The following is a 57671-nucleotide window of genomic DNA, read 5'->3' as shown; positions in this document are numbered from 1 at the left end:
CGATGGCAGCCCTGTACTGCGCTTGCAAGGGGAACAACTCTTCTCGGAACTGCTCCAGGCTGATGAAGAGCCAAGAATCGACGCCAATTTCAGTACGCTGAGCAGCCGCTATCATGTGCATGTTGACCTTCCTGATAGCAGCCTCACCGATAACGGCAGCACCGCGCATACCCATGGCCTAAAGGTCAATATCGACGGCAGCGCCAAGAGCAAGCACCTTGATACCGCCGTTGAATGGCAGCAACTGAGCCTTCAGGACTCCACCAACAGCATCGTATTCGGCCCAGGTTCACTGCACGTCAATGTACCGGACCGCACGACGCTGGTTGGCAGCAATACGCACTTCGAGCTGGAGAGCGCCACCCTTCGCAAAGCGCTGCTGGGAAGCCTTGAGGTCAAGGATATTCACTACGCAGATCATTACGACAAAGGGGACGAGGGCCTCGACTGGCACGGTGAGTACCACGTCGGCAGCGTACTGCGTGCAGACCAGGAGCTAGGCAACAGTAACGTCAAGCTCAGCATTTCCCGTCTGGATGAAGAAGCACTGCTGGCACTCATCAGGCATAAAGCCACCGCCAGCGATACCTCGGAAGACACCACTGATGAAGGTGACGACGAGCGCGCCGCAGCGGCCCAGCAGGTCAATGACATTAAACGTCTGCTGTCGCACTCGCCGCTATTGACCATTGAGCATTTCGAAGTGACATCGCCGCTGTTGGGTCACCCGATCAATGCCACAGGTCAGCTTGGCGTTGACGGGAATAACATCGCGCTTTCTCCGCAGGAAGCAGACGACGGGGTATTCGACGTGCTTGCCCAGCAGTTCTATCAACACGCGTCAGGCCACATCAACCTGACCGGTCTGGAAGGAATCCTGGGCAATAAGCCCGGCGAAGATCACACTCAGATCGAGTTCAATGATGGCAATATATCCATCAACGGAGAACCGCTGGGCGGCAATCCCCTGGATGTTAACCCGCTGCCCAGCCTGCCTTGATCGCTGACAGCAGCCCCGCCCGCTAAAGGTGTTCAGCACCGAGGCGAACGGGATCGCTACGAAAATGCCGGAGCGATTAGTTGCCCCGGCATTTTTATATCTGAAGGTAAGGCTAGCGCTGCTGCAATTGATCAAACACCCCGCCATCGGCAAAGAAGGTTTTCTGCGCTTTAGCCCATCCACCGAACACCTCATCGACATTGACCAGCTCGAGTTTCGGGAACAAGCGTAGCTCCTGCTGAGGAATGCCATCAGTATTGCGTGGACGGTAATAATTATCGGCAATAATGCGTTGGCCTTCAGGCGAATAGAGGTGTTTCAAATAGGCATCTGCCGCCTTCTCGGCAGCTTCGCCCTTACGCTTCACGTTGCCTTCCACCTTCGCGACCGGCGGTTCGGTAAGAATACTCAAGCTTGGCACCACGATCTCATAATTGCCTTTGTCGAGCTTTTCGCTCGCTAGCAGCGCATCGCTCTCCCACGCGATCAGCACATCGCCCTGACCATTTTTGACAAAGGTATTGGTCGAACCACGTGCCCCGCTATCGAGTACCGATGCATTCTTGAACAAATCACGTACATAGTCGCGCGCATAGGCCGTTGCCGCCTTCATCTCCTCCGCATAGCGTGGGTCATGCAGCTTGCCAAGATCGCCCAGTTTCTGTTTAAGCGCCCATGACCATGCCGCGAGGAAGTTCCAGCGTGCTCCTCCCGACGTTTTCGGGTTAGGGGTGATGACTTCTACCCCTTGTTTGGTCAAGTCTCCCCAGTCATGAATACCTTTGGGATTACCCTTGCGCACCAAAAATACAATGGTCGAGGTGTACGGGGAGGAGTTATCCGGCAACTGCTTCTGCCAATCCTTGGGGACACCAGCATTACGATCAGCGATCGCATCGATGTCATAGGCGAGCGCCAGGGTCACCACATCGGCTGGCGCGCCCTCTATTACGCTGCGCGACTGACTGCCCGAACCGCCATTGCTCTGTTGAATCGAAACGCTATCGCCGCTCTCTTTCTGATACCACTGTGAGAAAGCCTTGTTGTACTGCTGATAAAGTTCACGGGTGGGGTCATAAGAGACATTCAGAAGCGTTACATTTTCAGCGTGGGCAAACAGCGATGCTCCTAGTGCAGAAGCAGCAAACAATGAGGCGAGTACGTGGCGAGCTGGCATGGCAGGCTTCCTGAACAAGATCGAAGTGAGGGTGTTCAGCTATGCTACGCAGCAAACAAATAACCTTAAAATATTAATATTCGGTTTTTATATTCAAAAACAGAATAAACGATACTCCGGTAACGCGACATCATCAGCGCAGATTGCGCTCCGTGTATCCATTCCGAGTGAATCTGGTCGTATTCAGGACACTGGCGTCAGCGCGGTACTATGAGGATCGACCAGCATCAGGCGATGCGGGTGTAGGTAGAGCGTATCGCCCACCGCAAATGATGCTTGCTCGAAATCACGCGGTGATAGCGTCACATGCAGGTTGGGTGCCTCCCAGAATGGCTGCAACTCGACTTCCACCACAGCCCCGATCGGTGCAATGGCACTGACCTGTGCAGGCAGTGTCGCGCTATCGCTGGGCGAATGGCTCAACGATATCTCATGTGGGCGTGTTACCAGTTCAGCCGCACCATTTGCCACCTTCGGTAGCCGTAATGTGCCCTGCTCCCCCAAATAGAGCTGCTCATCACGCACTTCCCCCTTGAAGCTATTGGTAGTCCCCAGGAAGTCGAAGACGAAGCGGTTGGCAGGTTCACGATACAACTGCGCAGGCGCAGCGATCTGCTCGACTCGGCCCTGACTCATCACCGCCACGCGATCCGAAAGCTCCAATGCTTCATCCTGATCGTGGGTAACAAATACGCAGGTGAAACCAAGCTGCTCATGTAAATGGCGCAGCCAGCGGCGCAGCTCGACACGTACCTTGGCATCCAGCGCACCAAATGGCTCATCCATCAACAGCACCTCGGGCCTGACTGCCAGCGCGCGCGCCAGAGCAACACGCTGCTGCTGGCCTCCCGACAGCTGCGCCGGCAAGCGTTTGGCATAGGCTTCCAACTGGATTTGGCCCAGCAGCTCATTAACGCGCTCGGTAATCTCCTGGCGACCAAGGGACAAACGATGCGCATTGGCCTTGAGTCCAAACGCAATGTTGTCGAATACCGTCATATGGCGAAACAGCGCATAGTGCTGGAAGACGAACCCCACCCGACGGTTGCGCGGATGTAGATTGGTAACATCGCGCCCCGAAAACAGAATGCGCCCCGCTGATGGCGTTTCCAGCCCCGCGATGATGCGCAGCAGAGTGGTTTTTCCCGAGCCGGATGGCCCCAATAGCCCTACCAGTTCGCCTTCCTTGATATCCAGTGAACTGGGATGCAACGCCACTGTGTTGCCGAATTGGCGGGAAATCTGATCAACCGTAATACTCATGGCGTAATACTCATGACATCAGCAAGAAAAGCAGGTATCGCGTCCTGCTACAGTGGTGGCAAGGGCGATGTGTGACAGCAAAGCGGTGCTCTGGTCTCTGGAGCGACGGGCACGATGACGGTAGCGCCTCATATCGTGAGACACACAAGGCAGGGCGACATGGCTTTCTGCTACTTCCCGCATAATGAAAACCGCCCCAGACAGGACAGCAAAGAACCTACCCAAAAGGCAGATCAACCGGCTGCGCAACGGGTCATTAAACATCTTCGGCGACTTTCGAGTGGCGTTGCTGACGGCGCTCGGCCAGCCACTCAAGCAGCCCTTTAATTACCAGCGTTAGCACCGCCAGCATGGCCAGCAATAACGCCGAGACGAAGGAGCCAACGGTGTTGTAGTCCTGATAGAGCTGTTCGACCTGTAAGGGCAGGCTGATAGTAACGCCATTTATCATGCCCGATACCACCGATACCGCACCAAATTCGCCCATGGCGCGGGCATTGGTCAGAATCGCACCATAAATCAGCCCACTGCGAATATTGGGCAGGGTAATCCGATAAAAGAGTTGCGCGCCTCGCGCCCCAAGACTGACAGCCGCTTCTTCCTCTTGGCGGCCTTGTGCCTGCATCAGGGGAATCAGCTCACGCGCCACAAAAGGAGAAGTCACAAACAGCGTCACCAGCACCATACCAGGCCACGCGAACATCAACTGGATGTCGTAACCTGCCAGCCATTGCCCCAGCCATCCGTTGCGACCATACAGCAGCAGATAGACAAGCCCTGCGATGACCGGTGATACCGCGAAGGGAATATCAATCAAGGTTTGCAGCAACCGCCTTCCCAGAAAGCGAAAGCGCGTTACCAGCCACGCCAATACGGTCCCAAACAGTACATTCAACGGCACAGTAATCACCGCGATCAGCAACGTCAGCCAAATCGCGCTAAGGGTATAGGTGTTGGTGAGGTTATCGAGCAACTCACCGACGCCACCCGCCAACGCCTGACGCACGATCTCGATCAGCGGCACGACCAGCACCAGCGCGGTAAGCACCAGCGCCAGCACAATCAGCGTCCACTTCACCGGCAAGGAATCCCCGACCCGCTGCATTAGTCAGCTCCTTCACACATGTTGGTTACCGTGGATACGGCGGAAGAAGCGCGCCTGATAGATATTGATCACCAGCAGCAGCAACAGTGAGGCGATCAGCACTACCGAAGCAATGGCCGCTGCGGCGGGATAGTCGAATTCCTGCAAACGCGTTACCACCATCAGCGATGTTACTTCGGTCTTGTAGGGCATATTCCCCGCTACAAAAATAACCGCGCCGTACTCTCCGAGACTGCGCGCAAAAGCCAATCCTGTACCCGTCAGCAGCGCTGGCCAGATAAACGGCAGAATAACCCGACGGAACGCATAGGCATTGCTTGCCCCCAACGTAATCGCTGCTTCATCAACACTGGCGGGAAGCTCCTCAAGCACCGGCTGTACCGTTCGCACTACGAAAGGCACGCTGGTAAAGGCCATAGCCACCACAATGCCCAGCCACGAGTACGCTACCTTGAAGCCTAGCCACTGCCCTATCGCCCCTTGCGATGCGTAAAGTGTTGAAATCGTGATACCTGCCACTGCCGTGGGCAGTGCAAAAGGCAAGTCCATCAGCGCATCAAGAATACGTTTCCCTGGGAAGGTGTAGCGCACCAGTACCCAGGCGCACAGCAACCCGAACAGCATATTGAACAGCGAGGCCAGTGCAGCGCTAAGGACCGTAATACGATAGCTGGCGAGGTTGCGCGGATCGGTAATGATTGACCAGTAACGCGCCCAGCTAAGATCCGCCAACTGTCCCACCAGACTGCCCAGTGGCAGCAGCAAAATGATGCTCACATAGACAAGTGCAATACCCAGCGATAGATGGAAGCCGGGTAAAATGCGGCGTGGCTTACTCATTGGCGTTGCAACTGGTCGAGCTTGCCGCCCGAGGCAAAATGGGTGCTGAGAATACTGTCCCAACTACCAAACACATCGCTGATATTGAGCAGGTGGGTATCAGGGAAGCGCCCAGCAATCTGCTTGGCGACCTGTTCATTACGGACGCGATAAAAGTGATCCGCGATGATAGTTTGCGCCTGCGGAGTATAAAGATAGTTGAGGTAGTCCTTGGCCAGCGCCTCAGAGTTATTTTTACGGACACTGGCATCAACCCATGCCACAGGCATTTCCGCGATAACATCCACTTTTGGCACGACTACTTCATACTTGTCGCCATACTGCTTCGCCAGGCTGCGTGCTTCCGATTCAAAGGTAATCAGCGCATCGCCCTGCCCTCGCTCGATAAAGGAAGTCGTCGCACCTCGTCCACCGCTGTCGAGCACCACCGCATTAGCCAGGAAGCGACGCATGAACGCTTCCGTATTGGCTTCATCATTGTGGTTAAGCGCACTCTGCGATGCCCATGCGCCGAGATAGGTGTAGCGCCCGTTACCCGAGGTTTTGGGATTGGGGAAAACCAATTCGACACCCTGCTCGGCAAGATCCTGCCAGCTGGTGAGATGCTTCGGATTTCCCTTGCGGACCAAAAACGCCATGGTCGAATAAAACGGTGAGCTGTGTTCCGGAAGGCGCTGCTGCCAATTGCTATCAATCAAGCCTGCATGAGCAATGACGTCGATGTCACTGGTTTGATTGAAGGTCACTACATCAGCATTTAACCCTTGAATGATCGAACGAGCCTGAGTGGACGAGCCAGCATGAGTTTGCTTGATCACCAGATGATCCTGGTGCTGCTTATCCCACTCGGCGATAAAAGGCTTGTTAAGCGCTGCAAACAGCTCCCGCGCCACATCAAAAGAGGCATTGGTAAGCGTGGTATCCGCTTGTGCTGCGGGCACAACAGCGCCCCCCAGCGCCAATGCCAAAGCCAGCGGCGCAAGGCCATGCAGGCGGGAAACAGTAAACAGCGACGCTTTTTTCATGACTCGCACACCCGATCAATAGCGATAAATAATCATAGAACGGCAGACATTACCTGCCATACGCATGGGTATGCTGAAAGGACAAGGATTCCTGCTCGGCACCCACCGTTGCTACGACTAGGCTATTTAAAGCCATGAGTTATTACAACAAAATTTTATATTCAATAAATGAATATAAAAATATCATTTCGTTTTTAGCATTTCATTTTGAGATAACAAAAATTCTGAATATTCAATTTGGTAATTAAAAGACGCCTATTTCGAATTTCAATAACCGTACCGATATTGCGACACTCGTTTTTCAGAGGCGGCATATTTCCCGCTGGCGTATGTGTGCGAGCAAGCGCTGTGCATTGCCACAACAAAAGCACCAGGCCAGGCAGCACAGGCTTGTTAACCCGCACTGTAGACGGAGTACTACGTGTTGACCGTGCGCGTATTCAAGCCGCACGTAGCCTGGGCGCGAGCCACTATCAGGTGATCTGCTACGTGGTACTGCCGAGTGCCCTCCCCCATATGCTAACGGGGCTACGCATCGCACTGGGCGGGGGCTGGTCTACCCTGGTTGCTGCTGAACTGGTCGCCGCTGATACCTGGCCACCGGTGTGGTAATGGTGGGCATTGTCATTATCGCTATCATTGCACTGGCTAGCGGAATTCATCCTGAGTTTGATCTAACGATACTTCACTGATGGGCAAGCACCACCTCTCCTATTCACAGCGAGCGCAATGGCAGGGAAAGATTCTCTGCCTGCCCCCCCCACTCACCGGAAACGCTCGGGAAGTACATTTTCCCGATTTTCGCCGTTATACATTAGTCGCAACAGCTATCGCATTTTTGCTCCTGCTTCACGCGACAGAGGGCTTTTTTCTCACTCTCTTCCCTTCTACTGTTACCACCTTTTACCGTACTTTTTGCCGACATTCCCCTCCATTTTTCCGTTTATTCCTGGCCGCTGACACCTGATAACGTGTCTCTTAACCCAACCTTGCAAGGTTTTCTTAAGGCGTTGGTAGGGATTGCGCAACCTCTGGCGTTGCACGTACTTTGGTCGTAGGCGCAAGACTTTTTAATAAAATGATAATAATTCCCGACTAGAGCGATGAGGAAGACGTTAGATGGATGTATCGCAGCTCACCTCACTGGTACTGCTGGTGTTGCTTTTGGTGTTGGCAATTTGGCGCAAGATCAATATTGGATTATTAGGACTCGCGGCGGCGGCCGCACTGCTGGTTGTGTCGGGTACCGGTTCCAAGGCTGTTTTCGCCCACTTCCCCGGAGGAATTTTTACCCTGCTGGTAGGCGTGTCACTCCTTTTTGCTCATCTTGAGAAAAGCGGCGGCCTATCGTGGTTTGCGAGCAAGATCTATGACTCTATCGGGGAGCGTACCGCGCTGATCCCGTGGGCGGGCTACGTGCTCGGCGTTGCCATTACTACCGTGGGCGCATTTTCAACGGCGACCATTACCCTGCTGGTGCCCATTATCGCGGCGCTATGCCGCCGTCACCCGCGCATCTTCTTCATCAGTGAGATGGCCGCTATTATCGGTGCCAACACGGCGGGGCTATCCCCCCTTAACCCTACCGGCCAGATTCTGAGCAGCGTTGCCGCCAACAACGGCACCTCTTTCAACGGCTGGACGGTATGGGCGCTGGGAACCGTCATCTCCTTCGTGACCGTGCTGGTGCTTCAACTGATTTTCAGCCCCAAACGGCTGGTAGATGGCAATGCTCAGCAGGTCTCGCAACAGCGCGGCTTTATGCTGATGTATCCAGCCGCCTCGGAAGAGACCGGCATCAAGCTCCAGCCTTTCTACGCACTATGTTCAGCCATTGGCGTACTCGCCTTTGTTGCGCTGGTGATCTTCGCAGGTGCTGATGTCGGTTTCGCTTCGATCTCCATCGCCGTCGTTCTGATGCTGATCTTTCCGGGCAGCAATTCAGGCTTCCTGCACAAGATTCCGTGGAATGCGGTGATTGTGCTGTGCGGCCTGCTGACCTTCATCGGCGCGATGGAGGAAGTAGGCACCATGAAGGCGCTCGAGGAGGGCTTGCTGGCGATGACCCATAACCCCATCGTGCTTATCTTCCTGATGGCTTATCTGACGACTTTCCTCGCCAATGTGGAGGCTTCGACCATTGGCGTTATCAGTTTGATGGCACCGATGGTCTGTACGATTTTTGGCGATTCGCCCTATCTGGCGCTGATTATTGCGGCCATTGCTGCCCCCGCCACCTTGAGCGTTATCAACCCGATCCACGTTGCCGGCACGCTGGTGGTGGGCTATACCGAGGAGCGTCAGCAAAACGCGCTGTTCCGTCGCCTGCTGCTGATTACCGGCTGTATTGTGGTAACGGTGCCAGGAATAGTCGCCGTGCTGCCGTCGGTGGTGCTGTAGGCGTTGCGCCACTAGCGCTTACCGTACAAGAGGCTGGAGCCGTCGCGCTCCAGCGTTCTTCATCACCCATCCCACCTCATCTCACCCCAGCATCACATCTCCCCCCTGCATCACGCCGAAATTATTCCTCCTGCTTCCCTGCATACCGCGTGGCAATGCCCTTCTCTTTCAGTCACAGCGCCTTCCAGCAGCGCGAAAAAACCCAGCAAAGCGCCAGCAGGTTAATAAGGGCATACAGCCCTGCAATCGGGAAAAATAGCCGTTCCGCAAAAATGACAGCGCCCGCCACCGGATATTCGGGACGGGCGCTGTTGTTAAGGCAAGGGTGCGAGACTCTGCCTGGAATTACGCATCCGGCTTATGCGGCGGATGTAGCTGGAAGTAGCGGACGATGCCATCGGCAATCGCCTGTCCCATCCGAGCCTGAAACGCAGGGGATTTCAGATTGGCAAGGCCGGTGGGGCTTGATAGGAAGTCGGTTTCGATCAGCACCGCAGGAATATCAGGCGAACGCAGTACCGCGAAGTTGGCCTTCTCCACCTTGTGGTTGAACATCGAGTTGACCTTGGCAATGCTTCTGACCAAATCCAGCCCTGCCGCCGAGGAGCGCTCCTCCTTGGAGCCGAGACTCAGGTCGATCAGCGTGCGCCGCACGGAGGCCGATTTATCGCTAAGATCAACCGCATCGGCATCGTTAAGCATGGAGGAGTGGTTCTCCTTGCGCGCCATCCAGCTCGCCATGGTCGAGGACGCGCCATGCTCCGACAGCGCAAAGATCAGCGTGCCATGAGCCGAGCGCCCTTTGGCAGCGTTGGCGTGAATCGAGGCGAAAAAGTCAGCATGATGCTTACGCGCCGTATCGACTCGCTCTGGCAAGGTCAGGAAGTAGTCGCCGTCGCGCGTCATGAACGCCTTGAAGCCAGGGTGCTTGTTCAGGCTATTAATTACCTGCCTGGCGATACTGAGCACCACGGTTTTCTCATAGGTGCCGTCGTTCCCTATCGTGCCGGTATCCTTCCCGCCATGGCCCGGGTCAATGGCTACGACAATATCCCGATGGGCTTGGGTCGCACCTTTCGACGCTGTGCGAGCGGCGGTGGGCTGTGCTGCCGTTGAGGTATTGCCAAAAATCACCCTGACATGGCTGCCGGTAGTTTCTATCTTCGGCTGCCCCTGGGGAGCACGGGAGACATCCATCACCAACCGCAGCGTGCCCCCTTTCAGGGTGCCGTAGCGCACGTTGGTGACCCAGTTCTTTCTTAGACTGCCAAAATTGTTGCCTGGCGCCACCTTCGAGGCGGGCAAATCCACCACTACCCGCGACGGGTTAGAGAGGGTAAATACATGCGGTTTGCTGACCGCAGCGCCTGAGGTATCAATTCTGATGCGCTGCTCGGCGCTGCCGTTCACGGAGCTGACGGCACGTACCTGCGCGGCATGGGCGGCCTGAGCCGTGAGAACCAACATCAAAAGAGAGAAAAACAGCAGGCACCAGATAGAGGGCGCGCGCTGCCGTACAGCAGAGAGCGAAGAGTGATAAGACATGCGAATCCGAGAGTTGCTGACCACGGTGTATTGTTGGAGGTGGTGTAGTGTAAGTGCTGAGCAAGAAGGAAGCGAGAGCAGCGCTGATGGCAACAAGCGCCTATTGGCGCGTACAGGGTTGCCGCCGTTAGGCTCGTTGAGCTGATATCAGCCCTTCCTTCCCTCAGCCATCTGCACGACATGTGTGAGACGTCCGCCACCGCTAGTAGTTCCCTTCCATAAAAAGCGAAGGGAGCGTACTTCTTGAGCGTACTTCCTGATGGATTATCGCCCACAAGCGGGCACGTTCTTCCAGAACAAAAAAGCCTACCGTTACCGGTAGGCAAGGTCATCGCAGCCTGGTACGCCTTGATAAATCGCAGAAGGAAGCTGTGCCACACAAGCGTTAGAAATTCATCTGCACGCCGAGCTGGAGGTTACGTCTAGCCGCTGGCGAATACTCACGCAGTACCGAAGAGGCGTAGCGGATTTTGGCATCCGTCAGGTTGCCGCCCTTCAGGAATGCAAACCATTGGGTTGCGCCCACATCGAAATGATAGCCAAGACGAGTATCCAGCCGTGTATAGCCACCGGTGCTCAAACTATCGTCACCGCTGTTGTGCGGTACACGGTGCTGACCGGCAGCGCGCTCCACCGAGACCTGGGCGTCCCACTCGTTGAGCTGCCAATCCAGCGCCGAGCGAAGCCGTAACGGTGCGATACGGGGCAGCGGCTGATGACGTTCGGTGTCTTCTGCATTGGTGTAATCGCCGCCCGCTTCGAAGTGATAAAGCCCTGAGGGGCCATCATATAGCTGCCACTTGCTTTGGGCTTCTACGCCAAAAAAGCGCGCCTTGGTATCAGCGTATTCATAGACCGGCAGCGGGCCATCTTCGCCGGGCTGCTCTTCACCGGTTCCACGCATGCCCAGATAATTGCTGAAATGAGTGTAGAACACTCCGATGCGGCCAGTGTGCTTGCCTGTATCAAACTCCAGCGCGGCATCGGCTGATATCGCCTTCTCGCGACTGGCGTCAGGATTGCCGACTTCATAAGTACCGGTAGCGCCATGCGGGCCATTGGCATAAAGCTCATAGAAGGTGGGCGCACGCTCGGTATAGCTGAGGTTTCCGGTCAGCGACCAGATATCATCCAGCTTGAAGACACTGCCCACCGATAGGCTTGGCGTGACGAAATTGCGGTCGCGGCTCTTGGCGAACTGTTCAGCGCCCTGCACCTCGGGGCTTAGGCGAGTGTAGTCAAGGCGCGCGCCAAAGTTGAGATCCAGCCGCGGAGTGACCTGCCACTTTTCCAGCGCAAAGAGCGCGTACTTGTCGGTATCGGTTTGAGGAATAAAGCCCTCCTCGCCCAGCGCAGAGAAGCGGCTATGCGAGAACTCGGTGCCCACCACCCCATCCAGAGGCCCCAGCGCGGCGTGGTGCGCTTCGATACGTGCATCAACGCCACGGTTTTTGAAGGTGGTGCCAACTTCACCATCCTCGATTTCACTGTGCTTGTAGCGGGTATAGCTGGCCTGCGCCTTCACGGAGGTAAAAGGCCCTTCCAGATCGCGGACTTCACTGTCGAAATGGTAATTGTCCTGCTGCATATCCAGCCGCGCATCCGGCTCGGCCACGGAGCCATAGTTGGAGCGGTAGCGATTATAGGAGAAGCCAGCGTAACCGTGATCCCACGCATAGGAGCTGCCGATGGTCGCCGAATCCGCACGGCCGTCACTGTTTGTCAGACGACCACTCTCATCGCTGTGATCGTCATCAGGATTTTCCTGCCGAAAGCGCTTGGTCGCCGCGTGGCCGGGAATGCGCAAGCGCTGAAAGGAGCGTGACGAGCCATCGACATGCAGGTTGAAGCCGTCGTGCCCCGCATTGAGCGCGGCCCCCGCGTGACGATCATTATTGGCCGTGGAGAAGCCGCTTTCGACCTTGCCACTGATACCTTCCAGCGCCTCTCTGGGAATACGGCCATCAATGGTATTCACCACACCGCCAATGGCATTACCGCCATAAAGCAGCGCTGAAGGCCCGCGCAGCACCTCTACGCGATCCAGCCCCATCGGGTCTTCTGGCACCGCATGGTCCTGCGACAATGACGACGCATCGAACGACTCGGTGCCGTTACGCAGAATACGAATACGATCACCATCCATACCACGAATGATTGGGCGGCTGGCAAAAGGCCCGAAGTAGCTCGATGACACGCCGGGCAAACCGTTCAGCGTTTCGCCCAAACTGGCCTGTTGGCGGTAGTTGAGCTCATCCCCTGTCACCACAGAGCTTGGCGACGAAAGACGCGAGCTGGCAAACGGATTCGCAGTGACCTGGATTTCCGGCAGCCGCGTTGCCTGTTGCTGACGTGGCGTAGTATCCCCTTCTTGCGAAGCGCTGGCGTTGTCAGGCGCGGGGCTTTGCGCCACTGCCGCCAGCGGATAGGCCACCATCAGCGCCGCCGCCAGACGTGGGCGCGACAAGGCGCGGAAGGAAAGAAACAGCATGGGAAGTTCCTCTTGCAATACGGATGGAGTGAGTATTTTTTATTTTTGTTATGTTATACCATTTCTTTTTAGGAATGAAGACGGAAAACGAGACTTCCGATACTTACGCTATTCCTGGCGCCATCCTTGCCGCGCCCAAGATTCCATCCGCCCCCCCTGCGCCATAAAAAAAGCACCCCAAGGGCGATGCCTTGAGGTGCCTTTTCATCACAGCAGCGCTGCGTTGCTGCAAGCCTGGGTTAGAACGCGTAGGTAGCAAACACCTGAGCGATCTGGCTGTTCTTCTTGCGTCCGTACTCCGCTTTCGCTGCATCGTCAGGGAAGGCGATGCCATATACCGTGGAGAGCGTGAAGTGGTCGGAGAGAGTCCAGTCAGCGTAGAGGTTAACTTCTTTAGAGAAGTTTTTGCTGCCGCTGCCGGTCGATTTATTACGGCGGAAGCTGTAGCCGATCAAACCGGTTTCAACGAAATCAGCGGGCTGCACCGCCACTTTCAGCATATCAATATTCATGTTGTTGTTAGAGATATGGTATTCGCCGGCGATCTCACCGTAGTACCAGCTACCCCAGCCGCCAGCAAAGGAGTTGTACATCGAGTCATAGTTTTCACCATACTCGGCGCGGCGATATGAAATAACCGGATGCCAGGGAGTGTCCTGGAACGCATAGCTTGCCTGCCCATACCAGGCGTGGCCGTTGCCGCCATGATCGCGGTCTTCCCACGCGTACTGGCCGCCCAGAGAAAAGCCTGGCAGTGCTTCAAAGGGTATCCCTTTGGCGCGCACGTTGTAGACGTCCATACCATTACGCGAGCGGTCCCAGGAGTTGTAGGCGTGCACATAGGCAGCACCAAACTGGGCGCGATCATTCAGGGTATAGTCAACATTCAGACCATTGAGAGAAGTGTTCTGATATTCACCGTAATTGCCTTGCAGCAGGTTATATTCGCTGGCCTTCAGGTGAAACAGGTCAGCGTGCCAGCCGTGGCTATCAAACGATAGCACCGCGCTCGAATGGAAACCGTGGCTTGGCCCGATGTAATAACCGCCATACTTACCTTGCTCGGTGAAACCATCGCCGATCAGGAAACCATCGCCAAACTGGAATGACTGACGGCCAAACGAGAAGGTAAAGGCATTCTCACCGAGGCTATCGGCAAACAGGTCACCACTGCGCCATCCAAGGTAGGCGTTATCCAGCCTGAAGTGCTCAGGATGATCTGGCGTCGAGCCAGCAGGATCGCCGTCACCATTACCACGGGTCATGGTATAGAACGCGGTAACACCACCGAATAGCGTGCCTGCATTATCGGGCAGGTCATATTCAGCCGTCATCGAAGGGGCGGCCGTCGCTTCCCACCAGGCGGGACTTTTATGGCTGTTGCCGGTACGGCTGCCGTAGTTGATGTTATGAGTGCCGGCAGCGAAGCCCATTAATGAGAAGCCACCATTCAGACGAACCCCCTGCGAAGGGTTGTCGTAAATCACATGATTGGCAGGAGACTCAATAATGCCGTCCTTGGTAAGCCCTACGTCAGTAATTTCAGCCGCTTGAGCCGAGATGGAAAACAGTACCCCTGCGGTACTCCCACCCAAAATAAGCGACGCCGTGCGGACGCCGCTTTTATATAAAAGAGTTGTCATTGTGTCCCTTAACAATTTATGTAGAAAAAAACACGCCACTATCTTAATGATGTAGCAACAATAGTAAATCCTCAGCATATTGATAGAGCGGTTAAAACTTCCTACATATATAAGGAGTAAGCACCGCAATCAGCGCAATTGTCCCATTTTCAACACCAGAACGCGCACACTGTCGTTTTTTCAACAACATCAGCGTTACGTCCTCCCCGCCCTTGCGCAGGCAAGCCGGATACAGGGTGATGGCATACCTTTTGCCTGACCTTTCATGTTTAACGCGCCGCTGCATACGTTTTGCCTGCACGCCACGTCAACGACTGGCACGCCCCAGACACGTCGCTCAGGCGTCATTTCTACGACAGGAGATACGTACTTACCATGGCTGTTGATACTCAAGCGCTCGATTTTTTATGGTTTATTCCCTCTTCAGGCGATGGTGCCTATCTAGGCTCAGACCGGCGTGTACGCGCTCCAGATCCTGATTATTTCAGCGAACTGGCCCAGGCCGTTGACCGGCTTGGCTACTCAGGGGTACTGATTCCTACCGGAGCAGCCTGCGAGGAGTCTTTCGTGCTTGCCTCGCATCTCGCTGCACGCACCAAACGGCTCAAGTTTCTGGTCGCTATTCGCCCTGGCACCGCCTCACCTTCCTACTATGCGCGACTCGCTTCGACCCTCGACCGTTTTTCACGCGGCAGGCTGCTGCTTAATATCGTGGTGGGAGGAAATGCTGCGGAGCTGGCGGGCGATGGTGTCTTCCTTCCCCATGATGAACGCTACGCCCATGCAGAGGAGTTTTTTCAGGTATTCACGCCGCTGATTGAAACCGGGCATGCTCATCTTGATGGCAAATACATCAAGGCGCACAACGCCAGACTCAGCCTGCCGCCGGTACAGGAGCCGCGCCCGCCCATTTACTTTGGTGGCTCGTCGGATGCTGCTATCGACTTCTCGGCGGGCTTCGTCGATAAGTACCTGACGTGGGGCGAACCTCCCGAGCAGGTGAAAAAGAAAATCGAGCGGGTCAAGGCCGCCGCTGCCAAGAAAGGCCATACGGTAACCTTCGGCATCAGGCTGCATTTTATTGTGCGAGAAACCGACGAAGAGGCATGGGCGGCAGCAAATAAGCTGATTGAACATCTTGATGATGAGACTATCGAGAACGCTCAAAAGGCACTGCGTGCCGCCTCTGACTCCGTTGGTCAACAACGCATGTTTGCACTGCATAACGGGCGTCGCGATGCGTTGGAGGTCTCCCCCAATCTGTGGGCAGGAATCGGGCTGGTACGCTCAGGCGCAGGAACGGCGCTGGTTGGCTCCCCCGCTACGGTGGCCGAACGGCTGCGCGAATATCAGGCGCTTGGCATTGATACCGTGATCGGCTCCGGCTATCCCCACCTCGAAGAGGCCTACCGCGTTGCCGAGCTGCTCTTTCCGGAACTGGGCATCGACTCCCCGCGCGATCGCCTTCGCTCTTCCTTCGGTGAAAAGAGCGTATTCGGCGGTGGCGGTCATGGCGGTAACGTAAAACATCAATCAGCCTCGTAGCGGCCTGATGATGCACACCGAAAAGAACGTACCGACAAAACGAAAAAACCGGCGCCCAAGAGCGCCGGTTTCATTTGCTGACTTTCGACAGCTACCTATTTTGCTACAGGCAGCTTAGTTCTTTTCCTTGTCGACCAGCTTGTTGGCAGCGATCCACGGCATCATTGCGCGCAGTTTGCTGCCAGTCTCTTCGATCTGATGCTCAGCACCGAGACGACGCTTGGCTTTCAGAGTGGTGAAGCCAGCCTGGTTGTCGAGGATGAAGTCCTTGGCAAATTCGCCGGTCTGGATATCTTTCAAGATCTGACGCATGGCGTTTTTGGTGTCGTCAGTGATGATCTTCGGACCGGTGATGTAATCGCCGTATTCCGCTGTGTTGGAGATCGAGTAGCGCATGTTGGCCATGCCGCCTTCATAGATCAGATCAACAATCAGTTTCATCTCATGCAGACACTCGAAGTAGGCCATTTCAGGTGCATAGCCTGCTTCTACCAGAGTTTCGAAACCGGCCTGAATCAGCGCGGTAACGCCGCCGCAGAGTACTGCCTGCTCACCGAACAGGTCAGTTTCGGTCTCTTCACGGAAAGAAGTCTGGATAACACCGGAACGACCGCCGCCTACAGCGCTGGCGTAGGAGAGAGCGATTTCCTTGGCCTGACCGGAGTTGTCCTGGCCGATGGCGATCAGACAGGGAGTGCCGCCACCTTCAACGAAGGTCGAGCGAACAGTGTGGCCCGGCGCTTTCGGTGCAATCATGATGACGTCGATATCATCACGCGCTTCAATCTGCTTGAAGTGAATGTTGAAGCCGTGGGCAAATGCCAGTGCCGCGCCTTCTTTCAGGTTAGGCTCAACATCACGGTAGTAGATCTGCTTCTGAAGTTCGTCAGGAGCAAGAATCATGACTACGTCGGCGCCTTTTACAGCGTCAGCGACTTCAGCCACTTTCAGACCGGCTTTCTCGGCCTTGGCCCAGGAAGAAGAGCCTTTACGCAGAGCGACGGTCACTTCAACGCCAGACTCTTTAAGGTTGTTCGCGTGAGCGTGGCCCTGGGAACCGTAGCCGAGAATGGTGACTTTCTTGCCCTGGATCAAAGAAAGGTCGCAATCCTTGTCGTAATACACCTGCATGTCATTCACCTTTTTGCGTTAACCACTTAATCGAATCAAGTTCATTACTGGCGCCCATTGGGCACCGATGGTGCTGTTTATACGCTGAGGGTCTTCTCGCCGCGGGCAATGCCAGACACTCCCGTACGCGCCACCTCAAGTATCGACGATGGGCCAAGAGCCTGTAGAAAACCGTCGAGTTTTCCCGCATCACCGGCAATTTGCACGGTATAGATGCTCGGCGTTATATCGACGATCTGGGCACGGAAAATCTCTGCCGTGCGCTTGATCTCTTCACGGGCGTCGCCCACTGCCTTCAGTTTGACCAGCATCAGTTCGCGTTCGACATGATCGCCTTCGGTCAAATCCACCAGTTTCACCACATCAATCAATCTATTGAGGTGCTTGGTGATCTGCTCAATGATGCGTTCGTCACCGAACGTCGTTACCGTGAGCCGCGACAGCGACTCATCTTCGGTAGGCGCAACGTTCAATGTTTCAATGTTGAAGTTGCGCTGTGAAAATAGCCCTACGACACGCGAGAGTGCGCCGGGCTCGTTCTCCAGCAGAATCGAGATGATATGGCGCATCAGGTTCTCTCCGTCTTGGACAGCAGCATGTCGTTCATCGCCCCGTTGGGTACCTGCATCGGGTAGACGTGTTCGCGTGGATCGACCTGTACATCAAGAAATACCAGTTCGCTGCGATCGGCAAAGGTTTCTGCCAGCGCGCCTTCGAGCTGTTCGGCCTTGTCAACGCTCAGCGCCTTGAAGCCGTAAGCCTTGAACAAGGTAGTGAAATCAGGCAGTGACTCTACATAGGAGTGCGCGTGGCGCGCCTTGTAGTTGAGATCCTGCCACTGCCGCACCATGCCCAGCGAATGGTTGTTCAGGTTGATGATTTTCACCCCGATACCGAACTGCTTACAGGTAGACAGCTCCTGCATCATCATCTGGAAGCTGCCTTCACCGGTAAAGAGCACTACCTGCTCGTTGGGGTGGTTCAGTTTTACCCCCATCGCCGCAGGCAGGCCGAAGCCCATGGTGCCAAGGCCACCCGACGTAATCAGCCGGTGCGGCTTGTCGAACTTGTAGTACTGGGCCGCAAACATCTGATGCTGCCCAACGTCGGTTGCCACAAACGCATCGCCATTGGTCGCACGGTAAACGGCTTCGACCACCTCTTCGGGCTTCAGCAGCTCACCGGGAGCGGAAGGCTCGTAAAGCTTGCCATCACGACTGGCGCGCCACTCATCAATGCGCTTCCACCAGCCACTTAGCTGCTCATCACGCTGAGCCGTATCAACGCCTCGTTCGCTCAGCAAACCAAGCATTTCATTGAGTACGCTGGAGGCTGCACCCACGATAGGCACATCCGCAGTGATGGTTTTCGAAATGGAGCTGGGGTCGATATCGACGTGAATGATTTTGGCCGTGGGACAGAACTTCGCGACGTTATTGGTCACGCGGTCATCGAAACGCGCGCCCACGCAGAAGATCAGGTCGGAATTATGCATCGCCTGGTTGGCAACGAAACTGCCGTGCATGCCGGGCCAGCCAAGGCTCTGGCGATCCGTCTGTGGGAAGGCACCGATTCCCATCAGGGAAGTCACCACTGGCAGATCAAGACGCCGCGCCAGGTCAGTCAGTGCCTCGCTGGCGTGCCCGGTAATGATACCGCCGCCCGCGAATACCACCGGACGCTGGGCGCTGGTGATCAAATCAACCGCTTTCTTGATCTGACCGGCATGGCCGCGTGCAGGAGGCGCATAGGAACGCAGCTTGACCTTCTTCGGATAGCTGTATTCATGGCGCTCGTTGGGCGAGGTCATATCCTTCGGAATATCCACGACCACTGGGCCGGGGCGTCCTGAAGCGGCAATATAAAACGCCTTTTTCAACACCGTCGGAATGTCGGAAGGATGCTTGATGGTAAAGCTGTGCTTCACAATCGGACGTGTGACGCCAACGATGTCGGTTTCCTGAAAGGCATCTTCGCCGATCAAATGGCTGGCTACCTGGCCGCATAGCACGACCATCGGAATCGAATCCATGTAGGCCGTTGCAATGCCGGTCACTGCATTGGTTGCGCCGGGGCCGGAAGTAACCAGCACCACGCCGGGCTTGCCGGTAGAGCGCGCATAGCCATCAGCCATGTGAGTGGCGGCCTGCTCGTGACGAACCAGAATATGTTTGACGGCATCCTGACGGAACAGCGCGTCGTAAATATGCAGCGCCGCGCCACCGGGATAGCCATAGATGTGTTCGACGCCTTCATCTGCCAGAAAGCGTGCGATCATGTCTGCGCCGGAAAGGAGTTCCACGGTAAATCCTCTTAGGTCTCGATATCGGTCACAGTGCAATACGCACTGGAGCTCGAGGGCGGTTATTCGCCTGTTCGACCGCCCGCGGCGGCGAACACCTGACGGCCTGAGTGCTAAAGTGCCCCACTGGGGCGCTGAAAGCATGTTGGCGGGACCGGGAGCAGCAGCGAGAGTGCCTCCTCGCTTCACTGCTTCCCACGACCGGATAAGGTCAGCCCAAAGGGGGTATCACGACTGACAGCACAAGGGGTGGCCTGTTTGCCAGCGGGTCCAGAACGAGTATGCAATAGGTGAATTGCGATGCACTATGGGAGTTGGGTGCCTCCACAGAAAGTGCCCCGTCATCAGGGAAGTATAGATTGGGCGCTTTCACACCCCTTGTCAACATATAGCGCACAAAAGTTTTATTAGAGATATTTATGCCCGAAAACTCGCAAACCAAAGCAATAAAATCACAATAATTCAGGTGTTAATGAAAGCATAGCGCATCATGCCACCCTTCTCTCTCGCCGCGTAGCCCTCTGCCTGACGGGCAGTAGAACGTCTTCTCCATTATGAATTTAGGGCTGAATCACGAGCGGTATCCCCCGCCCGTCCCCATCAATAACGCTTCTGACAAGGCAAAAAAATCCCCCGCAGGCAGCACCTGCGAGGGATGTTGTTTTCCAACGGGGCAGATTAACTCAGCGCCAGCTCTCCTTCCGCTGCATCCACCTTAACGGTATCACCCGGGCCATAGCGGCCAGCCAGCAGCTCCTGCGCCAGCGGATTCTCAAGCCGCGTCTGAATGGCGCGTTTCAGGGGGCGGGCGCCAAACACCGGATCGAAGCCCACCACCGCAAGCTGCGCCAACGCTGCATCGCTGACTTCCAGACCAATCTCGCGCTCAGCCAGCCGTGCCCGCAGCCGGTCGAGCTGAATCGAGGCAATACGCTGAATCTGATCCTGCCCGAGCGGATGGAAGACCACCACTTCGTCGATACGGTTGATGACTTCAGGGCGGAAGTGCATGCCCACCACCTCCATCACAGCCCCTTTCATCTCATCGTATTTATCCGCTTCACCGCCATATTGCTGGATGACATCGGACCCCAGGTTGGAGGTCATCACCACAACCGTGTTGCGGAAATCAACGGTACGCCCCTGTCCATCGGTCAGGCGCCCATCTTCAAGTACCTGCAATAGAATATTGAAGACATCGGGATGCGCCTTCTCCACCTCGTCGAGCAGCACGACCGAGTAAGGCTTGCGACGCACCGCTTCGGTCAAGTAGCCCCCTTCTTCATAACCCACATAGCCGGGAGGCGCGCCGATCAAGCGGGCGACCGAATGTTTCTCCATGAATTCCGACATATCAATGCGCACCATCGCCTCTTCGGTATCAAAGAGGAAGGTTGCCAGCGCCTTGCACAGCTCGGTTTTACCCACCCCGGTCGGGCCGAGGAACAGGAACGAACCGTTGGGCCGATTGGGGTCACCAATACCAGCACGCGAACGGCGCACTGCGTTGGAGACGGCATCCACGGCTTCATGCTGACCGATCACCCGCTCATGCAGCGCGTCTTCCATGCGCAGTAGTTTATCGCGTTCGCCTTCCAGCATTTTCGATACCGGAATGCCGGTCCAGCGCGACACCACTTCGGCGATCTCTTCTTCGGTGACGTTGGCACGCAGCAGCTTGAGCGGTGCCTGGTCAGCTTCCGCAGTTTCGTTGGCCTGCGCGATCTTTTCTTCCAGTTGAGGAATCACGCCATATTGCAGCTCGGACATTTTGCCCAGATCGCCCGCGCGACGTGCGGCCTCCAGCTCGGTACGCGCCTGCTCAAGCTCGGTCTTGAACTGGGCAGCGCCTTCCAGGCTGGCTTTTTCCGACTTCCACAGCTCTTCAAGATCGGCGAACTCTTTTTCCAGCACCTGAATCTGCTCTTCCAGCGAATCGAGGCGTTTACGAGTCGCGTCATCAGTCTCTTTCTTGAGCGCTTCACGTTCGATTTTCAACTGAATCAGGCGACGTTCGAGCTTGTCCATCGACTCGGGCTTGGAATCCATCTCCATGCGAATGCGAGAGGCTGCTTCATCAATCAGATCAATCGCCTTATCGGGCAACTGACGATCGGGGATATAGCGTGTCGACAGCTTGGCAGCGGCGATAATGGCACCGTCGGTAATCTGTACCCCGTGATGCACTTCATAGCGCTCTTTCAGGCCACGCAGAATCGCGATGGTGTCCTCTTCGCTCGGCTCATCGACCAGCACCTTCTGAAAACGGCGCTCCAGTGCAGCATCCTTTTCAATGTACTGGCGATATTCATCGAGCGTGGTCGCGCCAACACAATGCAGCTCACCGCGCGCCAGCGCAGGTTTCAGCATATTGCCTGCGTCCATGGCGCCATCCGCCTTGCCCGCACCGACCATGGTATGAATTTCGTCAATGAACAGAATGACGCGCCCTTCTTCCTTGGCCAGCTCATTCAGCACCGATTTCAGACGCTCTTCGAAATCACCACGGAATTTGGCCCCTGCCAGCAAAGCGCCGAGATCAAGCGCGAGCACACGCTTGTCTTTCAGCGACTCAGGCACTTCACCATTGACGATACGCTGCGCCAACCCTTCCACAATGGCGGTCTTACCCACCCCCGGCTCACCGATCAGCACCGGGTTGTTTTTGGTACGGCGCTGCAATACCTGAATTGCACGGCGAATTTCATCGTCACGCCCAATCACCGGGTCGAGCTTGCCGCTGCGCGCGCGCTCGGTCAGATCCTGAGTGTACTTGTCGAGTGCTTCGCGTTTTTCTTCCGCTTGAGCGTCATTCACAGAAGCTCCTCCTCGTAATCCATCGACTGCCGCCCGCGCGCTCTGCGCCGTGACACCAGCGCTCTTCAGCGCCTTGCCCACATCGCCCCCCGCTTCTACGGCGGCAATAAGCACCAGTTCAGTAGCCAGATATTCATCGCCGCGTGTTTGCGCCTCGCGGTCTGCCAGATTCAGCAACTTAGCCAACCCCTGCCCCATACCAACGTTGCCATCAAACTGCGACATCGACGGCAGGTTTTCGACCTGCTGCTTAAGCTGTTCTTTCAAACGATCAACATCACCACCGGCTTTCTGCACCAGCGCACGAAAGCCGCCATCGCGATCATCCAGCAGCGCTACCAGCAGGTGGGCAGGCTGAAGTTCATTCTGTGACTGACCAACGGCAAGGGACTGCGCATCAGCCAAAGCATTTTGCAGCTTACTGGTCAAACGATCCATTCGCATAGACAAGCTCTCCTGTGCACTTCGCAGCAAGCTGTCAGATTGCTTCGCCGGAAGGTAAATATCGGGGCTGCTCACATCATGCAGCAGCGTTATCTGAAAGAATAGATGGTGTTGACCGGGCGAGGTTCAAGAGCAAAAAGAAAAGTTATCCACTATTTTCATGTTAAATATGGAAGAAAAACCAGCTACGCCAAACACCGGAAAACTTCATCAGGAATAACAAAGAAATGACGCTATCAAGCGCGGGAAGAAAGAGAGCTGTAGCGAGCGCATGGTGAAGTGGCCCTTGTCTACCATAACCATTGCCCGCTAACAGGAAGCGTCGGGTGCGTTAACCACGCAGCCAGATAACGCTAGCCATTCGGCCAGTAACGCCGTCGCTTTCACGGTAGGAGTAGAAACGCTTGTCGGAAGCGGTACAGAACAATCCGCCACTGACGTTCCTGACGCCACAGCGCTTAAGCCGTAGCTGCGCCAACTGATAAAGATCAGCCATATAGTGGCCCAGTCGATAGGGGCTGTGTTCAAACGCGGTTTCATCTTCAGGATGAGCCGAGACAAAGCGGTCGAACACGTCCTGGCCCACCTCAAACTGCGCGCTGGAGATGGCTGGCCCCATCCAGGCCATCACGTCATGGGCAGGACAATCCAGCGCTGCAACCGTGCGCTCGAGTACACCTTCCGCCAGCCCACGCCAGCCCGCATGCGCAACCGCCACCCGAGTCCCCGCGTTATCACAGAAGAACACCGGCAGACAGTCAGCGGTCAGCACCACACACGCGTAGTCGCGATTGAAGGCTACCGACGCATCGGCATCAGGCACTTCTCCTGCGGTGGGCAGTGATGTCTGCACCTGAGTACCATGCACCTGATTCAGCCACAGCAGCGGACGTTGGTCACCAATCCGCGCCGATAGCCAGCGCCGACAGCGGCTGACCATGGCGGGATTATCACCGACATGCGCAGCGGTATTGAACGCATCGAAGGGCGCCTGACTGGGGCCGGTTTCACGGGTGGTCACCAGCGCCCGCACCGAGGCCGGCGCTGGCCAGTCAGGTACCAGCCAATGGGGCTGTGGCATACCATCAAGGTCCAGAGAACGGTGCGAATTATCATCGTGAGCGTGTGTCATGCACGTTTCTCGTCAGCAAATAGCGAAAGAATACGGAGAGCGCTACCACTGTAGCGGCTCACGCCGCCACAATGCCTGGCGTCCATTCTATTCGTTGGCATCGGCACGCAGCTCAGCCAAAAGAGTGCTCATATCATCAGGAAGCGGCGCTTCAAAACGCATCCGCTGACCGCTTTCCGGATGTTCCAGCACCAGCCGGTGAGCGTGCAGCGCCTGACGTGGAAATTCAGTAAGCTCGCGCTTTAGCGTTTCATCTGCTCCGGCAGGCAGCTTGAGCCGACCGCCATAGACAGGGTCGCCCACCAGCGGCAGCTTCTGGTGCGCCATATGCACGCGAATCTGATGGGTGCGGCCAGTTTCCAGCGAGCAGCGTATCAGGGTGTGGGCACGAAAGCGTTCAAGCACGCGATAGTGTGTAACGGCTCGCTTGCCGCCCTGCACCACCGCCTGCCGCTTGCGATCCTTGGGATGACGGCCCAGAGGCGCATCCACGCGACCGCCGCTAATCGGCACACCCACCACCACAGCGTCGTACTCGCGCGCCACACTGTGATCTTTCAGTTGTTCGATCAACGAGCGCTGCGCCAGCAGCGACTTCGCCACCACCATCAGCCCACTGGTGTCTTTATCCAGGCGATGCACAATGCCGGCCCGCGCCAGATTGATCAGCGCCGGTTGGTGATGCAGCAGCGCATTCAATAGCGTACCGTCAGGATTGCCGGCAGCAGGATGCACCACGATACCCGCCGGTTTATTTAGTACCAGAAGGTGATCGTCTTCATAAACGATGGTGAGCGGAATATCTTCAGCCTGCCATTCACCGGCTGGCTCGACTTCTGCCTCCAGCGAAAGGCGCTGCCCCGCCGCTACCTTAACCTTCGGTTTGGCTATTTCACCATCAAGGCGAAGCTGCCCGGATTCGATCCAGTGCTTGAGTTTTTCGCGTGACCAATCAGCAAACAAACGCGCTGCGGCCTGGTCAAAACGCAGGCCGTGCAGGGTCTCTGGCACGCTATGATGCTGATCTATTTGTTCTGGCATGACTAACAGCTCCGCTGCTTTACGCAGGTTCCAGTAAGAGTTTCACCGTCCTGATAGTGTCATAACTCGCGCTGGTGATTTATAGTGAAGCGGATTTTTGTCTCTACAGCTATGGCATTTTGGCATGCTATGCTGACGGGACGCTAAAAGATGATGAAGGACGGCGGCGAATTCTAGCATGGACGCCGTGGTTTGCCCGACACGAGGAAAACAATGCGCGCTTATCAATTGAGTGCTCTCGCGCTGGTCGCTGCCGTGCTGGTAGGTTGCGGCGGAAATACCAAGCCAGTGGCTGATCTTCCGGAACAGCAGCTCTACCAACAAGCCCAGCAATCCCTGGACAATGGCCGCTATTCAGCAGCAGTGACCCAGCTCGAAACGCTCGATAGCCGTTACCCGTTCAGCAAGAATGCCGAGAACGTGCAGCTTGATCTGATCTACGGCTACTATCAGGTGAACAACTGGGAATCGACCATTGCATCGGCCGGTCGCTTTATTCGCCTGCATCCTGATAACGCGCAAATCGACTACGCCTACTACCTGCGCGGTCTGGCCAACTGGCAAGCGGGCCGCTTCGGTTTGGAAGGTCTTGATCTGGTCAGCATCTCCACGCGCGACCTGGGGGCGACCAACGCCTCCTACAAGGATTTCAACGAGCTGATTACGCGCTTCCCGCAGAGCCGCTACGCGCCTGATGCACGTCAGCGCATTATCTATCTGCGTAATCTGACCGCACAGCGCGAAATTGAAGTCGCTGACTTCTATCTGCGCAAGCGTGATTATGTGGCAGCCATCGAACGCGGTCGCTGGATTATCTCGCACTATCCGCAAACGCCCGCCAACTACGATGCCCTTGCCAGCATGGTGGAAGGCTACATGGGGCTTAACATGGATGAGCGCGCGCGTGAAACGCTCGCCGTGCTGATTCACAACAAGCCCGACTACAAACAGCTCAATGGCAACACTTTCCAGACACGTCACCTGGGCAGAACGCTCTCCCTCGACGGTTAGAAGTTTTTTGGGAAGAGAAAAGGCGCGAAGCATGAGTTTCGCGCCTTTTTCGTTGTTCTGCCAAGCGATCACCGTTTGATAAACGCGCACTTCCACCCGCCGTTGGCGTGCTGCGCAAACTCGCTATACACTGGCTGCATATTTCGCCAGCCACGGCCCGCCTGCGCCTCATTCGGGAGCTTCTACCTTGCTACAACTGCTCACTGTCGCACTGCTCGGCTACATTGCGTTCAGATTTTTCACCAGCCTGAAAAAAGCATCATTAACGCGCAAGCACCAGGAAGCACCAACGCATCGCGAAGTTCCCAGCATCAATACCGTGCGCTGCGCACAGTGCGGTGTACATATTGCAGCAACCGATGCCGTGTATAAGGAAGGGGCATCTTCCCCCGCCTATTGCTGCAAGGAACATGCGCATCAGGGCTGACGGAATACTCCCTGCTCACCTGCCAGCCCTCTTCTGCGGCTAACGTTTACTCGCTTGCAGCTCGCCTTTTCCATCAAGCGCGTTGGGCCGCCTCTCTTTTTGCCCCACAGTCTCTCTCTCTAAATCTCTAGCACTTCCTCAAACCGCTAAACTTGCGCGAATACGCGACCGATAGGCTAGTTTCCTGCTGTTTTTCAAGAGGAAACGCGAATGTCTTCTCATGCCCAAAGCGGATTCTCACTGGTGTCAGTCATGGCGACCATGGTGATGGTCTCAATCGTACTCGGTTACTCGCTGAATAGCGGTCAGCGCTGGTTAACGGAGCGACGCGCATATACGGATCGGCAGCGCTTCGCTGCACTGGTGGAACAGGCCCGCCTCGTCAGTATGATCACCGCCACCCCACAGCGCCTATGCGCAAGAGGAGAAGCCGCACAGCACTGCGGGCAGCAATGGCTAGCGGGAGCAATGCTCGATACCCCCAGCGACAGCACGCTTTCCGCCAGCTACTTTCAACCATCACCAGGCGTGTTACTGAACGGTCCCGCGACAGAGCTGATCTTTCGCCCGGACAGCGCCGCCAATATGTTGAATGCCACCTTCGATTTTTCGACCCGCTACGGAAGCCACTACCGTCTGGTGCTCAATCGTGCAGGCCGTCCGCGTGAGGAAGAGCACCTTGAGAGTGCTACTCCCAGCGCCAGTACTCAGGCACCATAGCCATGGTGGTACTGCCCTTGGATACACGCCAGCCGCCTCTGATGATCTTCTCGCCATGCTGCTTGTCATGGCAGTACCAGGCCGCCACTTCCAGCGCCTGACAGTCGCGTGAAGGCAGCCATGGGCATACGTGTGCCGGCTCCCGATTGCCTACCGCAATACATATTTCACTAGTGCCGAGCGAAGTGGCGGGAATGCCACGCTCAAGTGCTCGCCAAACCTCCTCGACTCTCTGCGTCAGTACAATCCCACTCTCCAGTGCCGAAAATTCTCGGTTCACGTTCACTATTTCACGCTGCAAACGCGCCCCCGCTCCTTCCAGCAATACCGATAACAGCATAATCAACAATAGCGCTAACGGCAGTGCCATGCCGCGCTCATTGGCGTTCATCGGCGGAATCCTTCGGCGTGGCGTGCGCTAGCTGCTGCCACTGTTGCTGCGCCTTCCAGCGCTCCAAAGGATTGCGTAGTGCCACACTCAACTGACGCTGCGCCATGGTACGTTGGTCTCTACATTCACCGCCTGTCGCGGAAATGCGACACTGCAACGCTACCACCGCGTGCCACTGCTGAACGGCAGCAGCAGGCTGCCATCGCCCTACCCTTCCTTGCTCGTTGATTTCGGCATAGCGACACCTCAACTCACAGATGCCTCGCACCAGCTCTTCTGCACTCCTCCTTCCCGCAATGCGCTGGAAAAGCCCACGCGGCGAGCCGGAGAGATAAAGCCCCGTGGCGTAATAACGCCAGCCTTGCCGTGATCCTGTCACATCAATAAACGGCAGATCGGTGCCGGTCAGCTCATGACTAGCCCGCGCATAGCGCACAATCAGCCCATCACTGCCACGACCTGATCCTGCGAGCGCATCATCCCGTGAAGTGACACAAGGCTGGCGCTGGCACCGTATTTCGCCACGCGCAGCGCTAAGCGCAGGTGGCATGGCGTGAATATCCCCTCCTGATGGCAGCCCCCAGAACCCCGCACGCTTGACCTCCTGTTCGATAATCAGACTCGCCAGACGCGCCCGCTCGTAAGCCTGCTGACGCGTTCCCAAGTGAAGAAGCTGACCTTGAAGCTGTGCGTGCATACTCAACATGGCGGCAACCAGCAGCGCAGTCACCAGCATGACAACCAGCATCTCGCTCAGCACCACGCCACTCTCGTCAGGCGCGCTACTCATGATGCCCTCGCACCCTAATCACTTCTGACGCTGCCGCCTTCTTCTCACCGGCACAGCGATGTCCCTGCTGCGACCAGTCAAGCCATAGCTGCATATCGCGCCCAACGCTTCGAGCGCAGAGGCTAACGAGTGCACTATTACTGGAGACATGCTCTTCTCTGCCAGTGATGCCCAGCGCGTGTTCTACCGCCAGATCCGCCAAGGATCGCGCTGCCAGGCTGCGCTGTTGCAACAGTTCCGCGCGCCCATCAAGCAGTGCCATCCCATTGGCTACCGCCGCAATCCCCACGGCAGCAACAATCATGGCCGCCATTAGCTCAATCAGCGCGAATCCTGATTCACTCCCCGCCATGCCCTGCCTCCGCTCCGTCTCTAACGGAAGCAGATCGGCGGCGACGGCCATAAATTAAGCGTGGATGTAAAACGCCATGGCTCTTTATTCACGCTCTACTTCCAACTGATGGCAGGAAGGGCTTTCGCAAGGGCAGGCTTCTTCAAGAAGGAACGAAAAAAGCCCCTGTCGAATCAACGACAAGGGCTTGAATATTCACCAAGTGAGCGGCTTGGTGACTTAGTGCGTTGTGGTCGGCGTCACGGCGATAATTTCCGCATCAAAGACCAGAGGCTTACCCGCCAGCGGGTGATTGAAATCTACTTCCACCTGCTCGCCTTCAATGGTTTTGATCACGCCGGGCAGTTCGCCGCCAGCAGGATCGGTAAAAGCCACCACCGTGCCCACTTCCAGCTCGATATCGTCACTGAACGCATCGCGCGTCAGCAGCTGCACGTTCTGCTCGTTGTACTGACCAAAAGCATGCTCGGGCGAAATGGTGAAGGCGTTTCGCTCACCGGCCTGCATTCCCTTCAGGGGCTGTTCGAAGCCCGGTGGCAAATTGCCATCACCAAAGTCAAAGGTGGCCGGCTTTTTATCGCGGGTGGTGTCCACCTGCGTGCCATTTTCAAGGGTGAGCGTGAAATGCAGCGTGACGGTGGTGCCTTCCCCCACCGTCGCACTGCCTGGCGTTACGGCGCTCATGAGCGCTCCTTGTTGATTGCCTTACGTGGCGATCTGAACGCATCCAGAATCAGCATGATCGCACCGACAGTAATCGCGCTATCGGCAATATTGAACGCTGGATAGTAGTACAGGTTCTGCCAGTGAAACGACAGAAAGTCGATCACGTAGCCATGTACCATGCGGTCAAACAGATTACCCAGAGCGCCGCCGATAATCAGCGCCAGTGCGATGGCCATGCCACGCTGCCCCTGCTTGAGCCGCGTCATCCAGAACGACAGGCCAATGGCAGCCACTACCGCAATCAGCGCAAACAACCAGCGCTGCCAGCCAGCGTGGTCAGCCAGAAAGCTGAACGCAGCGCCATGGTTGAAGAGCAGCGTCAGATCGAAGAAGCCGTTGATGACCGGATGCGGTTGACGGTATTCAAGACCGCTGACCGCCAGCCACTTGGCCCCCAGATCAATGGCGATCACCAATACCGACAGCCACAGCCAGCGTAGTGGTGAGCGCATGGGCGCCGCTGCTTGCGCAGACGAATCAGGCATACAAGCGTACCTCACCCTCATGTCCCGGCAGGTTCAGGATACTGCGCTCGCACAGCGTCGGGTACTCTGCATGGGTGCCCACATCGGGGCGACGCTCCCAGCTACGTTCACACTTGGGCCAGGCACTTGCTTCGACCTTGACCTTCAAGCCTTCAAGCTCGGTTGCAGCTGCATCCGCTGCTTCATCAAGCGGTGCCAGACGCGCTTCAGAGGTGATCAGCACAAAGCGCAATTCATGACCGAGGCTACCAAGCAGGGTGTGAAGTTCGTCATCGACGTAAAGTGTGACTTCGGTATCCAGCGAGCCTTTGACCAGTCCTTCACCGCGCGCGGTTTCCAGACACTTGTTCACCGCCTGCTTCACATCCATCACACGCGCCCAGAACTCGCGTCCGCAGGCGAAATCATCAGGCAGCGTCGCCAGATCGGTGTAGTACTCCTCCAGCAGCACGCTATCAAGCTTGCTGCCGGGGATGTTTTCATACACTTCATCGGCGGTGAACGAGAGAATCGGTGCCATCCAGCGGCTCAGCGCCTGCACGATGTGATACAGCGCTGTCTGGCAACTGCGGCGCGGCAGTGAATCGGCCTGGGTGGTGTACTGGCGATCCTTGATGATATCCAGATAGAAGCTGCCCATATCACGCGAACAGAATGTCAGCACTTGCTGATAAACGTCGAGGAAGCGGTACTCGCTATAGGCTTTCTCCACACGCTGCTGAAGCTGTGCAGCGCGATCCACGGCCCAGCGATCCAGCGCGATCATCTGCTCCGGTGCAACAATATCGCGAGCGGGGTCGAAGCCGGTCAGGTTGCCCAGCATAAAGCGTGCCGTGTTGCGAATACGGCGGTAGGCGTCAGCGATACGCTTGAGGATCTCGTCGGAGACCGGAATCTCTGCCGAGTAATCGCTCGACGAGACCCACAGCCTAAGAATATCTGCGCCCAGCTTATCCATGATCTGCTGGGGTGCGACGACGTTACCCACCGATTTCGACATCTTGCGCCCCTGCTGATCGACGGTGAAGCCGTGCGTCAGCAGCGCTTTATAGGGGGGGCGCTCATCAATGGCCGAACCTGTCAGCAGCGACGACTGGAACCAGCCGCGATGCTGATCGGAGCCTTCCAGGTAGAGATCGGCAACATTGCCTTCCGCATGTGCCAGCTCGGAGTGCGAGCCGCGCAGCACATGGAAGTGAGTGGTGCCTGAATCGAACCATACGTCGAGCGTATCGGTAACCTTCTCGTACTGGCTCGCTTCATCCCCCAACAGCTCTGCCGCATCGAGCTTGAACCACGCCTCAATGCCTTCTTTTTCGACGCGCAGGGCGACTTCCGCGATCAACTGCTGAGTGCGTGGATGCAGCTCACCGCTTTCACGGTGCAGGAAGAACGGAATCGGCACTCCCCAGTTGCGCTGGCGGGAGATACACCAGTCGGGGCGACCTTCGATCATGCTGTGCAGCCGGTTCTTGCCCCAGGCAGGATAGAAGCGTGTATCGTCAACGCCTTGGAGGGCATACTCGCGCAGGGTGTGACCATCCTGTCCGGCTTTATCCATCGCGATAAACCACTGTGCAGTAGCGCGATAGATCAGCGGCGTTTTATGACGCCAGCAGTGCATGTAGCTGTGGCTGATGCGCTTGTGTGCCAGCAGATTGCCGGAATCACTCAGCACCGCCACGATATTAGGATTCGCTTTCCAGATAAACTGACCGCCGAAGAGCGGTAGCGATTGAGCATATACGCCGTTGGATTGCACCGGATTCAGGATGTCGTCATAGCTGAAACCGTTGCGCTGGCAGGAGTAGAAGTCATCCTCGCCATAGGCTGGCGCAGAATGCACCACGCCAGTACCGGCACCCAGCTCTACATAATCGGCCAGCAGCACCGGAGCAACGCGATCATAACCGCTATCGGTGTTGGCGAGCGGATGGCGGAATTCGAGATGATCGAGCTTGTTGCCCTGAGTACGGGCGATCACTTCACCTTCAAGACCAAAGCGCTCAAGACTGCTTTCGACCAGCTCTTCCGCGAGCAGCAGCAGGCGCTCACCGCTATCGACCAGCACGTAGTCGAAGTCGGGGTGAACGTTCAACGCCTGGTTAGCCGGAATGGTCCAGGGGGTTGTTGTCCAGATCACGACGGCAGCAGGCTTCGGCAGTGCATCCAGACCAAAGGCTGCCGCTAATGCTGCACTGTCGGCGGCGGGGAACGCCACATCAATCGCATCGGACTCCTTGTCCTGATATTCCACTTCGGCTTCCGCCAGCGCTGACTGACAATCAAAGCACCAGTTAACTGGCTTAAGCCCTTTGTAGACAAAGCCACGCTCGGCAATTTTGCCCAGCGCACGAATCTCGTTGGCTTCGTTGGCAAAGTTCATGGTCAGGTAGGGGTTAGCCCACTCTCCCAGCACGCCTAAACGAATGAAGTCAGCCTTCTGTCCGGCTATCTGCTCACCGGCATATTCACGGCATAGCTCACGCGCTTTATCCGCCTGCAAATGCTTGCCATGAACAGTTTCAACCTTATGTTCGATAGGCAGGCCGTGGCAGTCCCAGCCGGGCACGTAAGGCGCATCGAAGCCCGCCAGGTTCTTGGACTTGACCACCATATCCTTGAGGATCTTGTTGACCGCATGTCCGATATGAATACTGCCATTCGCGTAGGGAGGGCCGTCATGCAGAATGAAACGCTGCCGACCGTGGCGCGCTTCACGCAGTTTTTCGTAAAGGTGCATGTCGGTCCAGCGGGCCAGACGGGCTGGCTCCTTACTGGGCAGATTGCCACGCATCGGGAAATCCGTATGCGGCAAGTTCAGCGTATGCTTGTAGTCGTGTGTTTGATCGCTCATGGCCTGCTCATGGAAGTCGTTGCAAATAGGGAGTGGGCACCCATCGGCCCATTACAGAGAAAGAACTGCCGAAGCGCACGCAAGGCCGCAGAATGGCGACCGAGCGAGCGTTGAAAATTGCACGCGAAATAAAGAGAACGCTGCTTCACACTAGTTCTCCAACGGGCCGCGTGTGATCCGTTGAAGGCGATAGCGGTACGCTTGCCAGCGGCAGTTGTGCGATGTCAGTCACTGCCGCCTGCTGCTGACGCAAGTCAGGTAACAGCGGCGACAGGTAATCGCGGCTGACCGCGACATCATGATGGAGCTGCTGCTTCAGCACCTCAATACCGGGGAAGGTGACTTCGCCACGCAACCGCATGCACGGAATCACCACTAGCCGCTCACCGTATAGATCACCGTTAAAATCTATCAGATGCACCTCTAGCACGGGGCGCTCGCTGCCTACCGTGGGACGCCAGCCAAAGTTGGCCGCTCCCGCGTAAAGTTCGCCATTTTCCCGCTCCACGAGAACGGCATAAACGCCGCGCAATACCAGCGGCGTATTAGGCAGCGGAATATTGGCCGTCGGCACGCCGATGGTTCTGCCCAACTGACGATCCTCGACCACTCGTCCGGCAAAACGATAGGGGCGCCCCAGCAGCTCCGCCGCCTGACGGAAATTGCCGGAAGCCAGCAGCGTGCGCACGCGACTGGAAGAGACGCGCTCACCATCAAGCTGAAAGGAGCGAGTGTTCACCACGCTGAAGTTATGTTCGCGCCCAATCTCTTCAAGCAGCGCGAAGTCACCAGCGCGGTCACAGCCAAAGCGGAAATCGTCCCCCACCACCAGATAGCTGATATTCAGGCCATCAATCAAGACCCGATCCACAAACTCACGCGCGGACAGCTCTCGAAGGCGCTGATTAAAGGGAAGGCATAGCACCCGGTCGATACCGGCCTGCTCCATCAGGCGCAGCTTGTCGCGCAGGGAAGTCAGCCGCGGCGGCGCCTGGTTGCTGGAGAAGTATTCACGCGGCTGCGGCTCGAACAGCACCACGGCGGTAGGCAGCTTTAACGCTTCGGCACGGCGGTGGAGCTGGTTCAGAATTTCGATATGGCCTCGATGCACCCCATCAAAGTTGCCGATGGTCGCTACGCAGCCGCGATGAGACGGGCGCAGATTGTGCAGTCCTCTGATCAACTCCATGCCTTTCAGCCTCGCATTCTGAACTGGGATAGACGCATGCCGGTCACCGCCAACCACCCAAAGTAGATAGCCATCGCGCCTACCACTGTAAGCGCCATGCCCTCTGCACGCTGCGCTGCGCCCCATGCCACCCACTGCTGCCAGGGCGGCACCCACCATAACAGTGCAGCGGCCATCAGCAGGCAGGCAGAACCTACCTGCATCCCGTAACGCCACCACCCCTTATGGAACTTCAGCACACCGGCACGCCACAACCCTCGGCCCAGCAACCCTGCGTTAACAAACGACGCCAGCGCAGTTGCCAATGCCAACCCGACGTGCGCCAGCGGCCCGACCAGGATGAGGTTAAACACTATATTGGCGATCACCGCGACAATACCAATGCGCACCGGTGTTTTGGTGTCCTGGCGTGCATAGAAGCCGGGAGCCAGCACCTTGATCAGCATATAGCCAATCATGCCAAAGCACAGACCCCGCAAGCTCTGCGCAGTCATGACAATATCGTGATCCGTCATCTTGCCATAATGAAACAGCGTCACCAGCATCGGTTCGGCAAGAATGAAGATCGCAATGGCAGCGGGAAGGCTGAGAAGCAGTATGGTGCGCAGCCCCCAGTCGATCATACGCGAAAAGTGCAGCGGATCATTGGCCGCCTTCTCGCGCGACAGCGCGGGTAGAATCACCGTGCCGATCGCCACGCCCACGATACCGGTCGGCAAATCGACCAGCCGATCCGAGTAGAAAAGCCAGGTTGCACTTCCCGTTGTCAGGAAGGAGGCCAGAATCGAGTTGAGCGTCAGGTTGATTTGCGACACTGACACGCCAAAGATGGCCGGCCCCATCAGCTTGAGAATACGTTTAACGCCAGGGTGCCTGAAGTCGGGCCAAGGCTTGGGCAGCAGTTTTAAACGCCACAGAAACGGCATTTGAAAGCCTAGCTGAATAACACCGGCGGCCAACACCCCCCACGCCAGCGCCATTGCGGGTATCGACAAATGCGGTGCCAGCCACAGCATCGAAGCGATCATGGTGAGATTGAGAAAGACCGGCGTCAGTGCCGGCACCGCGAAGCGATCCCAGGTATTGAGCACGGCTCCGCAAAAGGCCGTCAGCGATATCAGCAGCAGATAGGGGAACATGATGCGCAACATCTGCGCCGTCAGTTCCATTTTGCCCGGCACTTCCGCGAACCCTGGAGCGAACACCCATACCAGTAATGGCGAAGCCAGCACTGCAACCACTGTAATGGCGGCAAGAATCAGCGCCAGTGCGCCCGCCGCCGAATTGAGCAGCCGTTTTACCTCGTCATGATCCCTGGTGGTGGCGTATTCAGACAGCACCGGAACAAAAGCCTGGCTAAAGGCCCCTTCCGCAAACAACCTGCGCAACAGATTGGGAATTCTGAAGGCAATGACATAAGCATCGGCGCTGCCAGTTGCCCCTAGCAGGGCACTGGTCATCATATCGCGCACCAGCCCCAGTACGCGCGAGACCATTGTCATGGCACCGACCACTGCGCCGGATTTAAGCAACCCTGCCACCCGCGGCTCCTTTATTGGCTATTCATCAAGACAGAACGTTACGCTTATGTCACTACATCCAGGCGCTAACAGCGTTTGGAACACACCATGAATGGCGATAAGCAGCGTGCAGACTGCCTTCACGCGGCAAGCGGGTACAGACTTTTTACGTGACATCAATTAATTGCATGAAATATGCACGATGTACTGCCTTGCCTTGCGTTCCTTACAGCCATAAAAAAACCGGCCGAAGCCGGTTTTTAGTACAGCACCTGACCGGCTTAGGCAGCCAGGCTTTTAATTCGCGCGTTAAGACGGCTCTTGATACGAGCAGCCTTTTTCTTGGCGATAACGTCCTTGTCAGCGATGCGGTCGATAACCGGCTGAGCCTGTTTGAACTCGGCGGTCGCTGCTGCGTGATCACCGCTTTTGATTGCTTTAAGAACGCGTTTTACGTAGGTACGTACCATGGAGCGCTGACTGGATTTCAGTACACGACGTTTTTCGTTCTGACGTGCGCGCTTGCGGGCTTGCTTGGAATTCGCCACCGTCTACTCCCTCGGAATATCGACAGTAAAAAGATAAATGTATGTTCAATGCCACCCGACGCTGACCGCTCTCGCCATAAGAGGGGGTGCGCCCGGGATGAGCAGCGACTTCAGGCGGTCGGGTTAACAGTCGCGCCGCGGTAAAAACCACCGCAAGCACCTGAAACACGCGACAACGCACCTGCAATCGCACGGGCCATGTCTGAGAGGATGCAGCATTCTATCAGCGATGACCAACAATGCCAACACAAGGAGTAATAGTTGGCAGCAGCATACGCTAAAAGAGAGGTTGCTGAGTCGTCATACCATGACCAGATTGTCGCGATGGATCAGATCGGGAGAGTGACAGAAGCCCAGAATAGGTTCGATAGCGCGGCTAGGCATGCCAAGAATACGCTTGGTGTCCTGCGACCCATAGTTGGTGATTCCTTTCGCTACCGCGTCACCCTGCCCGTTCACACATAGCACGATATCGCCACGATTGAAGTCGCCGGCCACCTGCTTGACGCCTACCGGCAGCAGACTCGACCCTTCATCACGCAGACGCGCCACGGCACCATCGTCCAGCACCAGCGTGCCACGCACCTTGACCTGCCCCAGCAGCCAGCGCTTGCGTGCGGTCACGCCGCCACCTTCCGGCTTCAGCAAGGTGCCCAGCATTTCGCCATCAATAACGCGCAGCACTACGTTGGGCTGGCGGCCACTGGCGATCACTGTGACAGCCCCTGAGCGCGCGGCTACGCGAGAAGCCTTGACCTTGGTGGCCATGCCACCACGCCCCAGCGCACCACCATCTCCGGCCATCGCATCCAGTGTTCTATCACCGGCGTCAGCTTCAGGAATCAGCTTCGCATCAGGATTTTCCCGAGGATTATCGTCAAAAAGCCCTTCCTGGTCAGTCAGCAGCACCAGCACTTCGGCTTCGACCAGATTGGTGACCAGCGCGCCCAAGGTGTCGTTATCCCCAAAGTTGATCTCATCATTGGCAACGGTGTCGTTCTCATTGATAACGGGCACCACACCCAGCCCAATCAGGGTTTTTAATCTCGCCTGGGCATTCAGATAGCGCCGACGGTCCGCCAAATCATCATGGGTCAGAAGAATCTGGGCGCTTAGCACGCCGTGGCTGGCGAAATGATCTTCCCAGCACTGCACCAGCCCTGACTGCCCTACCGCTGCTGCCGCCTGCAAGTGATCGAGTTCCGTGGGACGTTCCCGCCATCCCAACCGTGTCATGCCTTCCGCAACAGCGCCCGACGAAACGACCACGGGGAGAATGCCACGACGCCGCAGCTCCACTAACTGCTCTACCCACTGCGCAATCCCCTCGCGATTCAGACCGCGACCATCGTTGGTGAGTAACGCACTCCCAATCTTGACGACAACGCACTTCACATTCGCAAGATCGGCGCGCTCAAGTACCTGACGAGCCATCCGTTATTTACCTCTTATGACGTGACACATCCCGTGACCAATACCAGCCTGCAACACTCGACAAACGCCCCGCCGAGCGGATCGGTATCACCCACAGCCGACTATTCGACAAAACATTACAATGACACCAACCCTGATTTTCGGCAACGGTCACTGCGTCAGTCATTCTTCTTCTCTATCGCCAACCGGGTGTGGATAAGAGAACGGGGCAGCGCCCGGCGTCAGCACGCATTGTGCCTCTCACCCAGCGCCACCCCGTTGTGGATAACCTGAAAATCAGACGATCAGGGAGCGTATTCGACGTCTACATCGTAATCATCGTCGTTCCAGTCATCATCATCCTCTTTCTTTTTGCGCCGACGCCCAGCCAGTCGCTCTTCGGTACGTGCCACGGCTTCCTGCTCCAACGCTTCGATACGCTCACGCTCACGTTCGGCGGCTTCTTCGTTTTCAGCAACTTCTTCGCGCTGCTCAACGATCCAGCGATGGGCCGCCTGCACCAGAGCATCGGTACCGTCGCCACTCGCGGCAGAGATGCGATAGACCGGCCCTTCCCAGCCAAGACGCTGCACAATATCGGCAACACGCTCTTCCTGTTCTTCCCTGGGCAGCAGATCGAGCTTGTTAATCACCAGCCAGCGCGGCAGCGACGCCAGCGCAGGGGAGAATCCTGCCAGCTCTTCACTGATGGTCGTCACGGCTGCCACGGGGTCGCTTTCATCAATTGGCGCGACATCGACTACATGAAAGAGCAGACAGGTACGCGACAGATGCTTGAGGAAACGCAGGCCAAGCCCGGCACCTTCCGAAGCACCTTCGATCAAGCCCGGCACATCGGCAATCACAAAATGCTCATGGGAGCCGATTTTGACTACCCCCAGATTGGGCACCAGAGTAGTGAAGGGGTAATCGGCCACCTTGGGACGTGCTGCGGATACCGAACGAATCAGCGTCGATTTGCCGGCATTGGGCATGCCAAGCAGCCCCACATCGGCCATCACCTTCATCTCCAGACGCAGCTCGCGGCGCTCGCCTTCAGTACCAGGCGTGGTACGGCGCGGGGCACGATTGGTGGAGGATTTGAAATGAATATTGCCGAGACCACGATAGCCGCCCTGCGCCACCTTGAGCTGCTGCTCATGTTCGGTAACGTCGCCGATAACCTCCAGCGTTTCAACATCAATCACCGTGGTCCCCACGGGCACCTTGACGTAGAGATCCTCGCCCTTGCGACCGCTCATTTGGCTGCCTTGCCCCGGGCGACCATTTTCCGCCTTGTAGAAACGCTGGAACTTGAAGTCCACCAACGTATTCAGCGCTTCATCCCCTACCAGATAGACGCTGCCACCGTGACCGCCATCGCCGCCATCAGGCCCGCCCTTAGGGATAAACTTTTCACGACGGAAGCTCAAGCAGCCGTTGCCACCCTTGCCTGCTTCGACGGTAATCGCCGCCTCATCGACAAATTGCATGATTTCTCCTGCCCCACCAATAGGGCTAATCCTGTAAACGACGAGACACTTCCCAGCGATTACCGCATGCCTAAAGGCGCTGCGATCCAGATACCGTATCTACTGCCGTTGATAAGCAATATGGCAGCATGTGCTGCCATCAATAAATTCTGGCCTGCTCGACAATGAATGCAAACAGACAAAAAAGCCCCGCAACAAGGGCGGGGCTTTTTAAGGCAAGTCGCATAACACGACTCTTGCTCGCGCACTGTTACTTCACGCGAAGAATGCCTTAGGCAGGAACAACGCTTACGAATTTACGCTGTTTCGGGCCTTTGGTTTCAAATTTCACGTGACCGTCGGTCAGCGCGAAAAGGGTGTAATCCTTGCCAACACCTACGCCAGTACCAGCGTGGAACTTGGTGCCGCGCTGACGAACGATGATGTTACCCGCGATAGCTGCCTGGCCACCGAAGAGTTTGACGCCGAGGCGTTTGGACTGGGAATCGCGACCGTTACGCGAACTACCGGCTGCCTTTTTATGAGCCATTGCTAAATCCTCGTAGCTGGGGAAAACGCGCTTACGCGGTAATTCCGGTAATTTTCACTTCAGTAAACCACTGACGGTGGCCCTGACGCTTCATGTGATGCTTGCGGCGACGGAACTTGATGATGTTCACTTTCTTGCCGCGGCCATGGGAAACCACCTCAGCAGTTACCTTGGCACCTTCTACCAGCGGCGCGCCGATTTTGACTTCATCGCCGCCAACTAGCAGCACCTGATCGAAATCAATGCTGTCACCAGTCGCAACTTCAAGCTTCTCAAGCTTGATGCTCTGGCCTTCTTCTACGCGGTACTGCTTGCCACCGCTTTTGATTACTGCATATGTCATGGGATTCTCCAGAGGACTCATCTTGATTCGCTGCTTGGGTAACCTGCGTCGAGTGGCACCCCTCTTGGCACCATCTAACAGGGAGCACGACGAGTTTTAGGGCGCACTATTTTAACGACACTGCCGAAGAAACACAATCCTGCAAACGGCTTTGTCTGCGCTCTCTAACCAAGTGGTTGATTTCACTGCATTACGTCTCTCTTCCAGGGGCAAGAAAGCCACATAGACAAGGCTTGCAGAAGACGCACTACTTTAGGGAAGGAGATGACGCAGCGCTATATTCCCCATTCTCTACCACCGATAAATCGCGCCATTAGCGCCGTCAGCTTTAAGTTCCTGCGCACCAGTGGCATTATCAGCATGGCTGCCCCACACGCTGGGGTGGCATGTCGGCCCGGCCCGGCGCTTTCACTTTACCCATACGCTCGCCATCGCTGACTGCGCGCTTGGCGCAACGACTGCCTGTATTCAACAAAGACTCGCCTAACATGTCACTCAGCGCCTCCAAGACCCATGCTCCTGTAGCGGAAGACTTTGCTGCGGTAAACCGCACCATCACTGAACGCCTCGCCTCTGATGTTCCGCTGGTCGAAACCATCGGCCACTACATTGTTGAAAGCGGCGGCAAGCGCGTGCGTCCGTTACTGGTGCTTCTGGCCGCGCGAGCGCTGGATTACCAGGGCGACAAGCACCAGCTATTGGCGGCTCTGATTGAATTCATGCACACCTCCACGCTATTGCACGATGACGTGGTGGATGAATCCCATATGCGACGTGGCATGGCAACCGCCAACGATGAATGGGGCAATGCGCCGTCGGTACTGGTAGGTGACTTTCTCTACTCGCGTTCGTTCCAGATGATGGTCGATGTAGGCTCGATGGAGATCATGCGAGTGCTGTCGGCGGCCACCGCCACGATTGCCGAGGGTGAAGTACTTCAGTTGACCAATATTGGCAATGCCGACATCAATGAAGACGACTACTTCCGCACCATTCAGGGCAAGACAGCAATGCTGTTCGAGGCCGCTTCGCATACTGGTGCCCTGCTCGCGGGCGGCAGCGCTGAGCAGATCGAAGCGCTTCAGCTCTATGGTCGCTATCTGGGCCTCGCCTTCCAGCTTGTCGATGACTTGCTCGACTATCAGGGCGATGCCTCGACCATGGGCAAAAATGTGGGCGACGACCTCGCCGAAGGCAAACCTACCCTGCCTCTGATTCAGGCAATGAAAGTGGGTAATCAGGAAGATGCCACGTTGATTCGCCAGGTGATTGAACAGGAAGGTGGGCTGGAACATTTGGAGCGGGTACAGGAGATCATCAACCGCACCGGTGCGCTGGAATACACCCGCGACAAGGCCCTGGAGATGCGCGACCGTGCTCATTCCTGCCTTGAACTGCTGCCGCCAAGCGAATTTCGCGACGCATTAACGCTACTGGCAGACCAGGCCGTCGAACGTACCGCCTAAGGCCACAGCAACAGCAGGGGCTTGCAAAACTACCGTGAAGACTTATAATGCGCCCCACTTCCGCAGCACCTTGTGTGCCAACGCGGAGATCGGAGTGTAGCTCAGCTTGGTAGAGCGCTGCCTTCGGGAGGCAGAGGTCGTAGGTTCGAATCCTGTCACTCCGACCAAAAAATTGCTTTAAAAAACCGCCAGTTAGCGACCATCGCTGCTGGCGGTTTTTGTGTGTGTCTCTGCAACGTGACCAAAACGTGCAGGTTAGTGACTTCAACGCTTCACACACTACTTCCGAATATACATAGCGCTGGCTCATTATTGCTGCGCGGCCGCATCCTGCTTGTGCTTTATTCGGTCTCACTCGGCATTATCATCCAGCGCAGGATAGTTATCGCACCGTCAAAACCTGCTAGCCGACAATTCCTTATAGAAATATTAAAAACGTCCTGTTTGGCGGCAAAATACCCAACACACTTCTCGGCAATATTTCTGCTGGTAACCTGCACTCGGAAGCCACACGCGCTAAAGCGCACGACAAATATCAATAACGCGCCGAGGCGTGAGCTTAACCTTCCTGACAAAACTGCGACGCTCCCCTTTCCGGCAGGAACAGCACCTACGAGGAGGAAGGAAATGTTCGCAAAGCACCGTGACAGGCGCTCTTTTTCTCCTGGGGCGGGAGGGCGCAGGCCGCTTCATGAGTACCCCTAATCATCTAATACAAGTTGCCGATAGCACTCCCACACAGCCGGTCAGCAACCCGTTTTTCATCGCTCACCAAAAAGAAAGAAACAATACCTTGTCAAATCTCGAGTAGCCCACTATTCATGCTATCTATAGAGCGGCGTCCACTGGCTATTTATAAACCTAGGGTATAATGGTCGCTTCTCTTAGCATTAATAGTCCTTATGGTGCGGCGTCGTGTGCTCAGACGTACCGTTGCCAAAGAACATTGAACAAAAATTCAACCGAGGATAAATCATGGCAGCAACGACCACAGATACCCCCGGCAGTAAAAAGAAACGCAAGAGACGCGCCCTCACTCTTAGTGACGTAACACTGGTCAAAAAATCAACACTGAAACGCACCGCCCTAGGCACCGCGATGGGTAACGGGATGGAATGGTTCGATATGGGTGTTTACGCCTATCTCGCCTCTATCATCGGTGTTGTGTTCTTCCCAGGCAGCAGCCCCGGCGTCCAGATGATGGCCTCATTCGGTGCCTTTACCGCCGCCTTCCTGGCACGCCCTATTGGTGCTCTGGTACTAGGCCCGCTGGGTGACAAGCTCGGGCGCAAAAATGTACTGACCTTCACCATGATACTGATGTCAGCCAGTTCGTTCTGTATCGGCCTGATACCCAGCTATGACACCATCGGTGTCTGGGCGCCCATACTGCTGCTGTGCCTCCGCCTGCTACAAGGCTTCTCGACTGGCGGTGAATACGGTGGTGCAATGACCTTCCTGTCGGAACACGCGCCTGACCGTATGCGCGGCTTCCTGACCAGTTGGCTTGAGTTCGGTACCTTCGTCGGCTACATCGCTGCGGCACTGATCGCTACGCTGGTACAGCAGTTACTCAGCGAAGCTGATCTGTATAGCTGGGGCTGGCGTATTCCCTTCTTCATGGCGGGGCCGCTCGGCCTGATCGGTCTCTATGTGCGTATGCGTCTGGATGAAACTCCCGCATTCGAGCAGCTTGAGAACGATAAAGAAGAAGAGCAGGAATCCTCCAATCAGGGGCTGACCACCATGGTATCCGGCCACTGGCGTCCTCTGCTGCTCAGCACAGGGCTGGGGTTGGTATACATGGCAACCAACTACATGGTGCTGGCCTATATGCCTACCTACCTCTCTTCAGTAGTCGGCCACTCTGCAAGCCACGGCTTGTGGCTGCTGATTGCGGTCATGGCAATCATGCTGGTCATCCAGCCGTTCATGGGCATGGCAACCGACCGTTTTGGCCGCCGTCCGGTTATTTTTACCGGCTGCCTGGGCTTCTTTATCTTTGCCATCCCTGCCTTCACGATGATGCACTCCGATAGCCTGCTCATCATCTTCGCTGGCCTGATGATTATGGGGGCTTTCCAGACCTGCTTCACCTCCTCCATGGCAGCCACCATGCCAGCGCTGTTCCCGGCCGCTATCCGCTATGGTGCCATCGCCGTTACGCTGAGTGTCTCCGGATCGCTGTTCGGCGGAACGACACCATTGCTCTCTACCTGGCTGGTCGAGACCTTCGGCAATGACATGCTGCCCGCCTACTACACGATGCTCACGGCGATTATCGGTATGGTGGTGATTCTGATCACGGCTGAAAGCGCACGTAAGCCGCTGATGGGATCTGCGCCAGCAGCGCTGAATAAAGAAGAAGCGAGAGAAGTGCTCGCTGAACATCACGACGATATCGAAAGCCAGATCGACGATATCGAAAGCCAGATCGACGATATCGACGAGCAGATGGACGCTCTGGCCTCCCAGCGCCAGGAGCTTGTCGAGCAGCATCCACGCATCGACTGATCCACTCCTCTGCTACTCTGAGCCGGCATTTCGATGCCGGCTTTTTCATGTCTGCCGTTCGACACTCCGTCAGAATTTTGGTTAAACGCTGTCGAAGCAAGCCTCTTTCTTCCCCTTCTGGCCCCGACAAGCAGCCATAAAATGCCTCGTTGTGCGCCTGCATCGCGGAATATCGCGAGATGCTTTAGAGTAGAAAACACTCGGAGGGCAGCAGGTTGCCCATCATTGCTATTTTATTCGGCAGATACTCACGCTTCCCCATCATCACTGCGCACAGGGCATCGTTCTTTTCTTGCTCACAAAACGCAGCGGCATCGCTGTGTAGCGCACCATCGTGATGTGATGGAGATCGGCAAGGAGACCCAGCATGGCGCAGAAACCCAGCTACAAGCCTTATAAGCACGCCGCCGGCGGATGGGGAGCCGCCGCCGCTACCGCCAAGGTACTGATGCAGGAAAGCGTGATTACCAAAGGGTCGAAGGCGCTGCTGTCGATGAACAAGCCGGGCGGATTCAAGTGCCCGAGCTGCGCCTTTCCCGACCCAGACTGCACGAAAACGCTGGAATTCTGTGAAAACGGCGCCAAGGCACTCGCTCATGAGGCCACTCAATTTCGCATTACGCGTGAGTTTTTCGAACAGCACAGCGTCACCGAACTGATGAAGCAGTCAGACTTCTGGCTCGAAAAGCAGGGCCGCCTGACTGAACCAATGCGCTACGATGCAGCGACCGATCACTATGTGCCCATCAGTTGGGACGACGCATTCGAATTGATTGGCAAGCATCTGCGCGAGCTGGATTCGCCCCATCAGGCGGAGTTCTACACCTCGGGCCGCACCCCCAACGAAGCCGCCTTCCTCTATGCGGTCATGATTCGGCAGTTTGGCACCAACAATTTTCCCGACTGCTCCAACATGTGCCATGAACCGACCAGCCGCGGGCTTCCCGCCTCGATTGGCATAGGTAAGGGCACTGTCGTGCTTGAGGATTTCGAGCATGCCGAAGCGCTGTTTGTAATCGGCCAGAATACCGGCACCAACTCGCCGCGCATGATGACCAATCTGGTAGAAGCCAGTAAACGCGGCGTACCGATTATTACCATCAATCCGATGCCTGAACGTGCGCTGATGAAGTTCGCCGAGCCGCAGGACATCATTCAGATGGCGACCTTCGGCTCCACGAAAATTTCCAGCGAATTCGTACACGTCAGGATTGGCGGTGATCTCGCCATTCTGAAAGGCATGATGAAGATCATATTCGAGCGCGATGCCAAGGAAGGCGGCATTATCGACTGGGATTTTGTTAATACCCACACCGACGGCATCGACGCGCTGCGCGCCGACATTGAGCCGCTGGAATGGGAGGATATCGAGCAGCACTCTGGCATCAGCCGCGAGCAGATCGAACGCATTGCCAATGTCTACATTCGCTCCAATGCCACCATGATCTGCTACGGCATGGGGCTTACGCAGCACCAGAGAGGCTCGAAGCTGCTGCAACAGGTCAGCAACCTGCTGCTGCTCAAGGGCAACTATGGAAAGCCGGGGGCTGGCATCGCTCCGATTCGCGGCCACTCCAACGTGCAGGGAGACCGTACGGTCGGTATCGACGAGAAGCCCACCAAGGAATACCTCGACAATCTTGCCAAGGCGTTCGATTTCGAACCACCGCGCGAGCACGGCCATCATACCGTTGAGTCAGTGGCCGCGATGATGAAGGGCGAGGCGCGTGTTTTCATTGGCATGGGCGGCAACTTTGTCCGCGCAATTCCTGACACCGCGGCTTCTTACAAGGCGATGGCGTCGCTGGATCTCACCGTGAATATCTCCACCAAGCTCAATCGCGGCCATTTGATACACGGCAAGGATGCGCTGATTCTTCCGGTGGTATCACGTTCCGAGCAGATTTTCACCGCGAAGGGCGAACAGTTCGTCACCATTGAAGACGCCATGTCCAATGTCACGTCCTCCAAGGGCGTACTGGCACCTGCCAGTGATTCGCTGAAGCCCGAAACCGAGATCGTCTGCCGTATGGCCATGGCCGCTCTTCCTGACAGCACCATCCCGTGGGCCGATTACATCGACGACTACGATTTGATTCGTGACAAGATCGCCGAGGTATATCCAGCGATTTACAGCGACTTCAACGAGAAGATCAAACACCCGCACGGCTTCCATCTCTATAACGGCCCGCGTGAACGTGTGTGGAAAACGCCCAATGGCAAGGCCAACTTCCTTGTGTTACCGGGGCTTGAGGTGAACGATCCTGTAGATGACGCCGACATGCTGAGGCTCTCGACCATTCGTTCCCACGATCAGTTCAATACCACCATCTACAGCAACAATGATCGCTACCGCGGCGTATATAACGACCGCATGGTGGTTTTCATGAATATTGATGACATCAAGGAGCGCGGCCTGACGCCGGGCGAAAAAATCGGTTTGAAGACGATCAGCCAGGATAACGTGCATCGTGAAATCACTGAACTGACCGTGCTTGAATACGCGATACCGCGCGGTTCGATTGCGGGCTATTACCCCGAGCTGAACCCGCTTCTGCCCCTCGATTATCACGATAGAACCAGCGGCACACCGGCGGCGAAATCTATTCCCGTCAAGGTAGCGCGAAGCGCTTGAACGTGGCATTTATCGGAGCGGGATACGGGAATTTTCCTGCCGGAGCAGTCCCTCTGCCGCTGCTGCGACAGTGAAATTGCGGGCAAAGAGGGTATACTGCGCGCCATTATTAAGTTGGTTAACGGAGAATGGCGCGACATGACCACCCTGATTCTGACGCTTTCCTGCCATGATCGTATCGGCATTGTAGCCGCAGTAGGAAGCGCAATTGCCGCACAGGGCGGCAACATTACCGAAAGCGGGCAATACACCGACAGCGAAAGCGGGCGTTTCTTCATGCGAATCTGCTGCGAAGTGGCAGATGAGGTGGGGTATACACGCTTCCACGAAGGGTTCGCTGCGGTCGCCGACGAGTATGAGATGAAGTGGTCACTTCACGATACCGCCGTCAAACCGCGGGTACTCATCATGGTATCGAAGCAAGGACATTGCCTGAATGACCTGCTCTATCGTCACAGCACTGGACTGCTGCCGATGGAGCTTGCCGCGATTGTCTCGAATCACGAAACCTTCCGGGTGCGCGCCGAGCAGGAAGGCGTTCCCTTTCACTATCTGCCGGTCACGCCCGACACCAAGGAAGAGCAGGAACGCAAGCTGCTGGAGCTGATTGATGAGCAGCAGGTCGATCTTGTGATTCTTGCGCGTTATATGCAGATTTTGTCCGACGACCTTTCTGCAAAACTGTCAGGCAAGGTGATCAATATTCACCACTCATTCTTGCCCAGCTTCAAGGGCGCCCGCCCCTACCATCAGGCTTATCAGCGCGGGGTGAAACTGATCGGTGCCACGGCTCACTATGTGACGGCTGACCTCGATGAAGGCCCGATCATTGAGCAGGATGTACAGCGTGTAGACCATGCCATGACAGCAGACACCATGGCCGCGATTGGTCGCGACACCGAGTGCCGCGTGCTGGCCCGCGCCGTCAGACTACAGCTTGAGCATCGCGTTCTGCTGGACGGCAAACGCACTCTCGTGTTCGAGTAGCGTTGCGATTGGGTTAGGTTGGGCTGCGTTCGTTATTTGGCGAGCGCAGCCTGCCTGCCCCCTTCATCTGCCTGAAAACTCCCCTGCCCCTCAGTCGCCCTCGCCCTACGGCAGCCAGAACATTGCCGCCCCTCTCGCTTTGGCGACCAAAGTGAAGCGGTCTACAGCACTCTCTTTATCAGCGGAATACGCCCAACCAATGCCTGGAAACAGCGCCACAGGTTGCCCCTTTCCCAATAGTAATGGCGAAACTTGCCGGTATGCGAGATAGAACTCCAGCGCAGCTTGCCGTTGACCAGTTTCAAGCGATAGCTGAACTCAGGCAGCATGCTCACTGCATTGATTTCGCGTAATTCCTTATTGAGCACTTCACTGTCGATAACCACACCAAGTTCGCAATTCCACCACACCGAGCGCGGATCAAAATTGAATGAGCCGACCATCAGGCGATCATCATCCAGGGCATAGGTTTTGGCGTGCAAAGCATAAGAGTTGGGACGCGACAGTTTAAGCCGCGTTCGCGAGCGCAGCCGCGCAGCCAAAGGCGAGCGAATACGTGTGCGGTGGCGAATCTCGTAGAGCCTTACCCCCTGGGCCAGCAGCGGAGCACGCCAGGGGCCATAGCCCCCATGCACCAGCGGCACATCGGTGGACTCCAGGGCGTTGGTAATTACGGTAAGCTTCACGCCGCGCGCCAATAACGCCTGAACATCAAGCCGATCAGTATCCTCGGGAATGAAATAGCCTGCCGTCATCACCAGGCTATGTTCGACTGTTTCAAGCTCCCGTGCGAACGGAGTGCTCATGCGCAGCTTTTCAGGCGGTCGCCCCTCTACCGCAGCCGCCTCCGGAGAGTCATAGAGCACTCGCCCCGACGCCCAGGTAAGCCGTTCCAGTAGCTCTTCCCGACTATCGTTGCGCAACTCCTCCACACCTTCATCGAAACGCTGTCCTATGGTGGAGGGCTTCGCACAATGCGCTTCAAGCTCCTGCTGAAGGTGGCGCCAGTCGTGTGGCTCAGCCGTAATAAATGCCTTCAACGGCACCACCAAAGGGTGCTGCCAGTAGGTGTCGAAACTGGTCACCAGAGAGCGTACTACGTCACCGCCAACCCCCAGTACATCAAGGTCAATAAAGGTGTTCTCTGTTTCTGCCGAGAAATAGACATCGCTGAGGTTGCGCCCTCCCCAGATAGCGTTGGCGCCATCGACAATCCACAGTTTATTGTGCATCCGGCGATGCAGGCGCCGCACATTAAGCGCCATACTCAGCAGGCGCGTCACGGTGAAACGTCTTCCCCAGCGCACCGGATTGAACAGACGCACTTCAATATTCGGGTGTGAATCCAGCTGCGCGAAACGTCCCTGCTGATTCCCTACACTCAGATCGTCGAGCAGCAGCCGCACTTTTACACCGCGCTCGGCCGCAGCGATCATCGCCAGCAATATGCGGCGTGTGCTGTGACCATCCTCGAAGAGATAGATTTGTATGTCGAGACTTTGCTCTGCGCGCTCGGCCAACAGTATGCGCCGTGCATATGCCTCAAGCCCGTGTCTCAACAACTGCATACCTGACTGATCATGATGTTGCTCAGCCTGCTGGTGGGCCCAGGCGGCTTCCGAGAGGGGGTTGTTCTTCACTGCTGTTCCCTTGATTTCCCTGCTGCAAAAATAGTTGCTTAAGGGGAAGTATGCCGGTTCGCTGCCGATAAGCCAGACTTCATTGGCGAATCATGGTCGAAACAGAATGGCTAACACCTTCTGCTGGGGGCTTCTGGCACTGCCCCTCAGTGGCATCTACACAGCGCAGGCACTGCTTCCGCTGGCATTCATCACGCCTGCTTCTGCACGTATAAAGCTGATTGGAACGCTGTTATGCGCGTTTACCTCAGACTGGCTCCCAGTAGCCGCATCCAGCGTTATATCTTACGGGGCACTGGGCGCGGTGGTCGTCATCATGATGGTAATGAAGGCGCGTCGTTACCTGCTTTGGGTCGCCTGCTCTATCGCTATCTGGCTGTTCTGCAAAACGCTCGATCCGCTAGCAACAACGCTACCCACCACACTTCCCGCCGTGCCTTTTGAGACGCTGGCCGGGCACCCCGCCCCTCTGACAGCTCCGTCAGCTTCACCTCGCTTACTGCTGCTATGGCAAAGCAGTAATAAAGCCAGCACGCAGCAGCTAGCGCTGCTCCAGCAATGCCGTCACTCCCTCGCTCCGCTGGTACTGATTGCCATCAATCAGGGGGATCAGCTTCTGGCGCTACTCTCTGCCGTGAAGGCTACCACCTCCTCCGAATCAGCTTCTTCCACGCCACTCGTAACGCAACTGCGCGATCGTCACCAACAGCTGGGCAACGCTCTGGGGATAAGGCACCTTCCGCTTATTGTTCTGCTTGATCGTAACGGCCAGATCGTGGCTGCCAGCACGGAAAAGCTGGGCTGCACAGGATTACGCAGGCTGGTTGACAAGCACCGCGACATTTTTAAGGATGATGACGTGCCATAGAACGGCTACCATATGCGCCCCTGTTCATCACTGGCAGCCAATAAGGGCTACCGGTAGCGACAGAACATGACCGCCTTCTCCTCTTCAATGACTCGAACCGCAATCTCTATGAGCGATTTTATTCCTGGCCAACGCTGGATCAGTGACGGTGAATCCGACCTGGGCCTGGGCACCATTTTAAAAACCGATTTCCGTACCGTGATGGTGCTTTTCTCCGCGAGCGAGGAAACACGAACCTACAGCTTGCGCGATGCTCCTCTCACGCGAGTAACCTTCAGCGCAGGCGATATCATCGAATCCGATGATGGACAAACGCTGCGAGTGCGCGAAGTGCACGAAGAAGAGGGGCGGCTCAGCTATCACTGTGTTCCCGCCTCCAGCGACGACGGCCATCCCGACAGCGATATTATCGAGCTGCCGGAAGCGCGGCTTAATGATCGCATGCAGTTTCATCAGGCGCGCGAACGCATTCTTACCGGCCAGATCGACCGTAATGACTGGTTCAATCTGCGCTACCGCTCGCGTCAGCACATCCAGCGTATTGAGCGCGCTGCGGCCTATGGCTTTTCAGGCCCGCGCGTCGATCTGGTGGATCACCAGCTGCATATCGCCCACGACGTGAGCGCGCGCCATCGTCCGCGCGTGATGCTGGCGGATGAAGTCGGGCTGGGAAAAACCATCGAAGCGGGCCTGATTCTGCACCGTTTGCTGCTGACCGAGCGCATCTCCCGCGTACTGATTCTGGTGCCTGACAGCCTGAGCCATCAGTGGCTGATCGAGCTGCGCCGTCGCTTCGGGCTGCCCTTCACGCTGCTCGATGAGCACCAGAGTGAAGCGCTCTCAAGCAGCACCAATCCGTTTGAAGCCAGTCAGTGGATTATCGCCAGCCAGCAGTGGCTGTTTGCCAACCCTCGCCGCCAGCTCGAAGCCCGTATCGCACAGTGGGATTTGCTGATCGTTGATGAAGCGCACCATCTGGATGCACAGCGTGAAGAGAGCGGCTATCACTGTGTGCAGCATCTGGCCGAAGGCAACTGCGGACTGCTGCTGCTGACGGCCACCCCTGAACAGATGGGTATCGAGCGCCATTTCGAGCGGCTACAGCTACTTGATCCTGAACGCTACCACTCGCTGGAAGCCTTCAAGGAAGAAGAGCAAGGCTTTGCTGCCCTGGCCGATGTGCTGGATGAGATTGAATCAGCAGTGCGCGCGGGCGAGCCTCTCGCGTCAGCCACGCGTGAGAAACTGGACGCCCTGATCAGCGACGATGTTGATGCCCAGGCGCAGCTCGATCTCCTCAGTAGCGCCACGGGGCAGCAGCAGGCTGATGCGCTACAGCGTCTGCGCCAACTGCTGGTCGATCGTTATGGCATTGGCCGCGTGATGTTCCACAACAGCCGCCGCGATATTCCGGGCTTCCCTGAGCGCAGGTTGCATCTGGAAACGATGACTCCGCCGCCAGGCTATGCGCGCACGCTCAAACGCCTTCAGCGCGATGAAGACTATCTCGATACACTGCTGGTCGAGCATCATCTTCCCTATCCTGAGCTGCTGATCTATCCCGAGATGACCTATGCGGCGCTGGCAAATGATGAGTCTGACCCGTGGTGGAAGGTTGATCCACGAGTAGAGTGGCTGCGCCAGTGGATCAAGGAGCATCCCGGTGAAAAAGCGCTGGTGATCTGTCACGCCAATGACACGGCACGCGAGCTGGCAACTGCCATCCAGATACTCAACGGTCATCAGGTGCCGGTCTTCGATGAGCACACTTCTCTGGTTGAGCGTGACCGCGCTGCCGCTGACTTCGCTGACCGCGAAGGTGGCAGCCCCATTCTGGTGTGTTCTGAAATTGGCTCGGAAGGCCGCAACTTCCAGTTCTGCCATCATTTGGTGCTGTTTGACATGCCGCCCAACCCCGAACTGCTGGAGCAGCGTATCGGACGCCTGGACCGCATCGGTCAGACTCACCCGATTGATATTTACGCGCTCTGCTTTGAAGAGGCGCCGGACCACGCATTGGTGCGCTGGTATCACGAAGGGCTGCGTGCCTTCGGTTCTCCCAACGGTCTGGGCGGCGAGCTATTCGAGCATTTTGCCGATGAGCTTGATCACGCCTGGCTCGATACCGACGCGCTGGAGCAATTAATCAATGACAGCGCCACCTTGCTTGAACAGCGTATCTCCGAGCGTGCGGCGGGCCGGTATCGTTTGCTGGCGCAGCATCAGCGCAGCAGTGAGTCACTGGAAATCCTGCGCGAAGGCATTGAGGAGCTTGATCAGGATAAAAAATTCACGCGCTATCTTGAGCAAGCCTTCGATATCTTCGGGGTAGATAGTCAGGATCTGGGCAACGGCATTCAGCATCTGTTGGCAGGGCCGCACATGATTGACGGACTGCCTGGGCTAGCCAAGGGGGACGAGGGCTTCAGCGCCACTCACCTGCGCAAGCGTGCCCTTGAGAGGGATGATATCGAGCGGCTGAGCTGGGAGCACCCGCTGGTGCGCGAGATGCTTGAACGCACCATTGATTCCAGCATGGGCAATACCGCCGCGGCTTTGCTCAAGCACCCCGCCATTCCCGGTGGGCGCCTAATGGCAGAGATGGTCTTTGTGACCCATACGCCGGCACCCAAGCGTTATCAGCCAGGTCGCTTCCTTCCGCCCACCACGGTTCGTCTACTGCTCGACGATCAAGGGGCCGATTTAAGCGATAAGGTGTCGTTCGGCGGGCTTGCCAACAACCTGAAAAACGTCAAAAAGGCCACCGCGCGCGAGCTTATCAAGCAGTGCATTCCGCAACTGCGCCAGCTCTTCAAGCAGGCAGAAGAAAAGGCAGCGGAAGAACTTCCCGCACTGATTGAGAGCGCCCAGCAGCAGCTTGCCGCCGGTATTGATCCTGAAATTGCACGCCTTAACGCGCTCAAGCAGCGTAATCCGGCTGTGCATGATGACGAAATCGAGGCGCTACAGCAGGAACGTGACACGCTCAGCGACGCTATCGCCAACACCCGCTTGCGTTTCGATGCGGTCAGGATGATCGTCACTGTCGGCGTTGACGACTAGCACCTGATATTCGTCTCGCCCGCACCCCAAACGGCTGAGCCTTGCGCTTGGCCGTTTTTCCATACCAATCACCTCGCCCTTCAACGCCTTCCCAGCCTCCTGAGTACGCATTGCAAAGCGTTCATGCTGTCAGCACTTTGACTGCTCCCCTCCCTCAGCATTCGCTGCCGCCTGACGACGGAAAGGAAGGGGATTCCCAATTCACCGAGAATTAGACACAGAGACGAGCTCCATGCCACTTACGTTCTCTCCAAGGGCTAACACCGCCAGCCCGGCGGCTTTAATGTTGACCGCCGCGTTAACGTCGCGGTCATGGTTTTCCAAGCACTCAGGGCATGTCCAATCGCGTACCGCAAGTGGCATGGCGTCCATCACATGCCCACACCCAGAGCAGCGTTTGCTGGACGGGTACCATTGGTCAATGGCAACCAGTTGTCGATCCGCCCAGCTAGCCTTGTACTCAAGCTGTCGCACGAACTCTCCCCAACCTGCATCACTGATGGATTTGGCTAGAGTTCGGTTACGCAGCAGGTTCTTCACCTTGAGGGATTCGACGCAGATCACTTGGTTCTCGTTAATCAATCTGCGAGACAACTTGTGCAAGTTGTCCATTCGGCAATCGGAAATTTTAGCGTGAAGGCGGGCCACTTTCTGCCGGGCCTTGGCACGGTTTTTCGAGCCGAACTTCTTCTTGCTCAGCCGACGTTGTGCCCTGGTCAGTTGACTCGCGTACTTCGCCGTATGGCGGGGATTGCTGATTCGATGTCCATCGCTGGTGACGAACAGGTCTTTCAGTCCGAGATCAATGCCCACCATCCTTGGGGTGATAGGAAGTTTCTCGGCGTTGAACTCGCACAGGCACAAGACAAAGTAACGGCCTGCGGAGTCTTTGGAAACAGTGACAGTGCTTGGCTCACTGGGCAGCTCTCGGCTCCAGCGAACGTCCAGTGGTGTCCTGCTCTTGGCAATAAACAGCTTGCCGTCGCGGTACTTGAAAGCAGAGCGGGTGAACTCTGCCGACTGACGATGCCGTTTGCTCTTGAATTTAGGGTATTTGGTGCGCCCCTCAAAGAAGTGCTTGAAGGCGGTTTGCTGATGGCGAAGGCACTGCTGAAGGGGCACACAGGACACCTCGTTCAAAAAGTCCGTATCCACGGCCTTCTTCATTCGCGACAGCTCAGAATTAGCCGCGACGTAGCCGATTTTCTCCTGCCGTTGGTAGAAGGCATCGGTTCGGTAACGAAGTACGGCGTTGTAAACGAAACGCACACAGCCGAATGTCCGGGCAAGCAAACTCTCTTGCTCAGGCGTCGGGTAAAAACGGTATTTGTAGGCACGTTTCGTCATGCCTCACATATTAACCTTTTAAATGTGAAGATAGACAGCCAAAATGGAGGAGGCGAGATACTGGGCAGCCTAACGGCTGCGCCCCCCCCTCCCCCCACTAAAAGTACGGGGTTTCTCGCGCAAAACTGATGAAACCCACTGATGGGCATGCCCGGCGATCCAACGAGACACCTTTCCAACGAGACACCTTTATGCAGCAATATCTGATTATTCTTGCGCATGGCTCCACTGATCCCAAATGGCAAGCCCCGTTCGCCGCCATGGAGACACGACTGCGCGAGCGTTTGGGCGATCATGTCAGGCTGGCCTATATGGAACTCTGCTCGCCGCTCCTTGAAGAAGTTGTCGAAGAGATCGCTCATACCGCGTCGGGCCAACAGCGCGTTGACATCCTGCCGCTGTTCTTTGCCGCAGGTCGCCATTTGCGCCACGACGTGCCGGCGCAAATCAATGCGCTGACGGCCAAATTTCCTCAACTATCGCTGGAACTGCTACCGCCGGTGGGCCAGCACCCAGCCTTTATCGACGTAGTCGCTGAAATCGTGGCGGAGCGCGACAGCACCACTCGCACACCGTAGTCAGCGAGGCCGGGGCCGCACGATAGCGGGATGGAACAACCGTCCCTTCCACTTGTTTGTCAGGGAGCTGTCCGGGGGAGAGCATGAGCGACCTTCATCTGGTGTGGCTGCGTAACGATTTACGCATCGACGATAATCGAGCGCTTGCGGCGGCGGCTCGACAGGGCAAGGTAGTCGCACTGCTGGCACCCTGCTATGCACAGATGTCGCGCCACAGTCATGGGGGAAACAAACAGGAGTTCTGGTATCGCTGCGCGCAGAGTGCCAAACAGCAGTTGGAAGCACTGCACATTCCAGTATTGGTACTCAGCGCCGACAGCTTTGATGAAGTACCCGGCCAGCTGCTCGCCAAAGCGAAGGAGAGCGGCGCTACGCATCTTCACTTCAATGACGAATATGCGCTTAACGAACGCACCCGCGACAGCCAGGTAATCAAGGCCGCCCAGAAGGCCGGTCTCAAGGTCACGCGCTACACCGATATGATCCAGTACGCTCCCAGCCCCCTGCTTACCGGCAAGGACGAGTTCTACAGCGTTTTTACGCCTTTCGCGCGGGCCTGGCATCGTTACCTCAGCGCCGAACAGCTCGCCCCCTCCCCGCCCCCGGAGCGCCAGGTCAAACCACGCGGTATCAGCAGCGACACGCTTCCCCCTCCGACATTAACGCCAGGCAAAGCCGCCCAGCTCTGGCCAGCGGGGAGTGAAGCAGCGCAGTCCAGGTTGTCACGTTTTCTCCAAGGCCCCATCAAAGGCTACAGCGAAACTCGTGACTTCCCGGCCCTCGATGGCACCAGCACTCTATCGCCGTATCTCGCGGTAGGTGCCATTTCAAGCCGTCAATGCCTGAACGCTGTCTTGCATCACAACAACGGCCATCTCAGCGACGGCGACGCAGGTACCACAGCCTGGGTGAACGAACTTGTCTGGCGAGAGTTCTACCAGCACATCATGGTCGGCTTTCCGCGAGTATGCCGCCATCAGCCCTTCAAGGAAGCAGGCAACAAGATGAAATGGCGCGATGCCGCAGACGATCTTGCTGCATGGAAGGCCGGGCGCACTGGTTATCCCATTGTCGATGCCGCCATGAAGCAACTGGTTGCCAGCGGCTGGATGCACAACCGCCTGCGCATGGTGGTCAGCATGTTCCTGACCAAGCACCTGCTGATCAATTGGCACGAGGGCGAAGCGTTCTTCCTTGAGCATCTCATTGATGGAGAATTTGGTGCCAATAACGGCGGCTGGCAATGGAGCGCCTCAACCGGCACCGATGCCTCGTCCTACTTCCGCCTCTTCAACTCCACTACGCAATCGCAGCGTTTTGACAAAAAAGGGGAATTTCTCACGCAATGGCTCGATGGTTTCGAAACTCTCGACGCTAAATCGCGTCATAACCCTGGCAACGAACAGCGCAAGGCGCTTGATTACCCTCTTCCCATTGTCGATCACCGGGCCGCTCGCGAGCGCGCACTAGCGGCCTTTGCCAAGGCATTCAAGCGTGATAGCCAGGCGCCAAAGGCACCCGTGGGAAGCTGATAAAAGATCGTTTTTATGCAGTCGGTGCCAGCTATGGCATAATGTTTCTGCTGGCACCGGAGCTGTTTGCCTCTCTCGACTATTCCCGAGAGGGGGATGAAAAGGCCTCTTGCCGCCGCTAACGGCGCAATTTCTCTGCGTAGAATTTTATTTTGGCGACGCACCTGAGTGCAGAGCCAATGTCGCGCATTCCCTTGAAATGAGGAAATTAGGCGCAAAATAGAGAAATTACGTACACCTATTTACCCAGATCTTCGGAAAGTGTCTTTGTGACCAAGCAACATTCCTTCAGCTATGAAGAGCTGCTGAAATGCAGCCAAGGCGAACTCTTCGGCCCCGGCAATGCCCAGCTACCAGCCCCCAACATGCTGATGCTGGACCGTATCACCCATATCTCTGAAACCGGTGGTCATTACGGCAAGGGCGAAATTATCGCTGAGCTCGACATCAAGCCTGATCTTTGGTTCTTCCAATGCCACTTCCCCGGCGATCCGGTGATGCCCGGCTGTCTGGGGCTTGATGCCATGTGGCAATTGGTCGGGTTCCACCTGGCCTGGCTTGGCAGCCCTGGCCGCGGGCGTGCACTGGGCTGTGGAGAAGTCAAATTCTCCGATCAGATCATGCCCAGCGCTGAAACCGTCACGTATCATATTCACCTCAAACGTGTGATCACTCGCCGGCTGATTCTCGGAATTGCCGACGGTGAACTTCTCGTGGACGGGAAGCCCATTTACCAGGCAAACGACCTGCGTGTTGGTCTTTTCAGCTCCACTGAGAGTGCCTGATTGGGAGAGTTCTCATGCGACGCGTAGTAGTCACAGGTATTGGCATAGTTTCTTGTCTGGGTAATGACCAGCATCAAGTACTCGACTCCCTGCGCGAAGGGCGGTCGGGAATCCGCTATCGCGAGGAATACGCCGCACGGGGCATGCGTAGCCATGTTGCTGGCGCAGTGGACATCGACTTTGCAGAACACATTGATCGCAAGCAGTTGCGATTCATGGGGGATGCAGCGGCCTATGCCTATATTTCAATGAAGCAAGCGGTAGAAGATGCCGGCCTGACACCGGAACAGGTCTCCAATCCCAGAACAGGATTGATTGCAGGCTCTGGCGGAGCTTCATCCGCCAATCAGGTCGAAGCAGCCGACGTCCTGCGCGAGAAAGGGCTACGTCGTGTTGGCCCTTATCGCGTTACCAAAACAATGGGAAGTACCGTATCGGCGTGTCTCGCCACCCCATTTGGTATCAAGGGCATCAACTACTCGATCTCCAGCGCCTGCGCCACCTCCGCTCACTGCATCGGTTCCGCAATGGAGCAGATTCAGTTCGGCAAGCAGGATGTAG

At 56.4% G+C, this 57671-nt stretch carries 46 protein-coding genes and 1 tRNA gene (2 of these 47 only partly in view); 18 read left to right on the top strand and 29 right to left on the bottom strand.

The features are described from left to right. Nucleotides 1-1000: the 3' portion of a DUF945 family protein gene (locus L881_RS0109445; protein ID WP_025733457.1), read on the top strand. It extends 290 nt beyond the left edge of the window; 1000 of the gene's 1290 nt are visible here — the last part of the coding sequence; the start codon falls outside the window, past its left edge; its stop codon occupies nt 998-1000. 112 nt (nt 1001-1112) lie between these two features. Here L881_RS0109445 and L881_RS0109440 read toward each other — a convergent pair whose 3' ends face one another. From L881_RS0109440 to cysP, 5 genes are all read right to left on the bottom strand, one after another. Beyond that, nucleotides 1113-2177 carry a sulfate ABC transporter substrate-binding protein gene (locus L881_RS0109440; protein WP_025733456.1) on the bottom strand — a complete coding sequence of 355 codons (1065 nt, stop codon included), beginning with the start codon at nt 2175-2177 and terminating at the stop codon, nt 1113-1115. A 183-nt stretch (nt 2178-2360) separates the two neighbouring features. Beyond that, nucleotides 2361-3440, bottom strand: coding sequence for a sulfate/molybdate ABC transporter ATP-binding protein (locus L881_RS0109435; RefSeq protein WP_025733455.1), 1080 nt, complete (start codon nt 3438-3440; stop codon nt 2361-2363). A gap of 256 nt (nt 3441-3696) precedes the next feature. Continuing rightward, nucleotides 3697-4545, bottom strand: a complete 849-nt coding sequence (cysW, locus tag L881_RS0109430; RefSeq protein ID WP_025733454.1) for a sulfate ABC transporter permease subunit CysW — start codon at nt 4543-4545, stop codon at nt 3697-3699. Between the two features lie 12 nt (nt 4546-4557). Further along, nucleotides 4558-5385 carry a sulfate ABC transporter permease subunit CysT gene (cysT, locus tag L881_RS0109425; RefSeq protein WP_025733453.1) on the bottom strand — a complete coding sequence of 276 codons (828 nt, stop codon included), beginning with the start codon at nt 5383-5385 and terminating at the stop codon, nt 4558-4560. Continuing rightward, nucleotides 5382-6410, bottom strand: a complete 1029-nt coding sequence (gene cysP, locus L881_RS0109420) for a thiosulfate ABC transporter substrate-binding protein CysP (protein WP_025733452.1) — start codon at nt 6408-6410, stop codon at nt 5382-5384. Before cysP ends, cysT begins: the two co-directional genes overlap by 4 nt. Before the next feature lie 390 nt (nt 6411-6800). Between cysP and L881_RS13905 the strand changes: the two genes are divergently transcribed. Together L881_RS13905 and L881_RS0109410 are read left to right on the top strand one after the other, a co-directional pair. After that, nucleotides 6801-7022: an ABC transporter permease subunit gene (locus L881_RS13905; RefSeq protein ID WP_025733451.1), complete on the top strand. Its 222-nt coding sequence runs from the start codon at nt 6801-6803 to the stop codon at nt 7020-7022. A 507-nt stretch (nt 7023-7529) separates the two neighbouring features. Continuing rightward, nucleotides 7530-8810 (top strand): SLC13 family permease, encoded by a 1281-nt coding sequence (locus L881_RS0109410; protein WP_025733450.1) that lies wholly within the window; start codon nt 7530-7532, stop codon nt 8808-8810. Nucleotides 8811-9155: 345 nt separating this feature from the next. Here the strand turns inward: L881_RS0109410 and L881_RS0109405 are convergent, their stop codons facing one another. From L881_RS0109405 to L881_RS0109395, 3 genes are all read right to left on the bottom strand, one after another. Continuing rightward, nucleotides 9156-10355 (bottom strand): N-acetylmuramoyl-L-alanine amidase, encoded by a 1200-nt coding sequence (locus tag L881_RS0109405; RefSeq protein ID WP_025733449.1) that lies wholly within the window; start codon nt 10353-10355, stop codon nt 9156-9158. A 385-nt stretch (nt 10356-10740) separates the two neighbouring features. Further along, on the bottom strand, nt 10741-12846 hold the full coding sequence (locus L881_RS0109400; protein WP_025733448.1) for a TonB-dependent receptor plug domain-containing protein: 2106 nt from the start codon (nt 12844-12846) through the stop codon (nt 10741-10743). Nucleotides 12847-13085: 239 nt separating this feature from the next. Further along, nucleotides 13086-14489: an alginate export family protein gene (locus L881_RS0109395; protein ID WP_025733447.1), complete on the bottom strand. Its 1404-nt coding sequence runs from the start codon at nt 14487-14489 to the stop codon at nt 13086-13088. A 375-nt stretch (nt 14490-14864) separates the two neighbouring features. Between L881_RS0109395 and ssuD the strand changes: the two genes are divergently transcribed. Beyond that, nucleotides 14865-16034 carry an FMNH2-dependent alkanesulfonate monooxygenase gene (ssuD, locus tag L881_RS0109390; RefSeq protein ID WP_025733446.1) on the top strand — a complete coding sequence of 390 codons (1170 nt, stop codon included), beginning with the start codon at nt 14865-14867 and terminating at the stop codon, nt 16032-16034. Between the two features lie 114 nt (nt 16035-16148). Here ssuD and ilvC read toward each other — a convergent pair whose 3' ends face one another. The 6 genes from ilvC to rluD form a co-directional block, all read right to left on the bottom strand. Then, a complete protein-coding gene (gene ilvC / locus L881_RS0109385) occupies nt 16149-17165 on the bottom strand; it encodes a ketol-acid reductoisomerase (protein ID WP_025733445.1) in 1017 nt (338 codons plus the stop codon). Between the two features lie 77 nt (nt 17166-17242). Then, a complete protein-coding gene (ilvN, locus tag L881_RS0109380) occupies nt 17243-17734 on the bottom strand; it encodes an acetolactate synthase small subunit (RefSeq protein ID WP_025733444.1) in 492 nt (163 codons plus the stop codon). Beyond that, nucleotides 17734-19467: an acetolactate synthase 3 large subunit gene (locus L881_RS0109375; protein WP_025733443.1), complete on the bottom strand. Its 1734-nt coding sequence runs from the start codon at nt 19465-19467 to the stop codon at nt 17734-17736. The genes ilvN and L881_RS0109375 overlap by 1 nt, the downstream gene beginning before the upstream one ends. Nucleotides 19468-20145: 678 nt before the next feature. Further along, the gene (clpB, locus tag L881_RS0109370) at nt 20146-22728 is read right to left on the bottom strand and encodes an ATP-dependent chaperone ClpB (RefSeq protein ID WP_025733442.1); all 2583 of its coding nucleotides are present in this window, start codon (nt 22726-22728) and stop codon (nt 20146-20148) included. A gap of 331 nt (nt 22729-23059) precedes the next feature. Beyond that, nucleotides 23060-23860, bottom strand: a complete 801-nt coding sequence (gene pgeF / locus L881_RS0109365; RefSeq protein ID WP_025733441.1) for a peptidoglycan editing factor PgeF — start codon at nt 23858-23860, stop codon at nt 23060-23062. Between the two features lie 87 nt (nt 23861-23947). Then, nucleotides 23948-24901, bottom strand: a complete 954-nt coding sequence (rluD, locus tag L881_RS0109360) for a 23S rRNA pseudouridine(1911/1915/1917) synthase RluD (protein WP_025733440.1) — start codon at nt 24899-24901, stop codon at nt 23948-23950. 213 nt (nt 24902-25114) lie between these two features. On the opposite strand from rluD, the gene L881_RS0109355 reads away from it, so the two are divergent. The 3 genes from L881_RS0109355 to L881_RS0109345 all read left to right on the top strand — a co-directional run bounded on the left by L881_RS0109355 (nt 25115) and on the right by L881_RS0109345 (nt 27059). Continuing rightward, nucleotides 25115-25912 carry an outer membrane protein assembly factor BamD gene (locus L881_RS0109355; protein WP_025733439.1) on the top strand — a complete coding sequence of 266 codons (798 nt, stop codon included), beginning with the start codon at nt 25115-25117 and terminating at the stop codon, nt 25910-25912. A gap of 187 nt (nt 25913-26099) precedes the next feature. Continuing rightward, entirely contained in the window at nt 26100-26339 is a 240-nt protein-coding gene (locus L881_RS0109350) for a PP0621 family protein (protein WP_025733438.1), read from the top strand. Between the two features lie 210 nt (nt 26340-26549). Beyond that, the gene (locus tag L881_RS0109345; protein ID WP_025733437.1) at nt 26550-27059 is read left to right on the top strand and encodes a pilus assembly FimT family protein; all 510 of its coding nucleotides are present in this window, start codon (nt 26550-26552) and stop codon (nt 27057-27059) included. Here L881_RS0109345 and L881_RS0109340 read toward each other — a convergent pair. The 13 genes from L881_RS0109340 to rplU form a co-directional block, all read right to left on the bottom strand. Then, nucleotides 27028-27450, bottom strand: coding sequence for a hypothetical protein (locus L881_RS0109340; protein WP_025733436.1), 423 nt, complete (start codon nt 27448-27450; stop codon nt 27028-27030). The genes L881_RS0109345 and L881_RS0109340 overlap by 32 nt on opposite strands. Then, the gene (locus L881_RS0109335; protein ID WP_025733435.1) at nt 27437-28240 is read right to left on the bottom strand and encodes a PilW family protein; all 804 of its coding nucleotides are present in this window, start codon (nt 28238-28240) and stop codon (nt 27437-27439) included. Before L881_RS0109335 ends, L881_RS0109340 begins: the two co-directional genes overlap by 14 nt. Beyond that, nucleotides 28233-28592 carry a prepilin-type N-terminal cleavage/methylation domain-containing protein gene (locus L881_RS0109330; RefSeq protein WP_025733434.1) on the bottom strand — a complete coding sequence of 120 codons (360 nt, stop codon included), beginning with the start codon at nt 28590-28592 and terminating at the stop codon, nt 28233-28235. The genes L881_RS0109335 and L881_RS0109330 overlap by 8 nt, the downstream gene beginning before the upstream one ends. A 219-nt stretch (nt 28593-28811) precedes the next feature. Next, nucleotides 28812-29276 carry an FKBP-type peptidyl-prolyl cis-trans isomerase gene (gene fkpB / locus L881_RS0109325; protein WP_025733433.1) on the bottom strand — a complete coding sequence of 155 codons (465 nt, stop codon included), beginning with the start codon at nt 29274-29276 and terminating at the stop codon, nt 28812-28814. Further along, the gene (gene lspA / locus L881_RS0109320) at nt 29273-29803 is read right to left on the bottom strand and encodes a signal peptidase II (RefSeq protein ID WP_025733432.1); all 531 of its coding nucleotides are present in this window, start codon (nt 29801-29803) and stop codon (nt 29273-29275) included. The genes fkpB and lspA overlap by 4 nt, the downstream gene beginning before the upstream one ends. After that, nucleotides 29796-32660 carry an isoleucine--tRNA ligase gene (gene ileS, locus L881_RS0109315; protein ID WP_025733431.1) on the bottom strand — a complete coding sequence of 955 codons (2865 nt, stop codon included), beginning with the start codon at nt 32658-32660 and terminating at the stop codon, nt 29796-29798. The genes lspA and ileS overlap by 8 nt, the downstream gene beginning before the upstream one ends. Nucleotides 32661-32805: 145 nt before the next feature. Further along, nucleotides 32806-33849 carry a bifunctional riboflavin kinase/FAD synthetase gene (gene ribF / locus L881_RS0109310; protein ID WP_025733430.1) on the bottom strand — a complete coding sequence of 348 codons (1044 nt, stop codon included), beginning with the start codon at nt 33847-33849 and terminating at the stop codon, nt 32806-32808. Nucleotides 33850-33854: 5 nt separating this feature from the next. Beyond that, a complete protein-coding gene (gene murJ, locus L881_RS13140; protein ID WP_281172181.1) occupies nt 33855-35390 on the bottom strand; it encodes a murein biosynthesis integral membrane protein MurJ in 1536 nt (511 codons plus the stop codon). 260 nt (nt 35391-35650) lie between these two features. After that, nucleotides 35651-35917, bottom strand: a complete 267-nt coding sequence (rpsT, locus tag L881_RS0109300; protein WP_025733429.1) for a 30S ribosomal protein S20 — start codon at nt 35915-35917, stop codon at nt 35651-35653. 300 nt (nt 35918-36217) lie between these two features. Next, on the bottom strand, nt 36218-37351 hold the full coding sequence (gene proB, locus L881_RS0109295; RefSeq protein WP_025733428.1) for a glutamate 5-kinase: 1134 nt from the start codon (nt 37349-37351) through the stop codon (nt 36218-36220). A 284-nt stretch (nt 37352-37635) separates the two neighbouring features. Beyond that, a complete protein-coding gene (gene cgtA / locus L881_RS0109290; protein ID WP_025733427.1) occupies nt 37636-38823 on the bottom strand; it encodes an Obg family GTPase CgtA in 1188 nt (395 codons plus the stop codon). Between the two features lie 271 nt (nt 38824-39094). Continuing rightward, nucleotides 39095-39352, bottom strand: a complete 258-nt coding sequence (gene rpmA, locus L881_RS0109285; RefSeq protein ID WP_025733426.1) for a 50S ribosomal protein L27 — start codon at nt 39350-39352, stop codon at nt 39095-39097. Between the two features lie 31 nt (nt 39353-39383). Next, nucleotides 39384-39695 (bottom strand): 50S ribosomal protein L21, encoded by a 312-nt coding sequence (rplU, locus tag L881_RS0109280; RefSeq protein ID WP_025733425.1) that lies wholly within the window; start codon nt 39693-39695, stop codon nt 39384-39386. Nucleotides 39696-40183: 488 nt separating this feature from the next. Between rplU and ispB the strand changes: the two genes are divergently transcribed. From ispB to purU, 5 genes are all read left to right on the top strand, one after another. Further along, nucleotides 40184-41161 (top strand): octaprenyl diphosphate synthase, encoded by a 978-nt coding sequence (ispB, locus tag L881_RS0109275; RefSeq protein ID WP_084055467.1) that lies wholly within the window; start codon nt 40184-40186, stop codon nt 41159-41161. Nucleotides 41162-41251: 90 nt separating this feature from the next. Beyond that, nucleotides 41252-41328, top strand: a tRNA-Pro gene (locus L881_RS0109270). Between the two features lie 808 nt (nt 41329-42136). After that, nucleotides 42137-43675 (top strand): glycine betaine/L-proline transporter ProP, encoded by a 1539-nt coding sequence (gene proP / locus L881_RS0109265; RefSeq protein WP_025733423.1) that lies wholly within the window; start codon nt 42137-42139, stop codon nt 43673-43675. Nucleotides 43676-44042: 367 nt separating this feature from the next. Beyond that, a complete protein-coding gene (locus tag L881_RS0109260; RefSeq protein WP_025733422.1) occupies nt 44043-46310 on the top strand; it encodes an FdhF/YdeP family oxidoreductase in 2268 nt (755 codons plus the stop codon). Between the two features lie 138 nt (nt 46311-46448). After that, nucleotides 46449-47297: a formyltetrahydrofolate deformylase gene (purU, locus tag L881_RS0109255; RefSeq protein WP_025733421.1), complete on the top strand. Its 849-nt coding sequence runs from the start codon at nt 46449-46451 to the stop codon at nt 47295-47297. A 161-nt stretch (nt 47298-47458) separates the two neighbouring features. Here the strand turns inward: purU and L881_RS0109250 are convergent, their stop codons facing one another. After that, on the bottom strand, nt 47459-48937 hold the full coding sequence (locus tag L881_RS0109250) for a phospholipase D family protein (protein ID WP_025733420.1): 1479 nt from the start codon (nt 48935-48937) through the stop codon (nt 47459-47461). 106 nt (nt 48938-49043) lie between these two features. Between L881_RS0109250 and L881_RS0109245 the strand changes: the two genes are divergently transcribed. Further along, the gene (locus L881_RS0109245) at nt 49044-49805 is read left to right on the top strand and encodes a TlpA family protein disulfide reductase (RefSeq protein ID WP_025733419.1); all 762 of its coding nucleotides are present in this window, start codon (nt 49044-49046) and stop codon (nt 49803-49805) included. A 108-nt stretch (nt 49806-49913) separates the two neighbouring features. Continuing rightward, entirely contained in the window at nt 49914-52868 is a 2955-nt protein-coding gene (rapA, locus tag L881_RS0109240) for an RNA polymerase-associated protein RapA (protein ID WP_025733418.1), read from the top strand. A 201-nt stretch (nt 52869-53069) separates the two neighbouring features. Here the strand turns inward: rapA and L881_RS0109235 are convergent, their stop codons facing one another. After that, nucleotides 53070-54215 (bottom strand): RNA-guided endonuclease InsQ/TnpB family protein, encoded by a 1146-nt coding sequence (locus L881_RS0109235; protein WP_025733417.1) that lies wholly within the window; start codon nt 54213-54215, stop codon nt 53070-53072. 191 nt (nt 54216-54406) lie between these two features. Here L881_RS0109235 and L881_RS0109230 point away from each other — a divergent pair, with 191 nt between their 5' ends. The 4 genes from L881_RS0109230 to fabB all read left to right on the top strand — a co-directional run. Then, nucleotides 54407-54793 carry a sirohydrochlorin chelatase gene (locus tag L881_RS0109230; protein ID WP_025733416.1) on the top strand — a complete coding sequence of 129 codons (387 nt, stop codon included), beginning with the start codon at nt 54407-54409 and terminating at the stop codon, nt 54791-54793. An 83-nt stretch (nt 54794-54876) separates the two neighbouring features. Continuing rightward, a complete protein-coding gene (locus L881_RS0109225) occupies nt 54877-56325 on the top strand; it encodes a cryptochrome/photolyase family protein (RefSeq protein WP_025733415.1) in 1449 nt (482 codons plus the stop codon). A 269-nt stretch (nt 56326-56594) separates the two neighbouring features. Further along, a complete protein-coding gene (fabA, locus tag L881_RS0109220; RefSeq protein ID WP_025733414.1) occupies nt 56595-57110 on the top strand; it encodes a 3-hydroxyacyl-[acyl-carrier-protein] dehydratase FabA in 516 nt (171 codons plus the stop codon). 14 nt (nt 57111-57124) lie between these two features. Further along, on the top strand, nt 57125-57671 hold the start of the coding sequence (gene fabB / locus L881_RS0109215; RefSeq protein WP_025733413.1) for a beta-ketoacyl-ACP synthase I. The gene runs 671 nt beyond the window's last position; 547 of the gene's 1218 nt are visible here — the first part of the coding sequence; the start codon lies at nt 57125-57127; the stop codon falls past the right edge of the window.

This window comes from Carnimonas nigrificans ATCC BAA-78, assembly GCF_000526695.1.
Classification (GTDB): Bacteria; Pseudomonadota; Gammaproteobacteria; order Pseudomonadales; family Halomonadaceae; genus Carnimonas; species Carnimonas nigrificans.
Note: the sequence above shows the minus strand (reverse complement) of the source record. Positions and strands in the feature narration are given on the sequence as shown.

Excerpts from the sequence above, each read along its gene's own strand:
- L881_RS0109395 (WP_025733447.1), bottom strand. The coding sequence starts at position 14,489 with ATGACAACTCTTTTATATAAAAGCGGCGTCCGCACGGCGTCGCTTATT.
- purU (WP_025733421.1), top strand. The coding sequence starts at position 46,449 with ATGACCACCCTGATTCTGACGCTTTCCTGCCATGATCGTATCGGCATT.
- ilvC (WP_025733445.1), bottom strand. The coding sequence starts at position 17,165 with ATGCAGGTGTATTACGACAAGGATTGCGACCTTTCTTTGATCCAGGGC.
- ssuD (WP_025733446.1), top strand. The coding sequence starts at position 14,865 with ATGGCTGTTGATACTCAAGCGCTCGATTTTTTATGGTTTATTCCCTCT.
- L881_RS0109355 (WP_025733439.1), top strand. The coding sequence starts at position 25,115 with ATGCGCGCTTATCAATTGAGTGCTCTCGCGCTGGTCGCTGCCGTGCTG.
- L881_RS0109435 (WP_025733455.1), bottom strand. The coding sequence starts at position 3,440 with ATGAGTATTACGGTTGATCAGATTTCCCGCCAATTCGGCAACACAGTG.
- fkpB (WP_025733433.1), bottom strand. The coding sequence starts at position 29,276 with ATGAGCGCCGTAACGCCAGGCAGTGCGACGGTGGGGGAAGGCACCACC.
- L881_RS0109410 (WP_025733450.1), top strand. The coding sequence starts at position 7,530 with ATGGATGTATCGCAGCTCACCTCACTGGTACTGCTGGTGTTGCTTTTG.
- rpmA (WP_025733426.1), bottom strand. The coding sequence starts at position 39,352 with ATGGCTCATAAAAAGGCAGCCGGTAGTTCGCGTAACGGTCGCGATTCC.
- L881_RS0109260 (WP_025733422.1), top strand. The coding sequence starts at position 44,043 with ATGGCGCAGAAACCCAGCTACAAGCCTTATAAGCACGCCGCCGGCGGA.
- L881_RS0109345 (WP_025733437.1), top strand. The coding sequence starts at position 26,550 with ATGTCTTCTCATGCCCAAAGCGGATTCTCACTGGTGTCAGTCATGGCG.
- rluD (WP_025733440.1), bottom strand. The coding sequence starts at position 24,901 with ATGCCAGAACAAATAGATCAGCATCATAGCGTGCCAGAGACCCTGCAC.
- cysP (WP_025733452.1), bottom strand. The coding sequence starts at position 6,410 with ATGAAAAAAGCGTCGCTGTTTACTGTTTCCCGCCTGCATGGCCTTGCG.
- L881_RS0109400 (WP_025733448.1), bottom strand. The coding sequence starts at position 12,846 with ATGCTGTTTCTTTCCTTCCGCGCCTTGTCGCGCCCACGTCTGGCGGCG.
- L881_RS0109245 (WP_025733419.1), top strand. The coding sequence starts at position 49,044 with ATGGCTAACACCTTCTGCTGGGGGCTTCTGGCACTGCCCCTCAGTGGC.
- lspA (WP_025733432.1), bottom strand. The coding sequence starts at position 29,803 with ATGCCTGATTCGTCTGCGCAAGCAGCGGCGCCCATGCGCTCACCACTA.
- L881_RS0109440 (WP_025733456.1), bottom strand. The coding sequence starts at position 2,177 with ATGCCAGCTCGCCACGTACTCGCCTCATTGTTTGCTGCTTCTGCACTA.
- proB (WP_025733428.1), bottom strand. The coding sequence starts at position 37,351 with ATGGCTCGTCAGGTACTTGAGCGCGCCGATCTTGCGAATGTGAAGTGC.
- proP (WP_025733423.1), top strand. The coding sequence starts at position 42,137 with ATGGCAGCAACGACCACAGATACCCCCGGCAGTAAAAAGAAACGCAAG.
- pgeF (WP_025733441.1), bottom strand. The coding sequence starts at position 23,860 with ATGACACACGCTCACGATGATAATTCGCACCGTTCTCTGGACCTTGAT.
- ispB (WP_084055467.1), top strand. The coding sequence starts at position 40,184 with ATGTCACTCAGCGCCTCCAAGACCCATGCTCCTGTAGCGGAAGACTTT.
- rplU (WP_025733425.1), bottom strand. The coding sequence starts at position 39,695 with ATGACATATGCAGTAATCAAAAGCGGTGGCAAGCAGTACCGCGTAGAA.
- cysW (WP_025733454.1), bottom strand. The coding sequence starts at position 4,545 with ATGCAGCGGGTCGGGGATTCCTTGCCGGTGAAGTGGACGCTGATTGTG.
- cysT (WP_025733453.1), bottom strand. The coding sequence starts at position 5,385 with ATGAGTAAGCCACGCCGCATTTTACCCGGCTTCCATCTATCGCTGGGT.
- rapA (WP_025733418.1), top strand. The coding sequence starts at position 49,914 with ATGAGCGATTTTATTCCTGGCCAACGCTGGATCAGTGACGGTGAATCC.
- L881_RS0109230 (WP_025733416.1), top strand. The coding sequence starts at position 54,407 with ATGCAGCAATATCTGATTATTCTTGCGCATGGCTCCACTGATCCCAAA.
- L881_RS0109405 (WP_025733449.1), bottom strand. The coding sequence starts at position 10,355 with ATGTCTTATCACTCTTCGCTCTCTGCTGTACGGCAGCGCGCGCCCTCT.
- cgtA (WP_025733427.1), bottom strand. The coding sequence starts at position 38,823 with ATGCAATTTGTCGATGAGGCGGCGATTACCGTCGAAGCAGGCAAGGGT.
- L881_RS0109340 (WP_025733436.1), bottom strand. The coding sequence starts at position 27,450 with ATGAACGCCAATGAGCGCGGCATGGCACTGCCGTTAGCGCTATTGTTG.
- ribF (WP_025733430.1), bottom strand. The coding sequence starts at position 33,849 with ATGGAGTTGATCAGAGGACTGCACAATCTGCGCCCGTCTCATCGCGGC.
- L881_RS0109330 (WP_025733434.1), bottom strand. The coding sequence starts at position 28,592 with ATGGCGGGGAGTGAATCAGGATTCGCGCTGATTGAGCTAATGGCGGCC.
- ileS (WP_025733431.1), bottom strand. The coding sequence starts at position 32,660 with ATGAGCGATCAAACACACGACTACAAGCATACGCTGAACTTGCCGCAT.
- L881_RS0109335 (WP_025733435.1), bottom strand. The coding sequence starts at position 28,240 with ATGAGTAGCGCGCCTGACGAGAGTGGCGTGGTGCTGAGCGAGATGCTG.
- ilvN (WP_025733444.1), bottom strand. The coding sequence starts at position 17,734 with ATGCGCCATATCATCTCGATTCTGCTGGAGAACGAGCCCGGCGCACTC.
- L881_RS0109235 (WP_025733417.1), bottom strand. The coding sequence starts at position 54,215 with ATGACGAAACGTGCCTACAAATACCGTTTTTACCCGACGCCTGAGCAA.
- L881_RS0109225 (WP_025733415.1), top strand. The coding sequence starts at position 54,877 with ATGAGCGACCTTCATCTGGTGTGGCTGCGTAACGATTTACGCATCGAC.
- clpB (WP_025733442.1), bottom strand. The coding sequence starts at position 22,728 with ATGCGAATGGATCGTTTGACCAGTAAGCTGCAAAATGCTTTGGCTGAT.